Genomic DNA, 43754 nt, shown 5'->3' with positions numbered 1-43754 from the left:
GTATTACCTTTAAGGGGGGGGTATGCATGTTGATGGTCTTTTGATTTAGGTAAATTTAAAGAATTGAGTAAAACATAAAATAATTAAGTCTTTTTTGAATCTCATTCGTCTATTTAATGAGGGGTGATAAGATTTGAGTGAATTTGATATGACTCTAAAGAACCTATTTGTAAGTGACTCCAACAGCTATGAGGTTAGCAATTTAAAAAAAGCTGTGCTTTGGTTGATGATTTATCAGCAATATCAGTCCTATAGATTACAAATATGTGGAAGAGGGTCTAGAAATGAAACGTAACAACAATACTACCGGAAACGATTGGCCATATACCGAATCGGGAATGCATGACTTTGAGAGTCTTTACAATCAAACAATTCGTTCAGTTTATTATATTATTCGCAGGCTGATTAAAAATCAGCATACAGTTGAGGATCTTGTTCAGGATTCCTATCTGAAAGCATTCAAAAAAATTGATAGCTTAGAAGTCTATACGATTGCTAATTTCGCCGCATGGATTAATCAAATTGCTTTGAATAATGCGAAAGATTTCTTGAAAAAAAATAAGCCTGTACTGTTTTCGGATATGACGCGTGAAGAAGATGTTGATTTTGAGGTGGAAGATACAGATACCTTTACGCAACCTGATGAAAATGCGAATCAAGAAGAAATATCGGAAATTATCCAGAATATAATGGATAGCCTACCTGAAGACCAACGCTTATGCACGTTTTTATTTTACTATGAAGATATGACAATTCGTGAAATTTCAGCATATTTGGAGTTAAGCGAAAGTACGATAAAAAGCAGGCTAAAGTACGCGAAAGATAAAATTCGCAAGAAAATCACAGAGCATGAAAAAAATGGCGTAACATTCTTTAGTATTGCACCTATTGGGCTGTTTGTGTATGCGATAAAAATGATGCAACCACAAGCGACGGTGCCGCCATATACGATTGTTGTAAGTGAAGGTGTGACTAGTGGTCGTTCCACGAAATCGCAAAAACCAAGCCATGTTGCAAAGGTCATCGCGACCGTGGGTGTGGTGACAACGATTGTGGCATTTGCCATTATAAATCAACCCCAATCGCCGGTTATACCTGTAGTAGAAAACAAGGCTAATTTTGATCCCTTTGCGTATTTGCGCATTAGTTTCGAAGGCGAAACAACATTAGGAACAGCCTCATTACAACTCGTTGATGCACCTGAATCATTGACAACTGCATCGTATTCCATCTCTAAATCGTCTGGGTTAGCGAATGGAGATGTTATCAAGGTTCGATTTGGACATGACTTTTTTGAATCCAACTATGCAATAACAACACTCGAAAAAAACTATACGGTAACTGGTTTGGAAGAGCCGGCCGTGATCAATCCATTTGATGATATTCACTTCATTACTTCGGGGGAAGATGGAAGTGGTTCCATAGAAGCCCTATGGAATACAGAAAGTGCATGGTATGCATCACATTTGGATGGCATTAGTATCGTATATTCGAAGTCGGAAGCACTTGCAAACGGTGACCAAATCGACGTGTTGCTAACTAACTTGCCCAAATCAGAATCAAACTATAACCAAACAACGACAACCATAACAATACAAGGACTTACACCCCAAACAAGTCAAAAACCAACCGCAATCCCACAACCTCCAGAGCCTAGACCAGACTTTGACCCATATATCTATGTCAAAAATGAGATGACACAAAGTATTGCTGATCGTAACATTCCATCACTATTAGCGATGTTTAGTAAAGACTATTATGGGAATACATTGCATCCTGATGCATGGACCTCATATACCCGTCTTGGTCAGTCAATTAGTGTTGGAAAGCGTAATAATCAATATATTGGATACGCCGAAATGTATCTGCAAAACCGCAACGGTGATTGGATACAATTAAGTATTGTATCGTCTTTCAATGAAGATTTTAATGGGAAATATTCCCTATATGCAGCAAGTTTGGATTCAACCCATAAACTGGAAGCATTTAAAGCATTACATTTCGGAGATGTCACTATTTTAACGAATTAATTATAAATGAAGGTAAGAAAATGAAATTAAAAACATTCAATAAAGCAGTCAAAAAAGGATTTATTTTTATTGCATTAGTCGCTTCCCTTGTAATTACATCAATAACGATTAATGCACAAACACACACTCCCAATTTACGAAATATTCAAAATCTATTAGAAGAACAGAACGTGAATGCATTACAATCCGTCTCACTGTCATTTTTAACTGAGGCGAATGAAACGCGTTCTGATTATATTCCAGAAGGTCGTTTAAAATTTTCGCTTCAATGGCAAGTCCCACATGAATTGCGTGAACACCTTGTACAGGGAGATTACATCGAAGTACCACTTCCTAAAACAATCAAAGATGTTGTGCTTATAGAAGGCAAAACAGCAACAATCGAAAACGATGGGATTCAGATCAACTTGGATGATGCACGTGAGGGTACTGTCACCTTCACGGCGAAACTGAACAACGAGGAAAACAATGCTGTCGTAAATGTAGAATTTATGAATACATTGGAATCTCTAGAAACATTTACAATTACAATTCCTACAGAAGAAGTCCTAACAGACGATATCTTGAAGGAAGAACCGATAGTTTCTTCGATTGCAAAAGAGGGGATTAGAACACCAAAATCGATGGAAGTTGTCGAGCAACCACAACCAATAGTATCTGTTGATGATACCAAAGCAAACATCGCTGTATCAAGGTTTGATATTTACACCTTGCCGTCCGATGCAAAGTTCTTATCCGGTGAGGAAGTCCTCTTTTACACGGGTTTATCGTTAACTGAAGATAGTGGAACGCTTACTGATGCGATTTTGGAAGTTAAGATACCTAAAGAACATTTGGTCAATGGTACGTTTGTTGCCTCAGATATTGCGTCTCAGGTATCCAAAGAGGTCATTGATGCTGGTGATCATTACAAAGTTATTTATAAACTCGCTGCATTAGCTTCAGGAACAAGTTTGGATATTCCGATGAAATTTGTTACTCATAATGGTGAAACACCGAATGGTTTCCCGGTAGCAATTGAAGCAACTTTAAAACAACAAAAAGATGAATCAGTCCTTGCACAAACAACAAAAGATGTCATCATCAATACAGTTCAACCCCGTTTAGATAAAATGATCTATGCAGGTTCATGGACAAGTTCTGAAAATCGTGTAGTGAATGGAGGCACGATTCATCCCGACGACGAAACACGTCTAACCGATGATTTAAGCCAACTTAACAATGTTCAATTTACATATACCTTGAATGCAACAAATACAACATCGGCACCAGGGTCTCGCATCTATGATACGTTTGTCTTTGAAGACGTCTTACCAAAAGGGGCTATTTTTGTACCAGAAGATAACCCAGGTTGGACCTATGATGCAGCAACCCGTACGGCGCGTAAGACGTATACAAATTCAGACGGGATTCGTCTTTATTACCAGAACTTCTCAAGTAGTGCGACACTTAATCTGAAATTCCCGAATGTCCCAGTCAATGAAACTTTGACCAATACCGCGACAGTAACTGCAACGCCAAAAGACCGTCCAGAGTATGAGGCTCAATTTAAAGGTACAGATACCATTGATTTTAAACTTGAGGCATCCAAACCGGTACCCGAACCTACATCATTTTCCTTTGGAAAAACAATTTCACCGTGGAGTTTCTTAGATTATCAAAAAGATCGCGATAGAACCCACGAATGGCGCTTATCCATTGGCAACTCGGCAACATCTGCACATCCAAATTTAAATCTAAACGCGTTCGAGATTGTTGATAGTGGCCTTGACGCACGTCTCAAGTATACATATGTAACAATTAATGCTCAGACAACAGTCGTTGGAACACTGGATATTATCGCGACGTTACAAGATGGTACTCAGGAAATCATTGCAACGAATGTTGATCCTAAGGTAAAACATTCGTATCCCTTGAAAGCTGAAACAGTAGCAGTTACGGTAAAATCAGTTGATAAAACGTATCTAGCGCCTGGAAAGACTTTAAATGTTCTTATCGGTTCAGAATTGCGTGATAAAACTGTACCCGTTGTGAGTGAATCATCAACGACAAGTCGCTTAAGTAATGATGCGGGGTTCAAAGCTACCTATTCAAACGGCTTAAGCTTAACCGGAAAACGTTCTGATTATATTCAGTATTCACGCGTAAATCCGACCGTATCTTTACGAAAAGATGTCGTTAATAAAAAGTTAAATTATTTCATTAATGACCATGTTGCATTCCAACTCAATGTTGATATTTCCAATCTCGTTGGTGATATGGCATTTGTGGATTCAAATATTCTGGTTGATATCATTCCAGATGGAACATCGTATGTACCAGGTAGTGCATCTCTTGTTAAATCATCAGTTATTGAATCTATGATGACGACAGGAAGTTTTGAACCCGAAGTTGTTCCAAATTTTAAAGGTACCGGACATACCGCCCTTGTTTGGAAGCTTGAGGGGATGACTTATACAGGAACAAATACAAATGGCGCACAAACAGGGGTACTATCGATTCAGTATGAAACGAAAATTACCGAACTCACCAATCCGGGAACGAATATCAATACTGCGATTCTTGCATGGAAAAACAACAACGTGGTTAAGCCAGGTTCGCGTGCCGTTTCTGATGAGTACGATTTGAATGAAAACAGTGCGACTAACGATCTAATCACCTCAGCTGTTACACAGTTTAATTATGTACCACCTCGAGAATTGATGATTCGAAAAGCGGTAAAAGGGTCTTTAGATTCTAACTATATCTTACCGCCAAGTACTGGATTGAGTGAAATTGGCACGGAAATGAGTTATCAATTCTCTTTATACAATAACTCTGTAACTGACATTAGCAATCTTAATATTCTTGACTTATTGCCCAAAGTTGGCGATGAAACGGTAAGTACCGACATGTCATTAGAGTCTCCGAGTCGGATTGCGCGAAATTCCACATTTAAATTGAATCTATCTGGACCGATTCAGGTTCCTCATGATTTACTTGTGTTTTATACAACAGACGAAGTGACTACGGATGTTAAGACATTCTACATAAATGCAAATTGGACTCAGGCACCGACAAACTATGACGAAGTGTCGGCATTTAAAATAGTTCTAAAACCTGGTGCCGTGCTTCGAAGTGGTCAAGAAATTCAGTTCGATGTTTCCTTCAAAGTTCCGATGGATACACAGTTAGATACGCGAGATAAAGCAGCAAATACTTTCGGCGTAGCAACAACATCTAATCTTGATTTCTTTGAATCTAATCACTCAACAGTCGATATTGTAAAGTACAACGTCTCTGGCCACGTATTCGATGATTTTAACGAAGATGGCTTATTTGATAAGGCAACTGACACGACTTTTGAAGCCTATTCAGTGCGACTTGTGGATAAAGATGGCAATGATGTTTATGATCTGTCGGGGAATCCCTATGAAGTAAAAACGGATATAAATGGATTTTATAGTATGGATGTATACCGACAAGGACAGTATCGGATTAAAGTCATCACACCCGAAGGTTATACGCTGACCCGTCAGATGCCAGATGAAAATGGGTCGCATATTGAGCCAAAGGGTAGTGCTACAACCAGTGACTTTGGATTAGATCGTTTGAATCCTACAGCTATTCGAAATGCTGGTTACTTCAAAGAAACGGTTGATGTAACGATTCATAAAGTCTTACATGATGCGGACGGCGTACGTCTAAATAAAGATCGAAGCTTCACATTTAATGTAAGCTTTGATGAGACTGACGATAATATTGATAACTACAAACGATATCAAGGTATGGTTCAAGTTTATGAAGAAGACATGACCTTTGTTAAGTCACTCATGGTTCAGGATGGTATTATTAACATTCCAGCGAACCGTAAAATTGTCGTCAAGGGACTTCCTAAGAATGCACGAATTAAAGCATCTGAGATTGTTTCTGATTTGTATAACGTTGAAGGGGGAACTATTGACGCCGTATTATCGTCAACGTCCATAACCTTTACAGTTATAAATACCGTAAGAGTTAATAAAATGGATTATTCAATGAATAAAGTTTGGGTCAATGGACCTGAGGTTAAACCAGAGATAGTTGTGCAACTCTTCCAAAATGATCAGGCATATGGCAATCCTGTAGTTCTTGAAAATGGGGAAACAACCTATCGATGGACAGATTTAGATACCAATGATAAAGATGGCAATTCATTTGAGTATCGTGTTGATGAAATTACAGTTCCTAATCATTATGAAAAACACGTTGATGGCACAACCATCACAAACACATACATTCCAGCAATGACAGATTTTACTGTTCGTAAAGTGTGGGTTGATGGACCAGAATTAAAGCCAACGATTTCAATGCAACTGTATCAAAACGGATTACCATATCTAGATGCGGTTAATTTGGAATCGGGCCAAGAATCCTATACGTGGAAACAACTTCCAGTAACAGATTTGATGGGAAAACCCTTTACGTATACTGTTGATGAAATCAATGTTCCTTCCGGATATAGTAAACATGTTGATGGAACAACGATTACCAATACCTTCACACCCGGAAAACTTGCGATGCAAATTCAAAAAGTGTGGGTAGGTGGGCCAACTGCGCATCCTACGATTACCGTTCAATTGTATCGTAACGGTGTTGCTTATCAAGAACCGCGATCTTTGCTTAACGGTGAAACGTCCGTGCTATGGTGTGATCTTGATGCAGTCGATTCGTCAGGAAACGCATATATCTATACCGTTGATGAAATCAATGTTCCTGAAGGATACGTTAAGTCTTTAAATGGAAATGTGATTACAAACACATATGTAGAAGATGAACCACCAATAGTTAAAGGTGTCGATAAAGATCCAAAATCTAAAGATTCGTCATTACCAAATACTGGAATGGGGAATTCGATGTTACTATTTGGCTTTGCAAGTATAATCATAGGACTCTTTACAACAATTCGTTCGCTGTATCGAAAACGTCACAATTAAGTAAAAAGGCTACCGCAGTTATTCTGTCGGTAGCTTTTTATTTATGCACAATGAGTATGCTTGTTCTATGGTCCGGCGCAAAAGGGTTGTTGTCTCTTGAATTCACGTACCACGAATATCAAAGCAATAAATCTCTATTTTGTATAAAAATTATTTACAAGAAAAGCTTATAAAGAAAAACTATTGTGCGTCGTGTGCGTCAATTGACCATAAATGCTATGATAGGTACAAGGATTAAAAAATGAAGGAGAAAAAAATGAAAGTTGCCATAACAGAAATGCTAGAATTGGACGCAGTCAGTACTAAGACAATTGAAAAATTAGGATTTGAAATTATCCGCTATCCCTTAGAAACAGTTTATGATGGCAATGCAGATGTCATTGTGGGTATGCATTTGCCGAAAGAAACGATCCCTCATGATTTGAAATTTGCGCAGTTGCTTTCAGCTGGGTATGACCACATCAATATTGAGTTATATAAAGAAGCAGGCATTCCAATCGCTAATGGTCGTGGCATGTATAGTATCCCAATTGCCGAATATTGCTTAGCGTACATACTTAACCATTATAAAAGTATTCCTGGCTACTTGAAACAGCAAGCCGAGCATAAATGGGCGCGGTTAAACCAAAATAAAGCACTCGACACCGCAAAAGTCTTGATTCTTGGAACCGGAAGTATTGCTCAAGAAACAGCAAAACGATTGAATGCTTTTAATGCTCAAGTTGACGGAGTTAATTCAAACGGTCGTTCAATCGAATATTTTTCTCAATGCTTTGCTTTGGAGGCACTGGATAGCCATTTACCTAATTATGATATTGTGATTTGTACACTACCCAGCAACGATGCCACGTATCATATCATGGATTCAAATCAGTTTGGACTCATGAAGAATGATGCAATTTTTATAAATATCGGTCGTGGTGCTTGTGTTAATTTGGAAGGACTCATGACAGTGCTTGATACGAATTTAGCTGGTGTAGTCTTGGATGTTTTTGAAACAGAACCACTCGATGCCAATCATCCACTTTGGAATCATCCTAAAGCAACGATAACACCTCATGCCTCATTTGAAACGAGCAAAATCAATGACTACCGATTGGATATTGTGATGCATAACTTAAAACGCTTCGCAGAGCAAACGCCGCTGATGAACCGTATTATTTAAAAGAGATGAATTTCATCTCTTTTTTTAATATTGTATATCCAAAGCATATGCTTCGAGTCGTCTTCGATCCGTGATATTGTAGGAAGTACCAATTTTTGAAAGTAACTTAAGTTCTCTGAGTTGCTTAAAGGTATGCATCAAGTGCCGGTAACTTGTGCTTAGATACTCTGCAATTTCCGTTGCACTCTCATGATAGATGCCATCGTTCTCAGCGAAAAGAATAAATGCAGCTAGTCGATTGATCATAGGGTAGTTGAGTGCATGTGTAAGACGAAAGGTACGATCTGTTAGTTTTTGTGCAAGGTATACGTTGAGTGCACGTGTAAATGCGAGGTTTAAGAGTAATTGTTCGTGTTTATCACGTGGGACTACAATACAGGTACAGTTAGACTGTGCGATAACTTCTTTGGATTGTTCTTCAACACCAAGTAAGCTAAGTTCACCTAAGATATCACCGACTTGCGCGAAATGAATGATGGACCGCGTTCCATTTTCATGGTATAGGTAAATCTTGACGGTTCCTTCAATGAGAAAAAATAAAGGTGTCTCAGCTTGTCCAAAGGGAATAATCTGGTCGCCAGGTACGTAAGATTGCGTGAAGCGATGCGTTATATTAATGGAATCTTCCATGATGTGTAATAAATCGTTATGAATGGGTGTCGCTTTCATAGTAGCCTCCTAATGTGAGATATCTCCTATAATTATCCTGTGTTGCATGATAAATTTCAAGTGGGAGGTTATTATGAATCAAACAATGAAATTATTGCTTTCTTTAGGCTTTTATATGCTAGCGGGATTTGGAATTAGTATCACGATCTTTGCAGGTATTGGTGTTAGTAGTTTTAATGCGTTAAATCTAAGTCTTGCAACTGTGTTGGAAGTTGGCGTTGGAACCGTGACGATGGTACTAAATATTTTCTTCTTATGCATGTATGCGATGTTAACGCATTTTAAGTTACGAAAGAAGTATTTGATGCAATTTCTCGCAGCGATTGCATTTGGAAGTATTATCAATATTTTTACTTATCACATTTTTAATAAAATTGTGATAACACACTATTTGATTAAAATCACAGTCTTTTGTGCGGGTGTGACGATATCGGGCGTAAGTACAGGTATGATTCTATATTTGGATATTTTAACTTTTCCGATAGAATCGGTTTGTACCGTGCTTTCATCACGATTAGAATTACCATTTCATAAACTACGTTATAGCTTTGATATTCTTTGTGTAATTGGATCTATAGTGATGTCAAAGTACTTCCGCAATCCCATGAATGTTCGAGAAGGAACGTTGATTAGTTTGTTTCTTCTGACATTGTGGATGCACGCTACAGTTGCATGGATGCGTAAAAAATATACCTAAGTATGCAAGTAGGTATTATTATTCTTTACAAGATACTTCTCTTGAGATACTATAGTCTCATGTGAGACAAAGAGGTATCATATGACAAATCAAGAAAAAGTATTCAAAGCTGCGATTCCGTACCTGGTTATGAATCCAACAGCGAGCATCGAAGCAATCGCTGCGTCAGCATCAATAAGTAAAGCCACATTTCATCGCACATTTGAGAGTCGAGATGTTTTCTTTAACCAGATGGCAGATTATGCTATCGAAACCCTCAAATATGCACTTGATCAGAATACATTTTCGGCATTAGAATCAAGAGTCTTACACGCCGTAGAAATTCTTGTGGCGCATGGTGATAAAGTGAGCTTTCTATACAACTTCTCACACGAACACAATTTTGATACACTCAATCAAAAACTACGACACGAACTCGCATTATATTATAAAGATATTGAACAGGCGTATGACCAAGGTGTCTTAAATCAAGAGGTTCCTTTAGTAATGCTTGAAGATGCGATTCATGCACTTGTTTCCAATGCTTGGGTTCAAGTTCATATGCAAAATGTTACCTATAAACAGGCATTCAGTGCCATCAAAGCAATAATGTATGGAGGAATTGTTCATGAAACAGATCACAATAAATGATACGGATTACTTGTTTAGAATCGGTGTGCGTGATGATATTGATATTCGAAAAAGTTACAATCAACTTGTAAATGGGATATTTGAATTTGATTTTGAGTTTTGGCATGAGGCAGGATATTGGACAGATGCGAATGTACCGTATGTCCTGATTCATAATAATCAAGTGGTGGCGAATGTCTCTGTAAATCACATTACGTTTGAGCGTGGCGGAGTGCTTTTTGAAACGGTGCAACTCGGTACGGTCTGTACGCATCCCAAGCATCGGAATCAAGGCCTCATTCGGTTTCTTATGAATCAGATATTCGAAGCATACAATTCCGACACGACATCTTTTTATCTGTATGCCAACGAGAATGTGATGGACTTCTATCAACAGTTCGGTTTCAACTTTGTTCCGGAGAATCAATACCGTATGAAGACAGAACCATGTATTTCTACCTTTTCGCAAATAAATAAAAAGACACTGCTTCAGTCATTACAGGATCTCAGATTATTATCTGAAGGCAATCCTTACACAGCAATTGCAATGAAGGACAACCTAGGACTTCTCATGTTTTATCTTCTCGGTCCATTTCAAGACTATCTTTATTATAGTTCGTCTTATAATGTGCTGGCAGTTTATGACGATGTCTCGGGAATACTATTTGATGTGTTTGGTAAGACAAAGGTATCGTTAGATACGGTTGCATCGGAATTAAGTAATGCGCAATCCCTTGTATTAGGGTTTATGCCTTACGCTAGCTTGAATGTATCCAAAAAATCTGTAAATTATGATGAAACCGCATTATTTGTACGAAACCAAAATCCAATTTTTGATGGTGATTCGTGTGTGCCATATTTATCGCATGCATAGATGAAATTAAGGCATACTTTTAATAAACGTATCCCAATCCATAAACGTAAAGGAGATTAACATGAATCCGTTCACAACATCTGAAATCGAAAATGTCTATGCAAACTACGATCAACAATCGTATGCCATGTTACAAGAAATCCGCACACGAATTTATGAGTTGGCGGCGATGAATGATCAAGTAGGATCAATTGAAGAATCATTAAAGTGGGGCCAACCTTCGTATGCGACGGTAAAACCTAAATCAGGGACACCGATTCGTCTTGATGTTTTTGATGAACAGCATATTGCCATATTTGTAAGTTGCCAATCAAATTTAATTGCGCGTTTACGGGAAATTTATGGTTATGACCTAGAGTTTTCAAAAAATCGTGCAATCGTTCTTGCGAAAGATAAACCGCTCAACTTTACCGTGTTAGACGACTGTCTGATGCGTGCGTTGACATATCACAATACTTAAAGGGATTAAGCGGTCCCTTTTTTATAAGAACAATCCATAAAGAATACCAATTCCTGCAGTGCAAGCCATACAATATAAAATAGGTTTTTTACGATACAAACGCAAGTACGCGTTTAAAATAAGTATGATTGTAATCAACATCGGTTGCTCATCACTGGTATAGGCATTATTGACAAGCGAAAGTGCGACGGATAATATCATTGCAATCGCAGCAATTTTTGTATAATGAAGAAAGGTGTTGAACAATGGCATCGAAAGTAATTTATCCTCATAAGTAAATAAGAGATAAGAAAATACAAATGATGACATACAAACAGCGATTGTCGCTATAATAGCACCAAGAATCCCGAATGTAATAAAACCAACATAGGTTGCCGAGTTGACGGCAATTGGTCCAGGAGCTAATAGGTCCAATGCGTTTAAATCTGCAAATTGTGTAGCGCTAATTCCAAGATGGAGTGAGTTCTCATAGATGAGCGAAAGCATTGCATACCCGCCTCCAAATCCAAGAAAACCTATTTTTAAGAAAGTTAGAAAAAGTTGGATCATTGGAAGTTTCTCCATACTAGAACACAAAGACTTAGCAGGAAACATCCAAGAATAATCCAAGGAATTGATACATTTAGAAAAGTCACTAATATGAATACAAATACAATCATGAAATAGGATTGAGCGTTGCGTGTTATAATGTGCGGAACCATTGACACTCCGGCTTCTAGAATGTAAATGCCGGCAGTGGCGCGAATAGCGATAAATAAATATTGAATGATACCGGTTTGCGGAATCATTTGGTAAAGCATCGTCAGAAGAATCATGATAACAAGGACTGGAAGAATAGCGCCAAGTGCGGCAATGTAGCGACCGCTTCGACCATTTATTTTTTCGCCAAGTAGACAAGCCGTTGTGACAGCCGTTACGCCTGGTATCGATTGCGATATTGCAATATAGTGATAAAAATCATCACTGGATAAATAGTGGTGTTGCTTTACAAGTTTGTCATCCAGTAGGGGAACCATGGCAAGTCCGCCTGAGAATGTTAATGTGCTTGCAAGTGTAAATAGCTTAAATAGTTCAAAATTTTTATTCATTCTTTCACCTCGTATCTAAGTGTACCAAGCATAGTGTATAATGAATAGTAATGATATATTATAATATACATAAGGAGTGCTTATATGAATATTGATCGAATTAACATGTTTTTAGCGGTGTGTATTCACGGAAGTATTTCACGTGCTGCAGAGGCGTTATACATCAGCCAACCGGCTGTAAGCCAGGGTATCAAGGAATTGGAACTGGAACTGAATGTTAAGCTATTTCAACGCACTGGCCGGACTATTACACCGACTCAAGAAGCTTTACTGTTTTATCCGTATGCACAAGCCTTAATCCAAGCAAATGAGCGTGCATCATCAGTTTTTAAAACGGATGTATCACTACCTGTACTTCGTGTTGGATGCACGGTTACAATTGCTACTTACATGCTTCCGGAAATCATCACACATTTTGAAACCTTACATCATATCCAACTTCAGATTACGGTTAATAATGTTGCAACTATTAAGGAAAGCGTTGTTAACAATAACTTAGACGTTGCACTAATGGAAGGTGTTCCGGATAATGATACGTTATCGTATTCCCGTGTTGGTACACTTGATTTGGTGTATGTTGCAAGCCCAAGTTATCTACAAAATCATAAGGGTCGGTATCACTTATTGACACGTGAGATTGGAAGCTCCTATCGGAAGTATATGGATCGTATTATTTATGATGACAAGATAGAATCTATCATTTCTTGGACTGCTAATAATAATGAAACATTGCTTCATGCTGCCATTGGCGGACATGGCGTCGCTGTGCTTCCAAGAATTGCTGTTGTGGATTACATTAAAAAGGGGATATTAGATATTGTGGTGTTTCATTATGCAACCTTCACAGAGGAAATTGGAATTATTAATAATGCATTTCGAACTCATGAGATGATTATCAAGTCTTTTGTAGATAACGTTAGGGGCTTTATTAAACAAGAACGTAAATAGGTTATACCCTATTGTTACGAAAGAATTACAACAATCGTATGCTTCACATATTCTAATCCTACCGATTTTAGTACCGACATTATCTTCGGTTGTTGCACGAGTTGGGAAAATTGTTATGGCCATGATATTGGATCATTTTGCTCTTATAGGGATGGAGCAAAAACCAATACAAATACAGAAAGTGGTAGCAGTCTTGGCAATAGTTCTCGGGATTGTACTTCTAAAATTACAAAAGAGTCGCTTTTGATAAGCGACTCTTTTATAATTTTATGATTGTTTTGGTGACTAAAGGATTCCAGACTAATTCTTGAAATTTCGCATCGAGTTGGAGGTTGGTTAAAGGTAGAAGCTGGGATTGATTCCATAAATCTAAAAAATCGATGTTAGCAACGATATACGGTGCATAAAAATCGGGATCATTCAACATAATCGTATTGTAGTGTTGTTCGAGTTTTTTTAACATGATCCGTTTAACATTTCTTAAAAACTCAAGATCATTGTTCTGCTTCTGAATAAGGATTTGAGCATCAGAATTGTTATAAAATAACTGAGCTGTGGCAAAGGGAGTACTTAAAGTTGCTGGTGTGAGCGTTCGAAAATAATCATCCCATAATTGCATGATTCCAAATTCAAACAGTTCAAATTTCGAATCAAAGTGACGATAAAATGTTGAACGATGATATCCTGTCGCAGTACAAATATCATGTACTGTAATATCGTGAAATCGTCTTGAAGGGCTTTCTGTCATCAGTTTTAAACTTGTATCCCATATTATCTGTTTTGTATTCATTGACCCTCCATGAGACATTTTCAGAAAATGTCTCTTTTTGTTACTACTATTTTACTATACACTTTAAGAGGAAGAGAGGTATTCTCATGAAAAGAACCGTTATTTTATTTATCTCAATGAGTTTGGATGGCTATATAGCTGATATTACAGGTGGTATTGATTGGCTTGCCGTACCAATGGAAGCTGAAGATAATACCTATGATACATTTTATAAAAACGTAGATACAGTCTTGTTGGGATTCAAAACATATCATCAAATCGTGACAGAGCTTGCTGTGGATGGCTTTCCGTACAAAGATGCACAGACATTTGTATTTACACGTCGAAATCTAACAAGCACTGAGCCAAACATTAAGATTATCAACGATGATGTTGTTTCTCAAGTGCAAGCCCTCAAACAAGTGGAGGGCAAAGATATTTGGATCGTTGGAGGTGCATCTTTAGTACGACCTTTGATTGATGCAAACCTGATTGATGAATACCAGATTGCAATCATACCCAAACTAATTGGTGATGGTATTCCGTTATTCAGTAAGAGCAAACATCAGCAAAATCTAAAAGTAGTGAGTACGAGTGTTATCAATGACATAGTTTATCTCAGATATCACAAAGTTGATCAATAGAAAACTAGTGAGTCGATATTTATCTTCATTTTACGCTGGGTATTGAGGGTTTGGTGCCTGCGAGCTTTTAAAGTCACTTATAATAAGTCTATAAACAGTGAAAGGGAGTAGAGAATGCATAATAAGTTCAAAATAGGATTATTGAGTATTTTTGTGTTATTGATTATTTCTGGTTGTGTTTCAAAGAGTCGTTATGAGTCGATGCAACAAACTGTTCTAACGCTTGAAGAGGAGGTTAGAGCGCTCACTGAAGCAAATGATAAACTTAGTGCTTATAATAATACGGTGAATTTAGCGAAAGAAGATGCGGTACTAATGTACCTTGATCATTACGAAGGAACATTCTCAGAAAATGACTATTATTTATTTCAAATGTTTCAAGGCGGGATGTATCTTTTGAATGCTAATCCAGAGACAGTAAATTTTATAGAGCACCAAATGTATAAAGTATCTTTTGATGCAAATTTAATAATCCAAAATGTCGCGCTTGCATCGGGCTTTAATGAATAAAAACCATCCTATCAGGATGGTTTTTTAGTAATTAAATCAAGGCATGTTTGTATTTGGTCAGAAAATAAATAAAGATTTGCCATTACTTCATTTAAAACCGTATCATACCGTGACCGCTCTGATTCAACCGCTTGCTCTATTATTTCGAAGTCATGAGAATCTATGAAATCAAACAAGTCGCAATGTGTTGGTTTAAATGCAGTACCCCACATCATATTTGCGGTATCTGATAAAACATTTTGGGTATGATAATGGTACGTTTCGCTGCTCCAATGAACGGCGTATTTATTATTGTCGACAAGACTCACGTATTCCATAGATCGTTTTGGATCATACAACATATGTTCTAGTACACGAACGTTTGTTTGATTCTGTTCGAAAGGGAATAATACATCGTCTTCCCACGATAATCGTAGAAACTGTGTTGCTGCAAAACGGAAGATTTTTCTTACCTGTTGCATAAGTGTTTCGTGTTCCCCAATATCGCTAACATTTGTTAGTAGCGTGTATAAGGCGTTTGATTGATTGCTGATTGTGATTACCAGCTCCTTAAAAGCATTGATATCAATATACTCGCTTGCCATTTCAAGATCGAGGGCCTGTTTCAATGCTTGAATTCTTTCACTAAAGTCCAACGGCAACACGGCGAGATCATCATACTGTAACATTAGAAGTCCGTAGACATAATGATGGTATAAAAAGGCACCTTCATGATAGGTATCGACGGTATCAAATTGTGTATGGTAATGTGATGCAGCAAATTTTGGTTTTAGAGCAGAAACGGTCGAAGGGATTCCAAATATCTCAAATGAAAAATCATCGGACCATGTTTCGATTGGATTGAGTACTTTGATGCCGTTTGGATAGACGTCAGACGCTTGTGGTAAAGTGAGTGTGAATCCGCTTAGGTACCGTTTGAGTTCGTAGCTTGCGCGAATCCAATCCGTGCCATCTTCGAGCATTGCAGGGAGTTCAAAGTTAATGTTTGCGAAAATCAAATCCGCCCACTCTGGTGTTAATGCACGCATCTGTGTATATGACCCTGTTAACCAGTCATATCGTGTATCAGTTGCACCCCATTCTTCGGCACTTAATGCCCCAAACATGAGTGTTTTTTTAGGCTTGATTCCTGATGAACATAGTGCTTTTGCAATTCCCATCATTAAACCAACTGCAACAGAGTTATCTTGAAATCCTTCGAAATAGGCATCGTAATGAGCACTCATAAGAATAATCTCATCACTTTCGCCTGGAATGCATCCGAATACGTTATAAGCAGTTCCATTCGGATCTAAAAGACTCGATACATCAAGCGTTAAAGTAGGCTTTACCTTCAAGGCTTGGCGTAAAATTCGCGCATCATGTCGGGACATAGATAGCGCTACAGCGCCATGTGGAATAGAGGTATTCTGTGCATTGAGTGTGTGATCGCTTATTTCACCATAACCGCCGTCCTGCACGGCAATGATTCCCAAGGCTCCACGATAAAATGCTTCAGTAGCGGGGTAGTTAATCCACCAATCCTCACGTTGATTAATATCAATAAGAATCCACTTTCCAGAAATGTCGGAAGGGAAATCATGACTATCAGATCGACCAACATCAATTATTTCAATAGTTTGTGGTCCTTGGGTATCGATATGGGAAGGGTAGGCACTGAGTGTAAACGTCAAATCTTGTGATTCTGTCCGACAACGAAGGCTTGCATGTTTAAACGTCCATGATGTGACAGGATAACTGTACCGATTAATTTTTTGTAGTCCTATTTTAGCCATTTCAAGTTCTAAAAAATCGGCAGCTTCATGTTCAGCGAATGATCCAACCGTACGAAAACCTAGGGTTTCGTTTGTTCGAAACGTCCCTAGCTTTTGCGCAAGTTCGTAACCATAATCCACATCAACATGTTTCATGAATTGTGATGAATTGTGTGAGTATCGATTCGTAAATGTATTATCCATTAGATTTTACTTTAACCCAGTAATCCGCCATGGTAACGCGTGTTACGTCATCAAAACGGTAATTCTCATCGAGGTTATAATTTTGACGTGTCTCGTATGAATCAATACCGTTAAACGCGCCATCTACACCCGTAACAATATCAATAACATCTTGTCGAGCACTGGTATACCCAATTTCTTCTGTAATGCGTTGTTGACTCTCTTTACTTAAGATAAAGTTAATCCATTCATGAGCAAGGTCGACATTTTTTGCGTTTTTAGTAATAACCATAGCGTCCATCCATGAGTTCGTTCCTTGGGTTGGTACGTAGAAGGCCATATTTTCATTTTCAGATAGAACATAAGTCGCATCTCCTGAATACATGGTACCTATTGGTTTAACGCCGGATACCATGCTATCAATCATTTCATCACGAATATAGACTGGGCGTGTTTTTTGGTTCATATCTTTGAGCCAGTCAAAAGCCTCTTGTAATTCCGACTCGCTCGTTGTGTTCATTGAATAACCAAGGGCTTTAAGTGCAACCATGAATGCGTCTCGTTCTGAATCCAAAAAGAAAATCTGGTCTTTGTAGTTTTCGTTTTTGAAAATATTCCAACCTTGTTGCTCTAAATCTGTGATTGAAACTTTAGTTTTGTCATAGACAATACCTACATTTCCCCAGAAGTAACCTGCAGTGTATTCAGCGGTTGGGTCCATTGCACGACCCTTCAAACTATCAAGTGTTGCGGTGTAATTTGGAATTTTTGAGTAGTCTAGTTTTTGAAGGCGGTCTTCAACGCGTAGTCGTTCAATCATATAATCGGTAGGGTAGAGAACATCATAGGAGTCTTCACTTGCAACTTTGATGTACATTGCTTCGTTTGAATCGAACTTGTCATAAATGACTTTCGCATCGAATTCTTTTTCAAATTCAGTAATGAGCGACTCATCAATGTAAGATCCCCAGTTATAGACACGGAGTTCTTGTTTGGTAGTATTTTTGTTTGCGCAACCTGCAAGGACAAGTAGTGCGATGAATACGATAGTTAATTTTTTCATACTGTCTCCTTAATTAGTATTGTTTTGTTTAGTATTACTAAACTAAAAGATTAGTCATACATGACACAAGACTTATTATACATCGCAAATTCACAAAATCAACACTTTTTATTATGATTTTTTTGCAGCTCATTCTAGCCTACAAAGTGTATAGAAAAAGCCTCATTAATGAGGCTTGAAATTTAAAGGTAGGTGTTCATCCAGGTTGTAATTTCTTGAAGACGCTTGAGTCGTGATTGCGGACGTCCTGAACGGGATAAATCATGGTTTTCACCACGAATCCACACAAAGCGCGTTTCAACACCATTTTGTTTCACTGCCGTAAAGAGTTGCATGGCTTGTTCGATAGGGCAACGATAGTCTTCCTCGGAATGAATAAATAAAAGTGGTGTTTTAATAGCGTGAGCATGTTTTAACGGAGATTGTTCCCATGCAGCTTCTAAATTTTCGAATGGTGAACCGCCTGTTTGGTCGGGACCAAAGTAAACACCAATATCTGAAGTTCCGTAAAATGATATCCAATTTGAAATGCTGCGTTGCGTTGCTGCAGCTGCAAAACGATCTGTATGACTCACAATCCAGTTTGTCATAAATCCTCCATACGATCCCCCAGTAACACCGACCCGTGCTCGATCAATTGCGTAACGGTCTAGAACAAGATCAGTAAAAGTCATGATATCGGCGTAGTCAATGGTTCCATATTTACCACGAATATCTGCAAATTCGTTGCCATAAACATCGCCACCGTGTGGGTTTGTAAAGAATACAATGTATCCGAGGTTAGCCCAAGCTTGCATCTCATGATACACAACACCATTATAGATAGTTTTTGGGCCACCATGGATATCAAGGATTGCTGGATATTGTTTCTTCGCGTCATAATCTTGCGGCAGTAAGACCCAACCATCTAACATATCCCCATTACTTTCATATTGGATATGTTGAGGCGTTGCAAGATAGTGATTATCCCAGTATTCGGCATTGAATGACGTAAGGCGTGAGTATGTGGATTCATCGAAATTGAAAGCATACAATTCCTGGTGACGATTATCGAAAAGTCCAATCCCAAAGAATTGATCGTTTAATTGAATCCACCCATCTATACTTCCTTCAGGGCTAAACACTGTTTCGATTGTCTGACCATCAAAGCAGTAAAGTACAGTTCGGTCTTGATATGTACCCACAAAATAGAAGTTATTGTTGATGACGTGCTCTTGAGCACTGCCTAAGAAACGCACATCACTCCCGACTGAGTTCCATGAGCTCCGCCCAAATTCACATACACGAACAAGGACATCATTATCGAGGCGATAGACGTCTGAGTTTTGATTGATTCCGAACGCTTTTCCTGTCGAAGCAAAAACATAAATCTGTCCATCTAAAACGGTCATATTTGAAATCATATAGGTATCGTTTTTAAATGATTCGATAATGTCTTGCGTCTGTGTATTAAAACCAATAATGTCTGCATAGAATTGAGGTAATCCATTTGGAATTTCTTTATAAAAGTAAGCGATTTGTGTTGCTTCATCAAAGTGTGCTAAAGCGATATCTACATTTTTCTCTGCAATAGCATGATAGGTTTCTTCTTTCGTATTATAAATAAATGCTTGTCCGATTTTTGCTTTTGTAAAGCCACCGCCATTCGCATAAAAAGGAACACTATCAAATACTTCGTAATTAGTGTCTTTTTTAATTTTCGCAAGGTAGTCATTACGCTTTTCAGAATCAAATAGAATGTGATCATCAACATTCAAGTGTGCTGTGATTAAGAGGTTACCATTTTGGAGGACCTTGAGTGATCCAATAGCGATTGGGAAGGTATAAGCAGGTTCAATAATCCCCGTAACAATATGATAGCGATAAATAATACTCTTTTGTTGCGATACTGCCTCGGTCTCTTGACTGCCGGTTGTATGGTGGAAAAGAATGGTATCGTCTTGTTCCCAGTAGAAACGTGCGTCAGTGTCCAAATCCAATACTCTTTTGGATTGTGTTCCATCAAATAAGAAAAGACTGTGTATATAATCGTTGTCATCATAGCGTGCTTGTGAGATAACAAAAGCAGCGTGAGTTTTACTTGGATTTGCTTTAAGTGATCCAAGATAACGGTAGTTTAAAAAATCTTCAATTTTCAGTTGTTTCATAAATAATGTATCTCCTTTCAGAAAGTATATCACAAATTTTCAGGACTGGCTTATAATTCATTTAAAGTCTTGTTTATCTAAATAGAATACGGATTGTTACGTTTGTGTTAAAAAATACAAGTAATGTCATGATTGTGTAAATTATATGAATTTGCTTGAAATCTAGGTGATGGTATGGAATTATAGACCTAGGTATTACAGGAGGAAATGATGAAAAAATACTTGTTAGTGCTTTTAGTTTCAATACTTGTTTTAACGGGTTGTAGTAGTGGAAGTGAAAAAGGAAATGACAAGAAAATAGAGACTTTAACTGTGTTCTTTATTCCAAGTCGTGATTCAAAAGAAATCATTGCAAAGACAGAACCATTAAAAGGTCTTATTAAAACAGAACTTGCTAAAGATGGTTATGAAGTTGGAAATGTTAATATCCAAGTATCTCCAAATTATGAAGCTGCAGGGGAAGCACTAGATGCTGGCCAAGCTCATATTGGATTTATTCCTGCAAGTACATATGCAATGTACTCACAGGACGGTAACATCGATGTTGCATTAGCTGCATCACGTGATGGCTTGAATAAAGATTTTGTAGAAGCAAAAGAGTGGAATGACGGAGAAGCAACATTACCTGTTGAAGAACAAGTTACATTCTACCGTTCATTGATCTATGCAGGAACATCTGCAAAAGGACGTGAACTTGCTGATAAAGTAAATGCAGGCATGAAATTAACATGGGATGATTTAAATAGCGCATCATGGTGTCATTCAAATACGACATCATCCGCAGGTTATGTTTACCCATCATTATGGTTAGCAGATCAATTTGAAGGAAAAATGATCTCTGATCTTGCAAACAAAGTTGAAGTAACAGGTTACCCTGATACAGCGGCACGTTTAGCAACTGGACAATGTGATGTCGGAGTCGGTTATGCTGATATTCGCCGTGACTTTGAAACAAACTGGACAACAGAATGGAACCAAGAAAACATTTGGAAACAAACGGATGTTATTGGTGTAACAGATAAAATCATGAACGATACGATTTCAATTTCAAACAAACTTGTGGATGCAGACTTGAAGAAAGCATTACAACGTTCATTTATTGAAATTGCTAAAACGGATGAAGGAAAAGAAGCCATCTCAATTTATAACCACACCGGATATAAGGAAGTAACAGATGCTGATTATGATTCATCACGTAAAGTATTGGATATGCTAAAAAACAAACAATAATGAGTCAAGGTGGGTCATCGAACCCACCTTTTAATAGTCTGTGGAGGTCTCAATGATTGAATTTCAAAATGTAACAAAGATTTATCCCAATGGCGTCAAAGCCTTGGATGGTGTTAGCTTAACGATAGAACAAGGAGAATTTGTTGCGATTATCGGACTTTCAGGTGCTGGTAAATCAACGCTACTTCGAAGTGTTAACCAAATGCATACGATTACGGATGGGACACTTTTGGTTAATGGCAGCAATGTCTCGGAATTGAAAGGGAAGGACCTTCGAAAATTCAGACGACAAATTGGTATGGTATTCCAATCATTCAATCTTGTTAAGCGAACAACGGTACTTAAAAATGTGCTAACAGCACGCGTAGCAGAAATGCCGTGGTTTAAAAGCTTACTGGGCTTGTATTCAAAAGAAGATACACTCAAAGCACTTGAGTCATTGGATCAAGTTGGTATTTTAGAAAAAGCATACAATCGTGCCGATGAACTTAGTGGTGGACAACAACAACGCGTTGCATTAGCACGCTGCCTTGCTCAAGAACCACAAATAATTTTGGCGGATGAACCCGTTGCGTCGTTAGATCCTATTACAGCACAACAGGTGATGGATGATTTTGTCAAAATCAATGAAAAAACAAACATCACGGTTATTGTTAATATGCACCATGTTGACCTTGCACTTAAATATGCCAAGCGCGTAATAGGTATTAATAAGGGAGTTATTGTCTTTGATGGTCCATGCGACAGTGTCGATGAGGCTGTCTTGAAACAGGTGTATGGACGATCTTTAGAAGAGGACGAATTGATGGGAGTGACGACACATGTCACACCTTAAAAATTTATTCTATCCCAAACCTATTGTTTTGAATAATGGCAAGGAAGTGAAACCGCCCTTTCGAATTGGAATCATCGTTATCGTAATAATGGGGGTGTTACTTTACTTCAGTGCTAAGGTCACAAACTTTAATCTTATTTTGCTAATTAACGGAGGCGAAGAGTTCTTTCGTTTTCTAGGTCGTTTGTTTCCCCCTAATTTAAAATATGCAACAACGGTTATGAATCCCATGATTCAAACCTTTGCGATGTCATTTTTAGGGACATTGTTTGCCGGTGTTTTTGCACTTCCGATGGCATATCTCTCGGCAAGTAATATGAATCAAAATCGGTTAGCAAGAGGTATCGTTCGCTTTGTGATGAGTTTCTTCCGAACGATTCCTGTATTAATTATTGCCTTAATTATGACGTATATCTTCGGGTTAGGAACATTTTCAGGGATGATTGCTATTTTCTTATTTACCTTTTCGATTCTAACGAAGATGACATATGAACAGATTGAATTAGTTGATATGGGACCTTTTGAAGCAAGTATCTCGACAGGGGCCTCCCGTTTTAAGGCTTTCATTGGCTCAGTAGTTCCACAAATATCGGGTTTGTACTTGTCTTCCATTCTCTATAATTTAGAAATGAATATTCGTTCAGCTGCAGTATTAGGATATGTAGGAGCGGGTGGAATTGGTACTTTGATGAATGAAAATATTGGTTGGCGCCAATATCAAAATTTATCAACGATTCTTATTATTTTACTGATCAGTGTTATTTTAATAGAAATGCTGAGTCGTTATATTAGAAAGAGGCTCATCTAATGTCAACACGAATTTTAGAAACGTATGAAAATAGACCACGCTATGTTAAACAAATTTGTTTTATAGTTGGGGTTATTCTGCTTATCACAGCACTAAGTTTGCCGTATGTTGAATTCAATGGGCTCGTTACCAATGGTTTTTCAATTGTTAATAGTATTATTCAAGGTATGATTGCACCCAATTGGGATGCATTACTCAGTTTCACCAAAGAGGGAATTCCTTATTTAGTCTTTGAAACAGTAGCGATTGCCTTCTTAGGAACCTTTATTGGTCTTGTATTGTCTGTTCCTGTCGCATTTTTGTCTTCTCAGAATATTGTAGGTCGTAAATTCGCAACAATAGGAACATTTATGATTACAGTAATTCGAACATTCCCACCCTTTGTTTATGGGCTAATGTTAATTCGAGTGTCTGGACCAGGGCCTTTTACTGGTGTTTTAACACTCGCAATTACTTCCATCGGCATGATTTCAAAAATGTTTGTGGAAGTTATTGAAGATTTGGACAATGGTATAATTGAATCTTTGGACGCCGCAGGCTGCAATACTTTGCAGAAAATCCGCTATGGAATCATTCCTCAACTGATGGGTAACTTTGCGTCGATTTCAATCTATCGATTTGAAATTAATGTCAAAAATGCTTCAATATTAGGTCTTGTTGGAGCTGGCGGAATCGGAGCACCACTGCTCTTTGCGATGTCAGGGTTCCGTTGGGCCGATGCAGGAGCACTTCTGTGGGGATTGATTCTTCTGGTAGTTGCAGTTGAAGCGCTATCTTCATGGATTCGAAATAAACTCGGTTAAGAAATTGAAACCGGCATTGAGATGCCGGTTTTTTTGTTACTTGCTTATGAATTGGTGTATACTTTGTTTACAGTAGAAGGATTAATCAAAGGTGAAAATAATGCAAGAATATCAAAGCGATAAGTGCAACGATGAAATGGAGTCAAATATAGATTTTGAATTCTTTAGTACACTTTTTGAACCAACGCGTATCGAAATCGTGAAATTGCTTGCAGTGGAAGATTTGCTCACGGTTCAAGAAGTCGCTAATCATTTTCCGCAAGATCGCTCAGTTGTATCACGACACCTCAAAGCACTGTTTGATCAAGGGATTCTGGTGGCTCGAAAAGAGGGTCGTTCAACACGATACTCATTAAATCATGAGTCTTTAATCATAAATTTTGATAAAGCCTTGGAGTATTTAAAACAAGCGTCGTGCGTTTAAATTGACACGTGCATATCCGTGCACATATAATAACCGTGCAAAGATATGCACGGAGGAACTATGAAAACAATTATTTATGTCCATCCCTGGGAAGGTAGCTTTAATGCATCAATACTGCAAAAGGTACGGGAAATATTTGAAACACGTCATGAAACCTATCAAGTAATTGATTTGTATCACGATGGCTTTGACCCCGTATTTCATGCAAACGAGCTCAAAGAGTTTTCTCAAGGGACATCGCCGAATGAGTTAGTCAATAAATATCAAAAGATAATTCAGGAAACAGATGAGCTTATTTTTATCTTTCCGATTTGGTGGTATAGTGTACCGGCTGTACTCAAAGGTTTTCTCGATAAGATATTACTCAAAGGATTTTCTTATACAGAAACAAAATATGGGATGCGCGGCCATCTAGATACAATTAATTCGGTTACAATCATTACAACTGGCCAATCGCCCAAGTGGTATATTAGGCTATTTAAGGGCGATGGAATTAAAGGCACATTAATTAATGGAACACTTAAAAGTGTGGGAATGAAGCGTATTCGGTGGATTCATGAAGGCTACATCACATCGAGTAGTAGGTCTAAGAAAGAAGCCTTTCTGCTTAAGCTGAACCGATATGTATAGAAAGTGAGATACTAAATGAACTTATTACTGGAAACAGATCGATTGATAATTAGAAACTATGCGCGCGAGGACCTTTCTGATGCAGCGGAGTTTTTGATGGATGAGGAAACCATGTATTATATTCCAGAAACCTTTGAGCAACTGTCAGAACTCGAGCAATTTATCAATAGTCCAGAACACACCAACACCTACCTACCCATCGTATTGAAATCGACAGGGAAGGTAATTGGTCATATTTCATTTATAGATGTATTTCAAGGTCATACGTACGAAATCGGATGGGTGTTTAATAAAGCATATCAAGGTTTGGGATATGCTTTTGAGGCAGCTCAAGCTATTATGACAGATGGTTTTTCTAATCGAAACATTCATCGTATCATCGCGACCTGTCAACCTCAAAACACGAGGTCGTGAAAACTGATGGAACAACTGAATATGCGTCGCGAAGCTCACCATATTGCGTGTATTCCGTTTCAAGATACATGGTGGGATGAGTACTATTATGCTATTTTAAAAGACGAATAGTAGTAGTTATTGGAGAATATTTGTAACTATGTGCAGTAGATTTGCGGGAGGCAATTCGCTGCCCTCGTTTAGATGAAAAGAGATTGGTATGTACAGGATTTTCGGATGGTGATTCTGAAACCCGTATCATCTGAATTTCGAAACCGTTTTAGATGAGAGTTTGAAGAAAGTATGATGTGTTATCGTGTCGGGAGTATTTTTACATTAAAAACTGTGTTAGAATTAAATTAAACAGAGCATCACGCTCGTTAGAAACGGAGGAATAGGATGAGTAAACATCATAACAATACGGGTAAAATTATTAAGTACGTTGCAGCAGGTGTTGCAGTTGCGGGAGTTACATATGGTGCTGTACAAGTTGGGAAATTTGTCGCAAACCACAAAATGGAACAAGAAGCAGAAACACTGCTAACGGAAAAATATGGGGATCGCTTAGAAAATAAGTCGGTGATTATTGTTGATAAGCGCGATTCCATATTCAAAAGATTTCTTAAAGTATTCTCGAGTGCACTTTAGAGAAAATTGAAAACAGACAAATTGTCTGTTTTTTTTTGTCCATGAAACAGATATGAATGATATATAATAATATTGTTAATGACGAGGACTAGATTGTAAGCTCTTTTAGTTCTGTCGCAATTTATTAATAAATTCATATCGAATTCATACGGCATTCATAACATTTTGATTAAATACCCTTAGGAGGACAACATGGTTAAAATTCTTTACTTAGAGGACGAACAATATATACGCGAAGTTACGCAGGAGTATCTCGCAATGGCACAATATGATGTTGATTGTGTTACGGATGTTTTGGAAGCTCGTGAAGCACTGCTTACCAATACCTATGATATTGCGATTCTTGATATTCTAGTGCCACATGGTACTGGTTTTGATATTTTAGAAGCGATTCATGCGAGCTCAGCAAACACGCGTTGCATTATGCTTACGGCATTGGACGATGAATCATCACAAATAAAAGCATTTAATGGCTTTGCTGATGACTATATGATTAAACCATTCTCTCCTGTAATTCTTATGAAACGATTAGAAGCACTGATGCGCCGTAGAGAGTCGATATCTTCGGCAACTGTTAGTGGCTTAGTGCTTAATCCAGAGTCGTATGAGGTCCTTTACAACGGTAATTCAATCCTACTTACATACACTGAGTTTTTAATTTGTGAAGCACTCATGACTCACAAAAACCGAGTTTATACACGCGAAATGTTACTTGATATTATTGCTCCGGATGATTATTTGGTAAGTGATCGGGTCATTGACGCCCATATCAAAAATATCCGGAAGAAATCACCAGTATCTATTGTTAGGACAGTGGTTGGTGCCGGTTATCAGTATCAGGAGGGGAATTGATGAAATTGACGACAAAGGTACTCCTCTATACAGCCCTTACGACACTAACAGTTGGCTTACTAATTATTGGTTACTTTATGTTTATGCTTCCCGGTTTATATGTGGAACATAAATTAAATCAAAATGTCAATATCGTAGCAACGACTCTCGAACAGACCCGAGAAAATAACGGTTGTGACATTGCATTACAAAATCATGATGTTATGAATGCTACATTTCGTTTAGCAAAGACTTCTGGGAATTATGAACTACTTGTTTGTACAAATTATTCATCAAGTACAATAGTTGTTCAAGATGATTCACTACAAAGTATTATGGATCAACTCCGATTGATACCAACAGCCATAAAAAATGGCGAACCTGTGACAGAAATCGACTTTTCAGGATTCGATTTGTCAAAATACAGTGCAAATTTTAATAACGATGCGTTATTTACTGTTGTGGATCATGCATTTCGTGATTTTGGGACGTCATTTCAAGTAGATTCGGAGCGAATTTACCAAAAAGGAGATTCAGTTCAAGTAATGAGCTCCCAAGTATCAAATGACTCCGTGAACTATACAAACTATATAGGCTTTACTGAAAACTCCGAGAATATTCTGGTGACAGTGGCGACGACTTTAACGCCGAAATTGAATGAACTTAAGCCCATTTTACTACAAAGTATGCCAATGATTCTTGTGGTTCTTGTCTTCTTTGCAATGTTTACGGCTGCGTTATTTACAAAACTGTTGGCATCGCCAATTGATACGCTTGCAAAACAAGCACTTCACAATGCACGCGGTGAGACAGTTCGTTTTAAACAAAAAAATCAACATGATGAATACAAGGTTTTGGAGGATGCATTAAACTCAATGCAAGATGCAATCCAACAATCAGTTGATGAGTTACGCAGTGCGAATGAGTCATTATCATTACAAAGCGAACGTCAAAAAGTGTTCCTAATGAATGCGTCACATCAATTAAAAACACCGCTATCAGGAGCATTGTTGCTTACTGATGGTATGATTCATCAAATTGGAACATACAAGGATGTCCATAAGCATTTACCAAGTGTGCAGCAAGAACTTGTGACAATGAAGCACATGATCGACAATATGCTATCGGCATTTGAGACAGAGTTGGAAAATAAACCCTATACCGAAGAAACGGTCGTAGCGGTTGTTCAAAACATTCTTGCAGATTATACCAATCTCATCAACAAAAAAAATCTAAAAATTTCTGTGTCAGGTGATTACACCATTAGAACAGAATTATCGACGTTCCATTCGATTTTGGATCACTTGATTCAAAATGCCATTCAATATTCGCCAGATAATGCAAACATCTCGATTTACATATCTTCCTTGGATATTAAGATTATTAATACTGACGTGACCATCGAACAGAATATTCTTGAACATATTTTTGATCCTTTTATTAGAGATCATCGATCAGGCCACAAGGGGAGTGGTCTCGGATTATATATTGTCGATCAGATGGTTAAAAGCCTAGACATGACAATCACCATTCAGAATAATGAAAACAGTGTGTTAACACACCTAGACTGGAGACACCATTAATATGATTACATTTGAAAATATTAGCGTAAACTACGGTGATTTTAAAGCCTTAGATTTACAAGCAAAAATTGAAATTGGCCCTAATGATCGGGTTGGAATTATTGGCTCAAACGGTTCAGGGAAAACAACCTTGATTAAAGCGTGCCTGGGTTTACTTCCTTATACAGGATTGATTACAAGTGATACATCGGTAAATGAAATGGCGGTGCACTTGCAGGCAAATGATTATGTAGATACGATGAACTGTAAATCGATTATTGAAACTGTACTGCAATGTCAAATTTCAAAATCACAAGAACTGAAAGATTTGATTGATTTCTTTGATTTTAACTCGTCGCTAAAAAAGAAGTACAAACAACTATCAGGAGGACAGAAACAACGTTTTACCCTAATCCTTGTCTTAATGCAAAATGCGCCACTAACCTTTTTCGATGAAGTGACAACGGGATTGGACTTCGAGACACGAATGAGCCTAATGGATAAATTGTCAACGTGGTATCAGGATAAGGGAGCTGCAATTGTCTTCGTAACTCATTATTTTGAAGAACTGTCACGCCTAACGAACAAATTGCTAATAATTGATAAAGGACATTTTATTGATTATGGAGATCGTGATGAACTCTTCAAAAAATATTGTGGGCATGCTGTAATTATTTTTGATGATAACGAAGCAAATCAGAAGATCGCATCGACATTTACAACATGTAAAGCACCGAATGGTCGTCTTGCTGTTGTCTGTGAGAATCAAGAAAGTGAACTTCAGGTTTTACTTCAACTTAATGAAGCATCCGTTAACTACATACGATCCGATTCGGATGTTGAATTATTATACTTAAATGCATTGGAGGCTCATTATGAAGCATTATCTTAAATATGAACTAAAGAATACCTTTGGAAATATATTTTCCATTATTTTTGGGATTTTGTTTCCAATTATGATGACGCTACTCTTTTACAATATGTTTAGCAGCAACGAAGCTATTCCCAAAGATGCATTGGCACTACAATTGTATCTAACCAATGTGCTAATGTCGCCATTAGCGATGGTCTTCGTAGGTTTCTCAGCATTGTTTTCGCAAGAGATAGAGCACGACGTAACAACACGCATGTTGTTATTTGGGTACACAACATCAAATCAACTAAAAACAAAGTTTGTTGCGCAAATGGTGGCGATGGGAATTGCTTTGGCTATCTTTAGCGCAGTTATTGTTCCATTACTTGGCATTGGTGCACCAACCATCTTTGGTTTCATTGTATTTATTGCTTTCTTTGCAATCATATCTATGATTCTCTTTGTAATAGCATATAGTATTACATTATTAACACGTAAATTTAGCCTAACATATGGAATTAGCATGACTCTATATTTTGCAACCATGATTTTCTCAGGAATGATGGGAATTCAGACATCAAATTTTAAAGGGATTATGAAAGGCATATCAAATCTATTACCAACAACTTATTTCGTGAATGATATGCCAACCGTTTGGACAGCGACATCTTACAATTTTGCGCCAATGATTCAAAGTCTCGTATTCTTTGCTGGGATTGCAGGCATTCTTTACGTGATTGCTTATAACAAAACCAAACGAAGTATTCATTAATTTAGATAGGAATTGGATGAACTCAACACGTTATTACAAATTCTAAGATTTTTCCAGAAGTAAAAAAGAGCATCTCAAACGAGAATGCTCTTTTTGATTGACAAATATGGAGTTGTTTTGAATCGTTGATTGAAATTCATGGTACAATGGCGATAGTGAGGTAAAACAATGTTCAATCATGATAGCATAAAAAGGAAAGTTAGAAACTGGTATTCTCTTACTAATGTTTTAAAAGCCTTTGTACTGGCGTTTATCGTTGCTGGAATACTTGATTTGGTAGCGCCACAGTTAACGCCAGGGTACTTTAGTACAATTATGTGGGTGCTTGTCGTGTATATCGGATATATTGTGATTTCGAAAGTTTTATCGAGCATTAGAGATAAAGACAAAGGGAGCAGTCTATGACGGTAGAAACAGTCGTGCACATCTTAATCGTTATTTTAAATACGATTTCTGTGCTTATATTAGTATTAGGGGTAATCAAAGCAATCATTCGTTTTATTAATGTGGAATTTTCACTTAAAGATAACGTAGATCGTGATGAGGTTGAACTTCGATCCATCAATATTATTAAACGAAATTTAGGAGCTTATGTGCTTTTAAGTCTAGAAGTACTCATTGCAGCTGATATTATTGAATCAATTTTAAATCCAACGATTGAAGACATCCTGATGCTTGGTGCAGTTGTCATTATAAGGACAGTAATATCATTCTTTCTTGGTAAAGAAATAGAAGCTGTCGAAAGTTAACCCATAAACCGTCATAGAAGACGGTTTTCTTTTTGCTGATGGGTTGACCAACAGATTTGGAGTCACTATAATAACTGTATTAATAACCAATTTAATGCTCTCAATATGGGAGAGCAGTCTCTACTGATGAACCGTAAATACATCAACAATTGTGGAAGAAATGTGTCTTATTTCTCCTCAATGCATTGGGGATTAATGATCGTCGAACGACGCAGGAGGAAATAATGACACACGCAACAAAAGAATTCATTTATGGTTTACCAAAGGCAGAACTTCATTTGCATTTAGAAGGTACCTTAGAACCAGATTTAAAACTTAAACTTGCTCAGAAGAATAATATTGAGATTGCTGCGAAAACTATTGAAGATGTTGAAGCAACTTATAAGTTTAATGATTTAACATCATTTTTAGCAGTGTACTACCCAGGGATGGAAGTCCTTCGAACACAAGAAGATTTCTATGACCTTGCAATGGCTTATTTCCGCAAGGTCAAAGAGCATAATGTACGTTACGTTGAAGTCTTTTTTGATCCACAAGCCCATACTACACGCGGTGTTTCATTTGAAACATTATTTGAAGGATATTATCAAGCGACGCAAGATGCAAAAACGCTCGGAATCGAAGCACATTTAATCATGTGCTTCTTAAGAGATCTCAGTGAAGAATCCGCTTTTGAGCACTATGAAATGGCACAACCATTTAAAGATCGCATTCTGGGAATTGGGTTAGATTCTGATGAAAGAGATAACCCACCGCTTAAATTCCAACGCGTCTTTAAAAAGGCAAAAGATGATGGTTTTAAAATTACAATGCATTGTGATATTGACCAAATTGGTTCAATTCAAAATATTCGAGATGCGCTTCATGTAATTGGTGTTGATCGTATTGACCACGGTACTAATATTGTGGAAGATCCAGAACTTGTCGCATACGTTATTGAAAAAGGCATTGGTCTAACCAGTTGCCCAGTTTCTAACGGATTTGTAACAGACGACATGAAGGGTGAAGAGCTTAAAGCGCTCTTACACCAAGGGGTAAAAATCACCGTTAATTCTGATGATCCTGCGTACTTCCAAAGCTATGTCTCAGATGATCTTTATGCAGTTGCGCAAAAAGTATCGTTAACGAAAACAGATGTTGTTACCCTCGTAAAGAATGCGTTTGAAATAGCATGGACAAGTCCCGAAAATAAGATGAGATATCTTCAAGAAGTTGACGCCTATCTCGCACAACAATAATCTGAAAACACAGGAGCAACCTGTGTTTTTTTACTTATATTTTATTCATGGTACAATAGATGTAGAAGAGGTGATGGTGTAAACGATGAATCATGATGAAGATGGCTCAATAAGACAGGTTCCTGAATAGTTTCTATAGGAAATTCATTGAATAGAAACAAGAAGGAGACCATTAATGAGTAAAAACGATATTATGCAGACATTGCAGCGCTTTATTGCTGAATCAAATTCAGTCATTGAAAATGAATCATTAGACTTATCTGAGAAGGGTAAAAGAGTTCTTGCGTTACAAACGGAAATGCAGTTGTATGCGAAAAACTTGAAAAAGAAACTTAAAGATCAGAGTATTGCATTTAATATAGATGCAATCACGTATGCACACAGTGCGATAGAGTATTTAGAAGATACGTCAGCATTGGATAGTCTAAGGACAAAACGAGAAACATATTTCGATTTTATGAAGACATTAAAAAGCAATACAAAAGCATTTGCTGATGCACTTCAATTTAGCATTGAATAAATGGAACATAGCACAGACTGTGTTCTTTTCTTTATGCAAATGTTTGGATTGACAAAATAATTTTTAAATCGTACACTTTATGAAAATACTGATTGAATGATTGAGGTATAAATATGAAAAATAGATATGATTCTGAACGAACAGTGCAAGATATTATCGATGTTTCCATTAAGCTGTTTTCTGAGAAAGGATATGAAAAAACATCAATTCAGGATATTGTAAATGGCTTAGATGGGCTGACACGAGGGGCCATTTACCACCATTTTAACAGTAAAGATGACATTCTAGTAGCGGTAATTCATGAGATTGTCATGAATAGTGATTATTTCAATCAATTTTTAAATGTTGAAGGAAGAACTGCAAAAGAGCAGCTCCAAGCCCTTGTTATCAAGGCATTCTCTAACTATGGTCAAGTGAGTAATGATGTCGGTGCAGAGTTTTTGAAAAAGAATCCTGCTATATTAGTAGAAATTTTCAAACTTACGGTTAACCAAATAGCCCCAAAAGTTGAAATGCTTCTTGAAAGTGCAAATGCTGATGATTCATTAAAGATTAAAAATCCTAAGCAAGTAGCACAAGTCATGGTATTGCTTGGGGATACATGGTTCTCATCAGCAATGTTTGAAGATACAAGCGCAAACTTCAATGTAAAGATTGACGTCCTAATCGATGCTTTAAATGGACTCGGGGTCACAATTTTTGATGAGGCAACAATCAAAGCATTAAAACGATAAAAGAGCTCATATTTGAGCTCTTATTTTTTGTTTTTACGAATGCGGTAGAAGTCTTGGACATCTTCAATAAACTCTTGAAGCGACTCACTTTTAAGACGTGGGAATGCTTTAAGCAGACGAACTTCACGTGTCTTAAACGTTGCCTTTAACGTATCGTAGGAATCATTAAGTTCTTTCAATCGAATCTCGTATGAACCTTCTAGTTTTGATTTCAATTTCTCAATTTCATACTTGATATTGTTTAACTCGAACAAACGACTTTGAAGATTTAGCGTTGCTCGGAGTGATGCAATGAAATCGATAATGACAAGTGCAAACAAAGCAATCGCAATATAATTGAGGTATTCCATGGAAATGTTTGCAATCAAAGCCACAATAACAGGGTGAATGTATTCAACTAAGATGAGCGATAAAGCACCAAACATGGTTGAGTTAAGTAAACATACTCGGCCGTTGATATTCATAAACATTTCTGAATAGTCCCACCATCGCATTTTGAAAGCTTTTTCCATGATGTAACTTGTCAGATACTCAAGTGAGCTTGTAAGAATCAATCCGAGTAAAAAGACGAGTACCGGGTTGAAAGCATAGGGGAGTAAAGTAGCGAGGATAATCATGGCACCGAAACCATAAATTGGAACCAAAGGCCCATTTAAAAAACCGCGTTCTTCGAATTTTCCGGAGAGGATCGAACAATAAACTGTTTCTAAGATCCAACCAATGAAACTATAAATAATCCAATAGATAAATAAAAGTGAAATTTGTGAATTCATGATGAATCCTCCTAATGAAATCATAACAAAAATAGGATGTGTTTAATAGCGCTTGTGATGAACGAACACTTACGATTAAATAGACTTTACAAGTTGCGTTTTGAATGATATTCTAAATATTATTTTGATAATCAAACTATTGGAGGAATTATGAAAAAGAAAATAACGATAGTAAGCTCTGTTATATTAATGTTTTGCCTCGTACTATGGGGTGCTGGTGAGTATTTTTTTGCACAAGCAATCAAGATTGGTCCCAAATCTTTTATTGATTCAGAAACGTCCGATGTATGGCGTGAAGCGAACGCATGGTTTGCATCAAAAGATTTAGAAACATGGAAAATTACATCAGACAATGGTTTATTGTTGTCAGCAACATATATTGCTGCCACTGAAGCAACGAATTCAACAATCTTTGTCGCGCATGGTTATGGAAATAGTACGTCAACTATGACACAGTATATAAAAATGTTCCATGATGCGGGGTACAACGTGCTTGCAGCTGATGCACGAGGTCATGGTGAGAGTGAGGGGGCATATATTGGGTTTGGCTGGCCTGAACGGCGGGATGTTGTTCAGTGGACACAGGAAATCGTAAATCGATTGGGTTCACAGCAACAAATTGGACTCTATGGATTGAGTATGGGTGCTTCGACAGTAATGATGGCAAGTGGAGAATCTGATCTTCCAACTAATGTAAAGGTGATTGTTGAAGATTGTGGTTATAGTTCTGTTGATGCGGAATTGTCATTTCAACTCAGTGACATGTACAGTTTACCCGCGTTCCCGATGATCCCTGTTACAAGTTTATTGACAGAAATGAAGGTAGGATATAATTTTTATGAAGCGAGTGCGATTAATCAACTAAACAACAATGTAAAACCAATTCTGTTCATTCACGGGGATGCCGATACCTTTGTACCAACATCAATGGTCTATGAACTATTTGAAGCAACACGTGGTCCTAAAGAATTATGGATTGTTGCAGATACAGACCATGCTGATTCATATGAAAATAAAGGGTTTGAATATGCACAACGTGTGGTTCAGTTTATGGATGCACACATAGAAAAAGCACACGACTGATTCGTGTGCTTAGGAACGCGGTTCTATTTGTAGACTTTGCCAATAATGCCTTTGATTCCTTCTAAGGCAATTTCTTCAGGGATAACAAACCAAAGCGATGTTTTTCCAAAAAGCGGAAAACCTCCTGGTTTGTTATCATCACCATTCCATCGCATTGCGTAGACATCTGAGCCTTTCCAATTTATGATTGCAACAGCATATCCGTCTGCACCACCATCGTAAAGAACTCGGACGTTTGTTGCACTTCCTCCAACATCTTGTGGTTTGATGTAAGTCATAATAGTACCTCCTTACATTCATAATAACACACTTATTCATGTAAAATAGGATGTTAGGCGTAGAATTGTCTTGAATTATTAGTAAATTAATAAAAATAGTGAAGGTACTGATATAAATATATTTGAAAATATCGTATTATAAAAACATAGGGGGATTCTTCCATGAAAGAAAAAAACTTGGGATTACCAATTCCAGAAGCATTACGGGAAACTGTCGAATTTGTCGATGGACAAGAAGTTACGGTTACACTGACCGATACCGGTTTATTATATCAGTTAGATAGTTTAGCCAAAAAGGTTACGGTACCATTGATTCCTGTAGTCGTAGCATCAGTACTCGCGATGGTGGCGATGGCAATCGTGTTTATGCCATATCATCAAATTCCTTTGGTGGGGATGAAGTCAATTGCGAGTGTCGTTATTATAACGGGTGTTTTAACAGGTGTCGTGAATTTTACATATTTCTTTACTAAAAATAAGAATAACCAGATGGGGCATCTATCGAGTCAAATTTTTTGGCGGAACTACCCCGTGGTATTGATTTCCTTTACATTACTACTCGTTGTCTCATTATTGTTTGGGTTTTGGATCATTGGTGAATTATTTTCTGGAGCGACCTTTGATGTCTATACTTCATCCTTGATGGGTGGAATTGTTATTGGGGTTGTGAACTACTTAATGATTCATACAGCCTTGAGTATTACACCAACGGTAATGATTCGCTCGTTAATCACGATTATTCTTGGTGGTGTTGGTGTTGCTATGATCACGAACCGTGACCAACAATGGTGGTTGTACAACTTTAGTTTCCTGGGAACTCCTGAAGCGACACGTAGTTGGCAATTTAACTTAACGCTCATTTTGTCTGCATTTTTAATGATTGCATTGATTGACTATGTTTTCGTGCTCTTGTATGAAGTGCTCGGAAAATCAAAAAACTTGTTGATTTTAAAACTTCTTTTGATCGCAACTGCAATATGCCTTGGCGGTGTTGGGTTCTTCCCATACAATGACAGTGTTTTCTATCAGAATATGCACAATCGCGTTGCTGGCTATCTTGTTTATCTCTTTATTATTCTGATAATTGCCATTAAATGGTTATTACCAAGTGTATCTAAAGAATTCTTACGACTTTCGTATATTCTTGGAGGTGTCTTGGTAATTGTGTGTATTCTATTCTTAGGAGTCCACTACTTCTCACTTACAGCGTTTGAACTCATGGCTTTTGTGATCGCATTTAGTTGGCTCTTACTGCTCATGCAATACCTCATCAATATAATCAATACTCACGGTAAAACATTTAAAGTTATCATTCACACAACTAAAGACTAACAGCCCTCGGGCTGTTTTTTTTTAGGTTAGGAGAATCTAAGATTAGCACATACTTTAACCTATAGAAGAGGTGAAGTATGTTTAAACGTTTTAAGCACACGCAGCAACATGAGTCTTGCGATTGTGGCGTTGCTGCTGTAAGTACAATTCTGAAATCATATCATGTTTGTGTTAGTTATGGAGATATTAAGGAGGCAGTAGAGACTGATGGAACTGGAACCCAGCTAAATCTCATTTCTGAGTATTTTAAATCACTTGGCTTCACAACATGTATGATTCGAACACAAATTAGCGAATTAACCCCACGCTTGACCTATCCGATTCTCATTCATGTTTACTTGGAAAATGCTGCGGAACACTACATCGTAGTTCATGCAATGACACGTCGAAATAAATTCATAATTTCTGACCCCAGAGACAAGAGTATTAGAAAAGTATCTAAAGATACATTAGAAGCGATATTCTCAGGAAACGCGCTCTTTCTAATTTCGGCATCAGATCAGTCACGTATCTATCATGAACAAACGACAATTTATACATTTATGCGCTCCCTTATAAGACCAAATATATCAGCGGTTATTTTGTTGATTGTATCGTCAATAGTAATGAGTATCTTAGGCTTGTTTTCCAGTACTTTTCCAAAATTGGTGATGGACTCTATTATTCCGTATGATTTGAAAAACTCACTTCCTGTCTATGGAATTATTTATATAGTATGTACAATATTTCAATCCATTTTAAGAGCATATCGTAGTATGGGAATGTATTATTTTATGCGTCGGATTGAGGTGCCAACTATTTTGAATTTTTTCGAGCACCTTTTAAAAATTCCTTTACAGTCAATAGTTCAAAGACAAAACGGTGATTTACTCACACGGTTTCAAGATATCATCAGTGTTATTAATACGCTGGGAACTGTGACCATCAGTGTGGTCGTCGATGTGATAATTGGCACAATTGCACTTTTGCTTATGACAAACACGAATCCAAAATTATTTGGGGCATTAGTTTTAATCATCTTGATTAATGTTTTGTTGATCTATTTCTTTAAAGGACCATACCAACGTATTAATCAACAACAAGTTAATGCTCAAGGTCAGGTAAATTCAGTCATGATAGAGTCATTACAGAATATTGAAACTATTAAATCGATGAAAGTTGATAAGTACGCAATCAATCGTTTTGAGAAGTGTTATGAAAAACTTACGTATCTTTCCCATAAAGAACATGCGATGGGAACACTACAACAGTTGTTTCTTGGATGCATTAATGAAAGTAGTGGTATTATTTTTCTAATGCTTGGAGCTTTCATGATTATGGATGGATCATTGAAAATTGGTGATCTACTAGTCTTTCAGACGTTAAGCCAATATTTCATGGGACCAATTCAAAATTTTATTGATTTACAAATGCGATGGGTTGAGGCGAAAATCGCATTTGAGCGTTTTGATGAAATTGCATCGTTGTCTGAGGATGCTGCAGACTATGAAAGCCATAATATGCACATGGCAGATGCATATATAAAAATAGAAGAAATTGGTCTGAAACAAAAACATAAAGAAGTATTAAAAGATTTAAATTTAAATGTCATTAAAGGTTCAAGAGTCGCTCTTGTAGGGCTATCGGGTTCTGGGAAAAGCACTTTTAGTAAAGTGCTGGCAGGTTTAGTTAGACCGACGACTGGGACTGTGTCTATAGCGAATAATAGTTTTGGCGAAGTAGATGATTTAGAGACTGTAAAAATTGGGTACATGCCACAAAAGCCACAACTCTTCCAAGGAACGATTTTGGAGAACATTTGCTGTGGTCGTGCAGTTCCGGTCGAGTCGATTCAATACTTGATCCATCAACTTGGAGTCAAAGATATTTTTGATTCGATGCCTCAAAAACTAAACACAGTCCTTTTTGAAAATGCATCAAACTTATCCGGAGGTGAACAGCAAATCATCACATTAATTAGAACACTCATTCATAATCATGACATATATATTCTTGATGAACCGACCGCAAATCTTGACAGTCAGCATCAAAAATCTGTTTGCGAGTACTTAATGCAACAAAATAGAGAAAGGACAATGTTTATAATTTCGCATCAAATTTTGCCCATAATTCATTGTGATATCGTTTGTTTTATGGAAAATGGAACAATTTCCGGGACTGGAACACATCATCAATTGCTTCAGATACATCAAGGATACGCAACTCTTGTTGAAAATCAAAAGGTTGATGGTTTGTAATATGTCTACCAAAAAACAAATAAGGGCATTAAACTCACGAATCCAACTAATGCAAACGCCAAGGGGGATGACGGTATTTCTTATCGTAATTTTGATTGTTATTGCTTTATCGGGTTATTTTGCAGCTGCAACTGTACAACCTACAAAAGTCCTTACTACTCAAGGGTATATCACAACATCGAATCGTCAGATTCTATCTGTGAACAACCCTCTCAAAGTTAAGTCAATTCATTATAAAAATGGTGACTACGTTGAAAAAGGAGTAAAAATTTTGGAAGGCGATACAACATCTCATATTAATAGTGTTGATCTAATTGAAGAACAAATACGAAACTTAGATAAGCGACATGAGGCAGTAAATCTGTTTATTACGAGTTTACAGCAAAAGTTTAATCACTTAAGTCAAAGCGAATATCAACTCGAGTATTATGGCAAAGTGGCATATTTTTTGAATACAATAAAACAAGAAAAAGATCAAAAGCAAGCTATTAAAGACAAGATAGACTCGAAGAAGATCCAATTGAACACAATGGCAAGTAACACCCTTGAGGAAAAAGAGCAGATTCAAAATGAAGTGGAAACGTTGCAACAACAAAGCGAAAGCTTTACTCAAGGTGAAAGCGTATACTATCAGCTTTTGTCTGAATCAGGTCATGCCAAAACACAGATAATGAATGAAACAGAGAGTTTAATTTTGAAACGGAGGGCGCTCGAAAAAGAAATGGAACAACAATCCGTTAAAGCACCTGAAAATGGTATTCTCCACATATATCAACCAATTACGACTGGAGCTGAATTCCAGGCACAACAGATGTTTGGGGAAATTACTGATGGAACGAACACAGAATCATTTATTGAAACATTTGTAGAGAGCCACAATCGCTCCAAAATTAGTAACAAGCAGCAGATTAAGTTCTCAATTATTGGAAACAAGCAATTAAATCACGAACTTATAAAGGGCTCAGTTACTTTAATTGAAGAATCTCCAACCATAACAACTCAAGATGGTAATACATCGTATCGGTACAAGGTAAGAATTCAATCGAACAAGCTTGAAGAATTGATTTCTAAACACCATGTAACTACAGCGGTAGAGCCACTCCTCATTCATTTCATAGAAAATGATGAAACATATCTGGATATTTTCTTAAAGTCAATTAATGTGAAGGGTTAAAGTTCTCGAAATTCACAGTTACGATACAATTAAAGTAAACGAAATAATATGATACAATAAGTTCATAACTTTACGTGTAAGGGGGATCTTATATGGGCGTATCAAGCTTAATTCTGTCGGCTGTTTTACTCAACATATTTGCGTATACTACGATTAAACTTAGACCACGAATATATGGAGTCTCATTGTTCAAACCGATGATTTGGAATTTTAAACTATCATTATTGCCGTTTGCGATTCTTGTTGTAGATACAATTATTTTCCTCTTGGCTGCAATCATTGCTTCGTATTCGGGTATTGCATTTATCCGTTATGCTGGAATGTTCACAGCAATCATGGGTTTGTTCGTGTGGCTGTTGGCACTGCCAAACTCAGGATATCTTATTACCGAATTAAATTTGACGCATCGTGATATTGATGGTGATAAAGTACCGATATGGTATGATATTATTTCAGTGATGGCATTTGCTATGTCAGGAATTGTGAATACTTTAGTTAATATTGTAATGATCCAAGTAATGATTTTAGTTTTCTATGATCCCAGTACTGTAACAAAGGCCCATCAATCAATATTTTTGTTGACTGCACTAGTTTTGAATCTATTAGTTGCAATCGGTGTCTATTTGGGTCGTTCAATACGATTCAACTCATGGGATGTAATCCATATCAAATCATTTTTTACTAAATTGAAAAATCATTTTAAACAACCAGGAGAATGGAAAAACTGTATATTATTTGTCGTGTTTCATGCATTATTCTTCATGATTATGTATGTCCTAGCGGGAATTCCATTTTTCTTTAAATAGAAAGGAACGATAACCATGGCTAATTTCAGATTTCAAACAAGTGGTGATTTAGTAGCGTTTAAAGAGTCCGTTCAAAAGATGACACGTGCACTAAGCATGTCAATAACACAAGAAGAAGATATTATGATCAATGAACATACATATCTTCTAGGATTCGAACGCTATAGTATGGTTGGAAGTAATCGCATTTCTCTAACACTGGTTATTTCACAAAATGGACCAACTATTGATTTAGTTGCAATTTCAACCGGCGGAAGCCAGGCAAAACTATTTAAAATTAATACGCTTGGCGAATCGCAATTTATTATCGATTTTGAGCGCGCGCTTGAACGTCTTCCGCAAACGTGGTAGTTAACAAAGGAGATTCTATGAAGCAAATAATAGTAACTGGAGTTAGCAGACAAGAGAGTATTGGTCCGTCGGTCGTGCGCCAACTTTTAGCAGATGGTCACCGTGTTATTGTTCATGGGTTTTCACCATTTGACAGTTTAGTTGGTGGATACCGCGATGCATCTCAGACATTTACTGAATTGTTTGTTAAGTCACTTCAAGAACAAGGTTATGATGTTGATATGGTATCTTCAAGTGACCTTTCAAATTCTGATAATGCTGAACGACTAATTCATGAAGCAAATTCAAAATTTGGAGAAATTCAAGGTCTTGTTCAATGTCATGCTTATTCCAAGCCTGAGACGTTTGATGATATTACGGCTGAAGAAATGAAAATGCATTTTGATGTAAATGTAGTGAGTGGTCTCAAATTAATCCAAGCATTTACTAAGCAAAAAAAGTCAGATAGGCAGTCATCAATTGTAATGTTTACAAGTGGACAATACTTGGGACTTATGAAGGATGAGCTATCCTACGCAATTTCAAAAGATGCCATAATAACCATCGTAAGGCAAACCGCACGCCTTTTGATGGACTCAAACATTCAAATTAATGCCATCAATCCAGGACCAACGGATACAGGTTATGCAACAGGTTCTGATTATGAAGCAGTTCGAGATCTATTCCCATTAAAACGATGGGGAATACCTCAGGATGTTGCAAATTTAGTTTCAATGTTAATGGATACAAAAGCGCAATGGATCACTGGCGAAGTGATTGCAAGTGAAGGTGGATTTCGTCGCTAATCACCCATCTAAATGAAAAGTTAACAAATTTTAACAATTTTTTTCAGTCTGTCTAAGGCCTAGGATTAAAGCGGTCATATTGATTATTAGAAGGCGCACGTAAAGACCATTTAACCCTCGTTTTTTGAGATTGAACTCTAAAAATGGTATACTTACTCCATTAGTATTCAGTGTTTTACAAATCATACAATCAAAGAACATGTAAATTATGTTCTTTTTATTTACATTTTGAGGGTGTTTTATTTTCAAGTAATTCCACAATTCACAGATTTGTAACATTGGGTACAGAAGACTGGAAGGGGATTTATGATGATAGAATTTAAAAATGTGACAAAGACATACGGTAGTAAAAAGGCGGTCGATAACGTAGATATAAAAATTGATACGGGGTCATTTGTGTGCTTTATCGGAACATCGGGTAGTGGTAAAACAACGACCATGCGAATGATTAACCGTATGATCGACCCAAGCAGGGGGACGATTCTCATTGATGGAGAAGATATTCAAAAAACCAATGAGGTAGCATTACGTAGAAAAATAGGATATGTCATCCAGCAAATTGGTTTGATGCCACATATGAGTATTTATGAAAACATTGTTATGGTCCCAAAATTACTGAAATGGGACGAAACAACAATGCGTGAAAAAGCCGAAACATTGATGAAACGCGTCGATTTACCGATGGAACTACTGGATGCTTATCCATCTGAACTTAGTGGCGGTATGCAACAACGTGTTGGGGTTATTAGAGCGCTAGCAGCAGATCAAGATATAATTCTAATGGATGAACCATTTGGGGCTTTAGATCCAATTACGCGAGATGCTCTGCAAAGACTGGTTAAGCAATTACAACGTGATATGAATAAGACCATAATATTCGTAACTCATGATATGGATGAAGCATTAGCATTGTCAGATAAGATAGTAGTTATGGATCATGGGAAGGTTGTTCAACAAGGATCACCCAAAGACATCTTAACGAATCCGGCCAATGACTTTGTGCGCAGCTTAGTGGGTGAAGATCGTTTACATCAAGCGACATTTGAGTACAACTCAGTTGAACAATTAATGATTAAGCCTATTAAAGTAAATGCATCAGTTTCTATTGCTGAAACAGTGCGTCACATGCAACAAACACGTGTTGACGATATTTTAGTTGTTGATGATGAAAATGTTCTAATTGGTAGAGTAGATATCCGCGCACTGATGCGTCGAAACAATCGCGAAGATGCTGTTCAAACTATCATGAAGCAAGTGACATATATCCATAATACGACGACTATTCGAGATGCTATTTACTACATTCAAGAATTAGGGCATCGAAATATTTCTGTTGTCGA

At 37.3% G+C, this 43754-nt stretch carries 44 protein-coding genes and 1 riboswitch (1 of these 45 only partly in view); of the genes, 35 read left to right on the top strand and 9 right to left on the bottom strand.

What is annotated here, in order from left to right; genetic code table 11:
• The first annotated feature begins 284 nt into the window (after positions 1-284).
• The 3 genes from GVV20_RS01760 to GVV20_RS01750 all read left to right on the top strand — a co-directional run bounded on the left by GVV20_RS01760 (position 285) and on the right by GVV20_RS01750 (position 8150).
• A complete protein-coding gene (locus GVV20_RS01760) occupies positions 285-2030 on the top strand; it encodes an RNA polymerase sigma factor (RefSeq protein WP_159740128.1) in 1746 nt (581 codons plus the stop codon).
• Between the two features lie 20 nt (positions 2031-2050).
• Positions 2051-6985, top strand: coding sequence for a Cna B-type domain-containing protein (locus GVV20_RS01755; protein ID WP_159740129.1), 4935 nt, complete (start codon positions 2051-2053; stop codon positions 6983-6985).
• A gap of 256 nt (positions 6986-7241) precedes the next feature.
• Positions 7242-8150, top strand: a complete 909-nt coding sequence (locus GVV20_RS01750; protein WP_159740130.1) for a D-2-hydroxyacid dehydrogenase — start codon at positions 7242-7244, stop codon at positions 8148-8150.
• Between the two features lie 24 nt (positions 8151-8174).
• Here GVV20_RS01750 and GVV20_RS01745 read toward each other — a convergent pair whose 3' ends face one another.
• Positions 8175-8819, bottom strand: a complete 645-nt coding sequence (locus GVV20_RS01745; protein ID WP_159740131.1) for a cyclic nucleotide-binding domain-containing protein — start codon at positions 8817-8819, stop codon at positions 8175-8177.
• Positions 8820-8892: 73 nt separating this feature from the next.
• On the opposite strand from GVV20_RS01745, the gene GVV20_RS01740 reads away from it, so the two are divergent.
• The 4 genes from GVV20_RS01740 (at position 8893) to GVV20_RS01725 (ending at position 11459) form a co-directional block, all read left to right on the top strand.
• The gene (locus GVV20_RS01740) at positions 8893-9516 is read left to right on the top strand and encodes a DUF6198 family protein (RefSeq protein ID WP_159740132.1); all 624 of its coding nucleotides are present in this window, start codon (positions 8893-8895) and stop codon (positions 9514-9516) included.
• A gap of 81 nt (positions 9517-9597) precedes the next feature.
• Positions 9598-10146: a hypothetical protein gene (locus GVV20_RS01735; RefSeq protein ID WP_159740133.1), complete on the top strand. Its 549-nt coding sequence runs from the start codon at positions 9598-9600 to the stop codon at positions 10144-10146.
• Positions 10124-10999 carry a GNAT family N-acetyltransferase gene (locus GVV20_RS01730; protein ID WP_159740134.1) on the top strand — a complete coding sequence of 292 codons (876 nt, stop codon included), beginning with the start codon at positions 10124-10126 and terminating at the stop codon, positions 10997-10999. Before GVV20_RS01735 ends, GVV20_RS01730 begins: the two co-directional genes overlap by 23 nt.
• A 61-nt stretch (positions 11000-11060) precedes the next feature.
• Complete coding sequence (locus GVV20_RS01725; RefSeq protein ID WP_159740135.1) at positions 11061-11459, top strand: DUF1801 domain-containing protein; 399 nt, start codon at positions 11061-11063, stop codon at positions 11457-11459.
• 21 nt (positions 11460-11480) lie between these two features.
• Here the strand turns inward: GVV20_RS01725 and GVV20_RS01720 are convergent, their stop codons facing one another.
• Positions 11481-12008, bottom strand: coding sequence for a chromate transporter (locus GVV20_RS01720; protein WP_159740136.1), 528 nt, complete (start codon positions 12006-12008; stop codon positions 11481-11483).
• Positions 12005-12547: a chromate transporter gene (locus tag GVV20_RS01715; protein ID WP_159740137.1), complete on the bottom strand. Its 543-nt coding sequence runs from the start codon at positions 12545-12547 to the stop codon at positions 12005-12007. Before GVV20_RS01715 ends, GVV20_RS01720 begins: the two co-directional genes overlap by 4 nt.
• A gap of 84 nt (positions 12548-12631) precedes the next feature.
• Between GVV20_RS01715 and GVV20_RS01710 the strand changes: the two genes are divergently transcribed.
• Positions 12632-13495 carry a LysR family transcriptional regulator gene (locus GVV20_RS01710; RefSeq protein ID WP_159740138.1) on the top strand — a complete coding sequence of 288 codons (864 nt, stop codon included), beginning with the start codon at positions 12632-12634 and terminating at the stop codon, positions 13493-13495.
• Positions 13458-13742, top strand: a complete 285-nt coding sequence (locus GVV20_RS10665) for a DMT family transporter (protein WP_159740158.1) — start codon at positions 13458-13460, stop codon at positions 13740-13742. Before GVV20_RS01710 ends, GVV20_RS10665 begins: the two co-directional genes overlap by 38 nt.
• A gap of 12 nt (positions 13743-13754) precedes the next feature.
• Here the strand turns inward: GVV20_RS10665 and GVV20_RS01705 are convergent, their stop codons facing one another.
• On the bottom strand, positions 13755-14285 hold the full coding sequence (locus tag GVV20_RS01705) for a TetR/AcrR family transcriptional regulator (protein ID WP_159740139.1): 531 nt from the start codon (positions 14283-14285) through the stop codon (positions 13755-13757).
• Positions 14286-14371: 86 nt separating this feature from the next.
• On the opposite strand from GVV20_RS01705, the gene GVV20_RS01700 reads away from it, so the two are divergent.
• Both GVV20_RS01700 and GVV20_RS01695 read left to right on the top strand, forming a co-directional pair.
• Positions 14372-14908 (top strand): dihydrofolate reductase family protein, encoded by a 537-nt coding sequence (locus GVV20_RS01700; protein WP_159740140.1) that lies wholly within the window; start codon positions 14372-14374, stop codon positions 14906-14908.
• A gap of 114 nt (positions 14909-15022) precedes the next feature.
• Positions 15023-15418: a hypothetical protein gene (locus GVV20_RS01695; RefSeq protein WP_159740141.1), complete on the top strand. Its 396-nt coding sequence runs from the start codon at positions 15023-15025 to the stop codon at positions 15416-15418.
• 11 nt (positions 15419-15429) lie between these two features.
• On the opposite strand, the gene GVV20_RS01690 is transcribed toward GVV20_RS01695, so the two are convergent.
• The 3 genes from GVV20_RS01690 to GVV20_RS01680 form a co-directional block, all read right to left on the bottom strand.
• Entirely contained in the window at positions 15430-17376 is a 1947-nt protein-coding gene (locus GVV20_RS01690; protein ID WP_159740142.1) for a M28 family peptidase, read from the bottom strand.
• The gene (locus tag GVV20_RS01685; RefSeq protein ID WP_159740143.1) at positions 17369-18418 is read right to left on the bottom strand and encodes an ABC transporter substrate-binding protein; all 1050 of its coding nucleotides are present in this window, start codon (positions 18416-18418) and stop codon (positions 17369-17371) included. Before GVV20_RS01685 ends, GVV20_RS01690 begins: the two co-directional genes overlap by 8 nt.
• Positions 18419-18600: 182 nt before the next feature.
• On the bottom strand, positions 18601-20565 hold the full coding sequence (locus tag GVV20_RS01680; protein ID WP_159740144.1) for an alpha/beta hydrolase family protein: 1965 nt from the start codon (positions 20563-20565) through the stop codon (positions 18601-18603).
• Positions 20566-20775: 210 nt separating this feature from the next.
• On the opposite strand from GVV20_RS01680, the gene GVV20_RS01675 reads away from it, so the two are divergent.
• The 16 genes from GVV20_RS01675 to GVV20_RS01600 all read left to right on the top strand — a co-directional run bounded on the left by GVV20_RS01675 (position 20776) and on the right by GVV20_RS01600 (position 33595).
• On the top strand, positions 20776-21795 hold the full coding sequence (locus GVV20_RS01675; protein ID WP_201287486.1) for a phosphate/phosphite/phosphonate ABC transporter substrate-binding protein: 1020 nt from the start codon (positions 20776-20778) through the stop codon (positions 21793-21795).
• A 52-nt stretch (positions 21796-21847) separates the two neighbouring features.
• Positions 21848-22630 carry a phosphonate ABC transporter ATP-binding protein gene (phnC, locus tag GVV20_RS01670; protein ID WP_159740145.1) on the top strand — a complete coding sequence of 261 codons (783 nt, stop codon included), beginning with the start codon at positions 21848-21850 and terminating at the stop codon, positions 22628-22630.
• The gene (phnE, locus tag GVV20_RS01665; RefSeq protein ID WP_159740146.1) at positions 22617-23438 is read left to right on the top strand and encodes a phosphonate ABC transporter, permease protein PhnE; all 822 of its coding nucleotides are present in this window, start codon (positions 22617-22619) and stop codon (positions 23436-23438) included. The genes phnC and phnE (GVV20_RS01665) overlap by 14 nt, the downstream gene beginning before the upstream one ends.
• Positions 23438-24241 carry a phosphonate ABC transporter, permease protein PhnE gene (gene phnE, locus GVV20_RS01660; protein ID WP_159740147.1) on the top strand — a complete coding sequence of 268 codons (804 nt, stop codon included), beginning with the start codon at positions 23438-23440 and terminating at the stop codon, positions 24239-24241. The genes phnE (GVV20_RS01665) and phnE (GVV20_RS01660) overlap by 1 nt, the downstream gene beginning before the upstream one ends.
• A 100-nt stretch (positions 24242-24341) precedes the next feature.
• Positions 24342-24665, top strand: a complete 324-nt coding sequence (locus GVV20_RS01655; protein WP_159740148.1) for an ArsR/SmtB family transcription factor — start codon at positions 24342-24344, stop codon at positions 24663-24665.
• 60 nt (positions 24666-24725) lie between these two features.
• The gene (locus GVV20_RS01650; RefSeq protein ID WP_159740149.1) at positions 24726-25295 is read left to right on the top strand and encodes an NAD(P)H-dependent oxidoreductase; all 570 of its coding nucleotides are present in this window, start codon (positions 24726-24728) and stop codon (positions 25293-25295) included.
• A 15-nt stretch (positions 25296-25310) separates the two neighbouring features.
• Positions 25311-25709, top strand: a complete 399-nt coding sequence (locus tag GVV20_RS01645; protein ID WP_201287485.1) for a GNAT family N-acetyltransferase — start codon at positions 25311-25313, stop codon at positions 25707-25709.
• A 378-nt stretch (positions 25710-26087) separates the two neighbouring features.
• Positions 26088-26336 (top strand): hypothetical protein, encoded by a 249-nt coding sequence (locus tag GVV20_RS01640; protein ID WP_159639090.1) that lies wholly within the window; start codon positions 26088-26090, stop codon positions 26334-26336.
• Between the two features lie 192 nt (positions 26337-26528).
• Positions 26529-27188, top strand: a complete 660-nt coding sequence (locus tag GVV20_RS01635; RefSeq protein WP_159740150.1) for a response regulator transcription factor — start codon at positions 26529-26531, stop codon at positions 27186-27188.
• Entirely contained in the window at positions 27188-28750 is a 1563-nt protein-coding gene (locus GVV20_RS01630; protein ID WP_159740151.1) for a HAMP domain-containing sensor histidine kinase, read from the top strand. Before GVV20_RS01635 ends, GVV20_RS01630 begins: the two co-directional genes overlap by 1 nt.
• 1 nt (position 28751) lies before the next feature.
• Positions 28752-29621: an ATP-binding cassette domain-containing protein gene (locus GVV20_RS01625; protein ID WP_159740152.1), complete on the top strand. Its 870-nt coding sequence runs from the start codon at positions 28752-28754 to the stop codon at positions 29619-29621.
• On the top strand, positions 29605-30354 hold the full coding sequence (locus GVV20_RS01620) for an ABC transporter permease (RefSeq protein WP_159740153.1): 750 nt from the start codon (positions 29605-29607) through the stop codon (positions 30352-30354). Before GVV20_RS01625 ends, GVV20_RS01620 begins: the two co-directional genes overlap by 17 nt.
• A 401-nt stretch (positions 30355-30755) precedes the next feature.
• On the top strand, positions 30756-31103 hold the full coding sequence (locus GVV20_RS01615) for a DUF1622 domain-containing protein (RefSeq protein ID WP_159740154.1): 348 nt from the start codon (positions 30756-30758) through the stop codon (positions 31101-31103).
• Positions 31104-31170: 67 nt separating this feature from the next.
• Positions 31171-31272: riboswitch (purine riboswitch) on the top strand.
• A 55-nt stretch (positions 31273-31327) separates the two neighbouring features.
• On the top strand, positions 31328-32341 hold the full coding sequence (add, locus tag GVV20_RS01610) for an adenosine deaminase (protein ID WP_159740155.1): 1014 nt from the start codon (positions 31328-31330) through the stop codon (positions 32339-32341).
• Between the two features lie 175 nt (positions 32342-32516).
• Positions 32517-32861 (top strand): hypothetical protein, encoded by a 345-nt coding sequence (locus GVV20_RS01605; protein WP_159741756.1) that lies wholly within the window; start codon positions 32517-32519, stop codon positions 32859-32861.
• A gap of 113 nt (positions 32862-32974) precedes the next feature.
• The gene (locus tag GVV20_RS01600; RefSeq protein WP_159812631.1) at positions 32975-33595 is read left to right on the top strand and encodes a TetR/AcrR family transcriptional regulator; all 621 of its coding nucleotides are present in this window, start codon (positions 32975-32977) and stop codon (positions 33593-33595) included.
• 20 nt (positions 33596-33615) lie between these two features.
• Here the strand turns inward: GVV20_RS01600 and GVV20_RS01595 are convergent, their stop codons facing one another.
• A complete protein-coding gene (locus tag GVV20_RS01595) occupies positions 33616-34368 on the bottom strand; it encodes a putative ABC transporter permease (RefSeq protein ID WP_159740766.1) in 753 nt (250 codons plus the stop codon).
• Positions 34369-34518: 150 nt separating this feature from the next.
• Between GVV20_RS01595 and GVV20_RS01590 the strand changes: the two genes are divergently transcribed.
• Entirely contained in the window at positions 34519-35451 is a 933-nt protein-coding gene (locus GVV20_RS01590; protein WP_159740767.1) for an alpha/beta hydrolase, read from the top strand.
• 23 nt (positions 35452-35474) lie between these two features.
• Here GVV20_RS01590 and GVV20_RS01585 read toward each other — a convergent pair whose 3' ends face one another.
• Positions 35475-35729, bottom strand: a complete 255-nt coding sequence (locus GVV20_RS01585) for a hypothetical protein (RefSeq protein WP_159740768.1) — start codon at positions 35727-35729, stop codon at positions 35475-35477.
• 162 nt (positions 35730-35891) lie between these two features.
• Here GVV20_RS01585 and GVV20_RS01580 point away from each other — a divergent pair, with 162 nt between their 5' ends.
• From GVV20_RS01580 to GVV20_RS01550, 7 genes are all read left to right on the top strand, one after another.
• Complete coding sequence (locus GVV20_RS01580; protein WP_159740769.1) at positions 35892-37061, top strand: DUF998 domain-containing protein; 1170 nt, start codon at positions 35892-35894, stop codon at positions 37059-37061.
• 77 nt (positions 37062-37138) lie between these two features.
• A complete protein-coding gene (locus GVV20_RS01575) occupies positions 37139-39298 on the top strand; it encodes a peptidase domain-containing ABC transporter (protein ID WP_159740770.1) in 2160 nt (719 codons plus the stop codon).
• Between the two features lie 67 nt (positions 39299-39365).
• A complete protein-coding gene (locus GVV20_RS01570; RefSeq protein WP_159740771.1) occupies positions 39366-40472 on the top strand; it encodes an HlyD family secretion protein in 1107 nt (368 codons plus the stop codon).
• Between the two features lie 92 nt (positions 40473-40564).
• Entirely contained in the window at positions 40565-41278 is a 714-nt protein-coding gene (locus tag GVV20_RS01565; RefSeq protein WP_159740772.1) for a DUF1361 domain-containing protein, read from the top strand.
• Positions 41279-41293: 15 nt separating this feature from the next.
• Positions 41294-41629: a DUF6054 family protein gene (locus GVV20_RS01560; protein ID WP_159740773.1), complete on the top strand. Its 336-nt coding sequence runs from the start codon at positions 41294-41296 to the stop codon at positions 41627-41629.
• Positions 41630-41646: 17 nt separating this feature from the next.
• Positions 41647-42414 carry an SDR family oxidoreductase gene (locus tag GVV20_RS01555; protein ID WP_159740774.1) on the top strand — a complete coding sequence of 256 codons (768 nt, stop codon included), beginning with the start codon at positions 41647-41649 and terminating at the stop codon, positions 42412-42414.
• A gap of 309 nt (positions 42415-42723) precedes the next feature.
• Positions 42724-43754, top strand: the 5' portion of a protein-coding gene (locus GVV20_RS01550; RefSeq protein WP_159740783.1) for an ABC transporter ATP-binding protein. The gene runs 166 nt beyond the window's last position; 1031 of the gene's 1197 nt are visible here — the first part of the coding sequence; its start codon is at positions 42724-42726; its stop codon lies beyond the right edge, outside the window.

The organism is Erysipelothrix aquatica (assembly GCF_009828775.2).
GTDB classification, from domain to species: domain Bacteria; phylum Bacillota_I; class Bacilli_A; order Erysipelotrichales; family Erysipelotrichaceae; genus Erysipelothrix; species Erysipelothrix aquatica.
Note: the sequence above shows the minus strand (reverse complement) of the source record. Positions and strands in the feature narration are given on the sequence as shown.

Excerpts from the sequence above, each read along its gene's own strand:
- GVV20_RS01720 (WP_159740136.1), bottom strand. The coding sequence starts at position 12,008 with ATGATCCAACTTTTTCTAACTTTCTTAAAAATAGGTTTTCTTGGATTT.
- GVV20_RS01570 (WP_159740771.1), top strand. The coding sequence starts at position 39,366 with ATGACGGTATTTCTTATCGTAATTTTGATTGTTATTGCTTTATCGGGT.
- GVV20_RS01755 (WP_159740129.1), top strand. The coding sequence starts at position 2,051 with ATGAAATTAAAAACATTCAATAAAGCAGTCAAAAAAGGATTTATTTTT.
- GVV20_RS01735 (WP_159740133.1), top strand. The coding sequence starts at position 9,598 with ATGACAAATCAAGAAAAAGTATTCAAAGCTGCGATTCCGTACCTGGTT.
- GVV20_RS01695 (WP_159740141.1), top strand. The coding sequence starts at position 15,023 with ATGCATAATAAGTTCAAAATAGGATTATTGAGTATTTTTGTGTTATTG.
- GVV20_RS01730 (WP_159740134.1), top strand. The coding sequence starts at position 10,124 with ATGAAACAGATCACAATAAATGATACGGATTACTTGTTTAGAATCGGT.
- phnC (WP_159740145.1), top strand. The coding sequence starts at position 21,848 with ATGATTGAATTTCAAAATGTAACAAAGATTTATCCCAATGGCGTCAAA.
- GVV20_RS01640 (WP_159639090.1), top strand. The coding sequence starts at position 26,088 with ATGAGTAAACATCATAACAATACGGGTAAAATTATTAAGTACGTTGCA.
- GVV20_RS01650 (WP_159740149.1), top strand. The coding sequence starts at position 24,726 with ATGAAAACAATTATTTATGTCCATCCCTGGGAAGGTAGCTTTAATGCA.
- GVV20_RS01630 (WP_159740151.1), top strand. The coding sequence starts at position 27,188 with ATGAAATTGACGACAAAGGTACTCCTCTATACAGCCCTTACGACACTA.
- GVV20_RS01565 (WP_159740772.1), top strand. The coding sequence starts at position 40,565 with ATGGGCGTATCAAGCTTAATTCTGTCGGCTGTTTTACTCAACATATTT.
- GVV20_RS01690 (WP_159740142.1), bottom strand. The coding sequence starts at position 17,376 with ATGGATAATACATTTACGAATCGATACTCACACAATTCATCACAATTC.
- GVV20_RS01760 (WP_159740128.1), top strand. The coding sequence starts at position 285 with ATGAAACGTAACAACAATACTACCGGAAACGATTGGCCATATACCGAA.
- GVV20_RS01585 (WP_159740768.1), bottom strand. The coding sequence starts at position 35,729 with ATGACTTACATCAAACCACAAGATGTTGGAGGAAGTGCAACAAACGTC.
- add (WP_159740155.1), top strand. The coding sequence starts at position 31,328 with ATGACACACGCAACAAAAGAATTCATTTATGGTTTACCAAAGGCAGAA.
- GVV20_RS01700 (WP_159740140.1), top strand. The coding sequence starts at position 14,372 with ATGAAAAGAACCGTTATTTTATTTATCTCAATGAGTTTGGATGGCTAT.
- GVV20_RS01620 (WP_159740153.1), top strand. The coding sequence starts at position 29,605 with ATGAAGCATTATCTTAAATATGAACTAAAGAATACCTTTGGAAATATA.
- GVV20_RS01685 (WP_159740143.1), bottom strand. The coding sequence starts at position 18,418 with ATGAAAAAATTAACTATCGTATTCATCGCACTACTTGTCCTTGCAGGT.
- GVV20_RS01575 (WP_159740770.1), top strand. The coding sequence starts at position 37,139 with ATGTTTAAACGTTTTAAGCACACGCAGCAACATGAGTCTTGCGATTGT.
- GVV20_RS01645 (WP_201287485.1), top strand. The coding sequence starts at position 25,311 with ATGAACTTATTACTGGAAACAGATCGATTGATAATTAGAAACTATGCG.
- GVV20_RS01600 (WP_159812631.1), top strand. The coding sequence starts at position 32,975 with ATGAAAAATAGATATGATTCTGAACGAACAGTGCAAGATATTATCGAT.
- phnE (WP_159740147.1), top strand. The coding sequence starts at position 23,438 with ATGTCAACACGAATTTTAGAAACGTATGAAAATAGACCACGCTATGTT.
- GVV20_RS01595 (WP_159740766.1), bottom strand. The coding sequence starts at position 34,368 with ATGAATTCACAAATTTCACTTTTATTTATCTATTGGATTATTTATAGT.
- GVV20_RS01705 (WP_159740139.1), bottom strand. The coding sequence starts at position 14,285 with ATGAATACAAAACAGATAATATGGGATACAAGTTTAAAACTGATGACA.
- GVV20_RS01635 (WP_159740150.1), top strand. The coding sequence starts at position 26,529 with ATGGTTAAAATTCTTTACTTAGAGGACGAACAATATATACGCGAAGTT.
- GVV20_RS01580 (WP_159740769.1), top strand. The coding sequence starts at position 35,892 with ATGAAAGAAAAAAACTTGGGATTACCAATTCCAGAAGCATTACGGGAA.
- GVV20_RS01725 (WP_159740135.1), top strand. The coding sequence starts at position 11,061 with ATGAATCCGTTCACAACATCTGAAATCGAAAATGTCTATGCAAACTAC.
- GVV20_RS01675 (WP_201287486.1), top strand. The coding sequence starts at position 20,776 with ATGAAAAAATACTTGTTAGTGCTTTTAGTTTCAATACTTGTTTTAACG.
- GVV20_RS01625 (WP_159740152.1), top strand. The coding sequence starts at position 28,752 with ATGATTACATTTGAAAATATTAGCGTAAACTACGGTGATTTTAAAGCC.
- GVV20_RS01740 (WP_159740132.1), top strand. The coding sequence starts at position 8,893 with ATGAATCAAACAATGAAATTATTGCTTTCTTTAGGCTTTTATATGCTA.
- GVV20_RS01745 (WP_159740131.1), bottom strand. The coding sequence starts at position 8,819 with ATGAAAGCGACACCCATTCATAACGATTTATTACACATCATGGAAGAT.
- GVV20_RS01710 (WP_159740138.1), top strand. The coding sequence starts at position 12,632 with ATGAATATTGATCGAATTAACATGTTTTTAGCGGTGTGTATTCACGGA.
- GVV20_RS01615 (WP_159740154.1), top strand. The coding sequence starts at position 30,756 with ATGACGGTAGAAACAGTCGTGCACATCTTAATCGTTATTTTAAATACG.
- phnE (WP_159740146.1), top strand. The coding sequence starts at position 22,617 with ATGTCACACCTTAAAAATTTATTCTATCCCAAACCTATTGTTTTGAAT.
- GVV20_RS01555 (WP_159740774.1), top strand. The coding sequence starts at position 41,647 with ATGAAGCAAATAATAGTAACTGGAGTTAGCAGACAAGAGAGTATTGGT.
- GVV20_RS01655 (WP_159740148.1), top strand. The coding sequence starts at position 24,342 with ATGCAAGAATATCAAAGCGATAAGTGCAACGATGAAATGGAGTCAAAT.
- GVV20_RS01680 (WP_159740144.1), bottom strand. The coding sequence starts at position 20,565 with ATGAAACAACTGAAAATTGAAGATTTTTTAAACTACCGTTATCTTGGA.
- GVV20_RS01560 (WP_159740773.1), top strand. The coding sequence starts at position 41,294 with ATGGCTAATTTCAGATTTCAAACAAGTGGTGATTTAGTAGCGTTTAAA.
- GVV20_RS01715 (WP_159740137.1), bottom strand. The coding sequence starts at position 12,547 with ATGAATAAAAATTTTGAACTATTTAAGCTATTTACACTTGCAAGCACA.
- GVV20_RS01605 (WP_159741756.1), top strand. The coding sequence starts at position 32,517 with ATGAGTAAAAACGATATTATGCAGACATTGCAGCGCTTTATTGCTGAA.
- GVV20_RS01750 (WP_159740130.1), top strand. The coding sequence starts at position 7,242 with ATGAAAGTTGCCATAACAGAAATGCTAGAATTGGACGCAGTCAGTACT.
- GVV20_RS01590 (WP_159740767.1), top strand. The coding sequence starts at position 34,519 with ATGAAAAAGAAAATAACGATAGTAAGCTCTGTTATATTAATGTTTTGC.